The sequence below is a fragment of the Dactylosporangium sp. NPDC049525 genome (assembly GCF_040676755.1).
Lineage (GTDB): Bacteria > Actinomycetota > Actinomycetes > Mycobacteriales > Micromonosporaceae > Dactylosporangium.
Genome location: NZ_JBFAPO010000013.1, coordinates 56,586 through 110,742, shown reverse-complemented (window position 1 = coordinate 110,742; position 54,157 = coordinate 56,586). Strand labels below are relative to the sequence as shown.

At 69.4% G+C, this 54,157-nt stretch carries 64 protein-coding genes and 3 pseudogenes (1 of these 67 running past the window's edge); 42 read left to right on the top strand and 25 right to left on the bottom strand.

Going from position 1 to position 54,157, the window contains the following annotated elements; genetic code table 11:
• The 10 genes from rpsP to AB0K00_RS20780 form a co-directional block, all read left to right on the top strand.
• On the top strand, positions 1-278 hold the 3' portion of the coding sequence (rpsP, locus tag AB0K00_RS20825) for a 30S ribosomal protein S16 (protein ID WP_363522971.1). The gene continues 202 nt to the left of window position 1, outside the view; only the last 278 of its 480 coding nucleotides appear in the window; the start codon falls outside the window, past its left edge; it ends in the stop codon at positions 276-278.
• A complete protein-coding gene (locus tag AB0K00_RS20820) occupies positions 253-510 on the top strand; it encodes an RNA-binding protein (RefSeq protein WP_033357826.1) in 258 nt (85 codons plus the stop codon). Before rpsP ends, AB0K00_RS20820 begins: the two co-directional genes overlap by 26 nt.
• Positions 511-513: 3 nt before the next feature.
• A complete protein-coding gene (gene rimM / locus AB0K00_RS20815) occupies positions 514-1,065 on the top strand; it encodes a ribosome maturation factor RimM (RefSeq protein ID WP_363522970.1) in 552 nt (183 codons plus the stop codon).
• Complete coding sequence (gene trmD, locus AB0K00_RS20810) at positions 1,062-1,778, top strand: tRNA (guanosine(37)-N1)-methyltransferase TrmD (protein WP_363522968.1); 717 nt, start codon at positions 1,062-1,064, stop codon at positions 1,776-1,778. Before rimM ends, trmD begins: the two co-directional genes overlap by 4 nt.
• A 97-nt stretch (positions 1,779-1,875) precedes the next feature.
• Positions 1,876-2,232, top strand: a complete 357-nt coding sequence (gene rplS / locus AB0K00_RS20805; RefSeq protein ID WP_363522966.1) for a 50S ribosomal protein L19 — start codon at positions 1,876-1,878, stop codon at positions 2,230-2,232.
• A gap of 761 nt (positions 2,233-2,993) precedes the next feature.
• Positions 2,994-3,917, top strand: coding sequence for a signal peptidase I (lepB, locus tag AB0K00_RS20800; protein WP_363523137.1), 924 nt, complete (start codon positions 2,994-2,996; stop codon positions 3,915-3,917).
• A 21-nt stretch (positions 3,918-3,938) separates the two neighbouring features.
• Positions 3,939-4,580, top strand: a complete 642-nt coding sequence (gene lepB, locus AB0K00_RS20795; RefSeq protein WP_363522964.1) for a signal peptidase I — start codon at positions 3,939-3,941, stop codon at positions 4,578-4,580.
• A 19-nt stretch (positions 4,581-4,599) separates the two neighbouring features.
• On the top strand, positions 4,600-5,058 hold the full coding sequence (locus AB0K00_RS20790) for an NUDIX domain-containing protein (protein WP_363522962.1): 459 nt from the start codon (positions 4,600-4,602) through the stop codon (positions 5,056-5,058).
• Positions 5,059-5,805, top strand: a complete 747-nt coding sequence (locus tag AB0K00_RS20785) for a ribonuclease HII (RefSeq protein WP_363522961.1) — start codon at positions 5,059-5,061, stop codon at positions 5,803-5,805. It begins immediately after the preceding gene.
• Positions 5,802-6,122 (top strand): DUF2469 domain-containing protein, encoded by a 321-nt coding sequence (locus tag AB0K00_RS20780; protein ID WP_033357832.1) that lies wholly within the window; start codon positions 5,802-5,804, stop codon positions 6,120-6,122. Before AB0K00_RS20785 ends, AB0K00_RS20780 begins: the two co-directional genes overlap by 4 nt.
• Positions 6,123-6,150: 28 nt before the next feature.
• Here the strand turns inward: AB0K00_RS20780 and AB0K00_RS20775 are convergent, their stop codons facing one another.
• Positions 6,151-6,333 carry a hypothetical protein gene (locus AB0K00_RS20775; protein ID WP_363522960.1) on the bottom strand — a complete coding sequence of 61 codons (183 nt, stop codon included), beginning with the start codon at positions 6,331-6,333 and terminating at the stop codon, positions 6,151-6,153.
• Between the two features lie 104 nt (positions 6,334-6,437).
• Here AB0K00_RS20775 and AB0K00_RS20770 point away from each other — a divergent pair, with 104 nt between their 5' ends.
• On the top strand, positions 6,438-6,995 hold the full coding sequence (locus AB0K00_RS20770; protein WP_363523135.1) for a M23 family metallopeptidase: 558 nt from the start codon (positions 6,438-6,440) through the stop codon (positions 6,993-6,995).
• Positions 6,996-7,000: 5 nt separating this feature from the next.
• Here AB0K00_RS20770 and AB0K00_RS20765 read toward each other — a convergent pair whose 3' ends face one another.
• The 4 genes from AB0K00_RS20765 to AB0K00_RS20750 all read right to left on the bottom strand — a co-directional run bounded on the left by AB0K00_RS20765 (position 7,001) and on the right by AB0K00_RS20750 (position 9,795).
• Positions 7,001-8,161: an aminotransferase class V-fold PLP-dependent enzyme gene (locus tag AB0K00_RS20765; protein ID WP_363522959.1), complete on the bottom strand. Its 1,161-nt coding sequence runs from the start codon at positions 8,159-8,161 to the stop codon at positions 7,001-7,003.
• 48 nt (positions 8,162-8,209) lie between these two features.
• The gene (locus AB0K00_RS20760; RefSeq protein WP_363523133.1) at positions 8,210-9,097 is read right to left on the bottom strand and encodes a tyrosine recombinase XerC; all 888 of its coding nucleotides are present in this window, start codon (positions 9,095-9,097) and stop codon (positions 8,210-8,212) included.
• Positions 9,098-9,171: 74 nt separating this feature from the next.
• Positions 9,172-9,519, bottom strand: coding sequence for a hypothetical protein (locus tag AB0K00_RS20755; protein ID WP_363522957.1), 348 nt, complete (start codon positions 9,517-9,519; stop codon positions 9,172-9,174).
• Positions 9,520-9,522: 3 nt separating this feature from the next.
• Positions 9,523-9,795: an ACT domain-containing protein gene (locus tag AB0K00_RS20750; protein WP_363522955.1), complete on the bottom strand. Its 273-nt coding sequence runs from the start codon at positions 9,793-9,795 to the stop codon at positions 9,523-9,525.
• A gap of 29 nt (positions 9,796-9,824) precedes the next feature.
• Here AB0K00_RS20750 and AB0K00_RS20745 point away from each other — a divergent pair.
• The 13 genes and pseudogenes from AB0K00_RS20745 to AB0K00_RS20685 all read left to right on the top strand — a co-directional run.
• A pseudogene (locus AB0K00_RS20745) lies at positions 9,825-10,193 on the top strand (helix-turn-helix domain-containing protein); the annotation flags it as partial.
• A 93-nt stretch (positions 10,194-10,286) separates the two neighbouring features.
• Positions 10,287-10,811 (top strand): GNAT family N-acetyltransferase, encoded by a 525-nt coding sequence (locus AB0K00_RS20740; RefSeq protein ID WP_363523131.1) that lies wholly within the window; start codon positions 10,287-10,289, stop codon positions 10,809-10,811.
• A 112-nt stretch (positions 10,812-10,923) separates the two neighbouring features.
• Positions 10,924-11,283, top strand: coding sequence for a YraN family protein (locus tag AB0K00_RS20735; protein WP_363522954.1), 360 nt, complete (start codon positions 10,924-10,926; stop codon positions 11,281-11,283).
• Positions 11,283-11,534: pseudogene (locus tag AB0K00_RS20730) on the top strand (magnesium chelatase domain-containing protein); the annotation flags it as partial. The gene AB0K00_RS20735 and the pseudogene AB0K00_RS20730, both read left to right, overlap by 1 nt.
• 31 nt (positions 11,535-11,565) lie before the next feature.
• On the top strand, positions 11,566-12,981 hold the full coding sequence (locus AB0K00_RS20725; protein WP_363522952.1) for a recombinase family protein: 1,416 nt from the start codon (positions 11,566-11,568) through the stop codon (positions 12,979-12,981).
• 343 nt (positions 12,982-13,324) lie between these two features.
• Positions 13,325-13,543 carry a hypothetical protein gene (locus AB0K00_RS20720; RefSeq protein WP_363522950.1) on the top strand — a complete coding sequence of 73 codons (219 nt, stop codon included), beginning with the start codon at positions 13,325-13,327 and terminating at the stop codon, positions 13,541-13,543.
• Positions 13,540-13,743, top strand: a complete 204-nt coding sequence (locus tag AB0K00_RS20715) for a hypothetical protein (RefSeq protein WP_363522949.1) — start codon at positions 13,540-13,542, stop codon at positions 13,741-13,743. Before AB0K00_RS20720 ends, AB0K00_RS20715 begins: the two co-directional genes overlap by 4 nt.
• 43 nt (positions 13,744-13,786) lie before the next feature.
• The gene (locus tag AB0K00_RS20710) at positions 13,787-15,418 is read left to right on the top strand and encodes a hypothetical protein (protein ID WP_363522947.1); all 1,632 of its coding nucleotides are present in this window, start codon (positions 13,787-13,789) and stop codon (positions 15,416-15,418) included.
• 158 nt (positions 15,419-15,576) lie between these two features.
• The gene (locus AB0K00_RS20705) at positions 15,577-16,212 is read left to right on the top strand and encodes a hypothetical protein (protein ID WP_363522945.1); all 636 of its coding nucleotides are present in this window, start codon (positions 15,577-15,579) and stop codon (positions 16,210-16,212) included.
• Positions 16,209-16,730: a helix-turn-helix domain-containing protein gene (locus tag AB0K00_RS20700; RefSeq protein WP_363522944.1), complete on the top strand. Its 522-nt coding sequence runs from the start codon at positions 16,209-16,211 to the stop codon at positions 16,728-16,730. Before AB0K00_RS20705 ends, AB0K00_RS20700 begins: the two co-directional genes overlap by 4 nt.
• Complete coding sequence (locus tag AB0K00_RS20695) at positions 16,727-17,107, top strand: hypothetical protein (RefSeq protein ID WP_363522942.1); 381 nt, start codon at positions 16,727-16,729, stop codon at positions 17,105-17,107. Before AB0K00_RS20700 ends, AB0K00_RS20695 begins: the two co-directional genes overlap by 4 nt.
• Positions 17,104-17,808: a hypothetical protein gene (locus AB0K00_RS20690; protein ID WP_363522940.1), complete on the top strand. Its 705-nt coding sequence runs from the start codon at positions 17,104-17,106 to the stop codon at positions 17,806-17,808. Before AB0K00_RS20695 ends, AB0K00_RS20690 begins: the two co-directional genes overlap by 4 nt.
• Positions 17,809-17,898: 90 nt before the next feature.
• The gene (locus tag AB0K00_RS20685) at positions 17,899-18,153 is read left to right on the top strand and encodes a hypothetical protein (RefSeq protein WP_363522938.1); all 255 of its coding nucleotides are present in this window, start codon (positions 17,899-17,901) and stop codon (positions 18,151-18,153) included.
• On the opposite strand, the gene AB0K00_RS20680 is transcribed toward AB0K00_RS20685, so the two are convergent.
• The 4 genes from AB0K00_RS20680 to AB0K00_RS20665 form a co-directional block, all read right to left on the bottom strand.
• A complete protein-coding gene (locus tag AB0K00_RS20680) occupies positions 18,132-18,329 on the bottom strand; it encodes a hypothetical protein (RefSeq protein ID WP_363522936.1) in 198 nt (65 codons plus the stop codon). The genes AB0K00_RS20685 and AB0K00_RS20680 overlap by 22 nt on opposite strands.
• A 447-nt stretch (positions 18,330-18,776) precedes the next feature.
• Positions 18,777-19,610, bottom strand: coding sequence for a hypothetical protein (locus AB0K00_RS20675; RefSeq protein WP_363522935.1), 834 nt, complete (start codon positions 19,608-19,610; stop codon positions 18,777-18,779).
• Between the two features lie 1,127 nt (positions 19,611-20,737).
• Complete coding sequence (locus AB0K00_RS20670; protein WP_363522933.1) at positions 20,738-21,211, bottom strand: DUF4429 domain-containing protein; 474 nt, start codon at positions 21,209-21,211, stop codon at positions 20,738-20,740.
• Between the two features lie 230 nt (positions 21,212-21,441).
• A complete protein-coding gene (locus AB0K00_RS20665) occupies positions 21,442-22,491 on the bottom strand; it encodes a hypothetical protein (RefSeq protein ID WP_363522932.1) in 1,050 nt (349 codons plus the stop codon).
• 166 nt (positions 22,492-22,657) lie between these two features.
• Here AB0K00_RS20665 and AB0K00_RS20660 point away from each other — a divergent pair, with 166 nt between their 5' ends.
• The 3 genes from AB0K00_RS20660 to AB0K00_RS20650 all read left to right on the top strand — a co-directional run bounded on the left by AB0K00_RS20660 (position 22,658) and on the right by AB0K00_RS20650 (position 23,998).
• A complete protein-coding gene (locus tag AB0K00_RS20660) occupies positions 22,658-22,825 on the top strand; it encodes a hypothetical protein (RefSeq protein WP_363522930.1) in 168 nt (55 codons plus the stop codon).
• Positions 22,826-22,912: 87 nt separating this feature from the next.
• A complete protein-coding gene (locus AB0K00_RS20655; RefSeq protein ID WP_363522928.1) occupies positions 22,913-23,491 on the top strand; it encodes a recombinase family protein in 579 nt (192 codons plus the stop codon).
• A gap of 78 nt (positions 23,492-23,569) precedes the next feature.
• Positions 23,570-23,998, top strand: a complete 429-nt coding sequence (locus AB0K00_RS20650) for a hypothetical protein (RefSeq protein ID WP_363522926.1) — start codon at positions 23,570-23,572, stop codon at positions 23,996-23,998.
• Positions 23,999-24,135: 137 nt separating this feature from the next.
• On the opposite strand, the gene AB0K00_RS20645 is transcribed toward AB0K00_RS20650, so the two are convergent.
• The 5 genes from AB0K00_RS20645 to AB0K00_RS20625 all read right to left on the bottom strand — a co-directional run bounded on the left by AB0K00_RS20645 (position 24,136) and on the right by AB0K00_RS20625 (position 31,015).
• Complete coding sequence (locus AB0K00_RS20645) at positions 24,136-25,644, bottom strand: class I SAM-dependent DNA methyltransferase (RefSeq protein ID WP_363522925.1); 1,509 nt, start codon at positions 25,642-25,644, stop codon at positions 24,136-24,138.
• Entirely contained in the window at positions 25,637-26,902 is a 1,266-nt protein-coding gene (locus AB0K00_RS20640; protein ID WP_363522923.1) for a restriction endonuclease subunit S, read from the bottom strand. Before AB0K00_RS20640 ends, AB0K00_RS20645 begins: the two co-directional genes overlap by 8 nt.
• Positions 26,899-29,610: a DEAD/DEAH box helicase family protein gene (locus tag AB0K00_RS20635; RefSeq protein ID WP_363522922.1), complete on the bottom strand. Its 2,712-nt coding sequence runs from the start codon at positions 29,608-29,610 to the stop codon at positions 26,899-26,901. The genes AB0K00_RS20640 and AB0K00_RS20635 overlap by 4 nt, the downstream gene beginning before the upstream one ends.
• Before the next feature lie 212 nt (positions 29,611-29,822).
• Entirely contained in the window at positions 29,823-30,065 is a 243-nt protein-coding gene (locus tag AB0K00_RS20630; protein ID WP_363522921.1) for a hypothetical protein, read from the bottom strand.
• Positions 30,066-30,289: 224 nt separating this feature from the next.
• Positions 30,290-31,015 carry a hypothetical protein gene (locus tag AB0K00_RS20625; RefSeq protein ID WP_363522919.1) on the bottom strand — a complete coding sequence of 242 codons (726 nt, stop codon included), beginning with the start codon at positions 31,013-31,015 and terminating at the stop codon, positions 30,290-30,292.
• Positions 31,016-31,110: 95 nt separating this feature from the next.
• Between AB0K00_RS20625 and AB0K00_RS20620 the strand changes: the two genes are divergently transcribed.
• Positions 31,111-31,776 (top strand): DUF6308 family protein, encoded by a 666-nt coding sequence (locus AB0K00_RS20620; protein ID WP_363522917.1) that lies wholly within the window; start codon positions 31,111-31,113, stop codon positions 31,774-31,776.
• A gap of 519 nt (positions 31,777-32,295) precedes the next feature.
• On the opposite strand, the gene AB0K00_RS20615 is transcribed toward AB0K00_RS20620, so the two are convergent.
• A complete protein-coding gene (locus AB0K00_RS20615) occupies positions 32,296-32,478 on the bottom strand; it encodes a hypothetical protein (RefSeq protein WP_363522915.1) in 183 nt (60 codons plus the stop codon).
• 179 nt (positions 32,479-32,657) lie between these two features.
• Positions 32,658-32,906, bottom strand: coding sequence for a hypothetical protein (locus AB0K00_RS20610; RefSeq protein ID WP_363522913.1), 249 nt, complete (start codon positions 32,904-32,906; stop codon positions 32,658-32,660).
• Between the two features lie 257 nt (positions 32,907-33,163).
• On the opposite strand from AB0K00_RS20610, the gene AB0K00_RS20605 reads away from it, so the two are divergent.
• Both AB0K00_RS20605 and AB0K00_RS20600 read left to right on the top strand, forming a co-directional pair.
• Entirely contained in the window at positions 33,164-33,487 is a 324-nt protein-coding gene (locus AB0K00_RS20605; RefSeq protein ID WP_363522911.1) for a PadR family transcriptional regulator, read from the top strand.
• Positions 33,484-34,080, top strand: coding sequence for a hypothetical protein (locus AB0K00_RS20600; RefSeq protein WP_363522909.1), 597 nt, complete (start codon positions 33,484-33,486; stop codon positions 34,078-34,080). The genes AB0K00_RS20605 and AB0K00_RS20600 overlap by 4 nt, the downstream gene beginning before the upstream one ends.
• Position 34,081: 1 nt before the next feature.
• Here AB0K00_RS20600 and AB0K00_RS20595 read toward each other — a convergent pair whose 3' ends face one another.
• From AB0K00_RS20595 to AB0K00_RS20565, 7 genes are all read right to left on the bottom strand, one after another.
• Complete coding sequence (locus AB0K00_RS20595; protein ID WP_363522907.1) at positions 34,082-34,240, bottom strand: hypothetical protein; 159 nt, start codon at positions 34,238-34,240, stop codon at positions 34,082-34,084.
• 146 nt (positions 34,241-34,386) lie between these two features.
• Positions 34,387-34,659, bottom strand: a complete 273-nt coding sequence (locus AB0K00_RS20590; protein ID WP_363522905.1) for a hypothetical protein — start codon at positions 34,657-34,659, stop codon at positions 34,387-34,389.
• A 129-nt stretch (positions 34,660-34,788) separates the two neighbouring features.
• The gene (locus AB0K00_RS20585; protein WP_363522903.1) at positions 34,789-36,849 is read right to left on the bottom strand and encodes a cell division protein FtsK; all 2,061 of its coding nucleotides are present in this window, start codon (positions 36,847-36,849) and stop codon (positions 34,789-34,791) included.
• Positions 36,846-37,979, bottom strand: coding sequence for a hypothetical protein (locus tag AB0K00_RS20580; protein ID WP_363522901.1), 1,134 nt, complete (start codon positions 37,977-37,979; stop codon positions 36,846-36,848). The genes AB0K00_RS20585 and AB0K00_RS20580 overlap by 4 nt, the downstream gene beginning before the upstream one ends.
• Positions 37,976-38,548, bottom strand: coding sequence for a helix-turn-helix domain-containing protein (locus AB0K00_RS20575; RefSeq protein ID WP_363522900.1), 573 nt, complete (start codon positions 38,546-38,548; stop codon positions 37,976-37,978). The genes AB0K00_RS20580 and AB0K00_RS20575 overlap by 4 nt, the downstream gene beginning before the upstream one ends.
• 11 nt (positions 38,549-38,559) lie before the next feature.
• Positions 38,560-38,937 carry a hypothetical protein gene (locus tag AB0K00_RS20570; protein ID WP_363522898.1) on the bottom strand — a complete coding sequence of 126 codons (378 nt, stop codon included), beginning with the start codon at positions 38,935-38,937 and terminating at the stop codon, positions 38,560-38,562.
• 101 nt (positions 38,938-39,038) lie between these two features.
• Complete coding sequence (locus AB0K00_RS20565) at positions 39,039-39,239, bottom strand: hypothetical protein (protein ID WP_363522896.1); 201 nt, start codon at positions 39,237-39,239, stop codon at positions 39,039-39,041.
• 59 nt (positions 39,240-39,298) lie between these two features.
• On the opposite strand from AB0K00_RS20565, the gene AB0K00_RS20560 reads away from it, so the two are divergent.
• Both AB0K00_RS20560 and dprA read left to right on the top strand, forming a co-directional pair.
• Positions 39,299-40,561, top strand: a complete 1,263-nt coding sequence (locus tag AB0K00_RS20560) for an ATP-binding protein (RefSeq protein ID WP_363522895.1) — start codon at positions 39,299-39,301, stop codon at positions 40,559-40,561.
• Entirely contained in the window at positions 40,558-41,763 is a 1,206-nt protein-coding gene (gene dprA, locus AB0K00_RS20555; RefSeq protein ID WP_363522893.1) for a DNA-processing protein DprA, read from the top strand. The genes AB0K00_RS20560 and dprA overlap by 4 nt, the downstream gene beginning before the upstream one ends.
• Before the next feature lie 89 nt (positions 41,764-41,852).
• Here dprA and AB0K00_RS20550 read toward each other — a convergent pair whose 3' ends face one another.
• A complete protein-coding gene (locus AB0K00_RS20550; protein ID WP_363522892.1) occupies positions 41,853-43,031 on the bottom strand; it encodes a pyridoxal phosphate-dependent aminotransferase in 1,179 nt (392 codons plus the stop codon).
• A gap of 88 nt (positions 43,032-43,119) precedes the next feature.
• On the opposite strand from AB0K00_RS20550, the gene AB0K00_RS20545 reads away from it, so the two are divergent.
• From AB0K00_RS20545 to AB0K00_RS20510, 8 genes and pseudogenes are all read left to right on the top strand, one after another.
• Positions 43,120-44,004 (top strand): hypothetical protein, encoded by an 885-nt coding sequence (locus AB0K00_RS20545; RefSeq protein ID WP_363522890.1) that lies wholly within the window; start codon positions 43,120-43,122, stop codon positions 44,002-44,004.
• A 562-nt stretch (positions 44,005-44,566) separates the two neighbouring features.
• Positions 44,567-45,394, top strand: a complete 828-nt coding sequence (gene rpsB, locus AB0K00_RS20540; RefSeq protein ID WP_363522889.1) for a 30S ribosomal protein S2 — start codon at positions 44,567-44,569, stop codon at positions 45,392-45,394.
• 27 nt (positions 45,395-45,421) lie between these two features.
• The gene (gene tsf / locus AB0K00_RS20535; protein WP_363522887.1) at positions 45,422-46,249 is read left to right on the top strand and encodes a translation elongation factor Ts; all 828 of its coding nucleotides are present in this window, start codon (positions 45,422-45,424) and stop codon (positions 46,247-46,249) included.
• A 100-nt stretch (positions 46,250-46,349) separates the two neighbouring features.
• The gene (gene pyrH / locus AB0K00_RS20530; protein WP_363522886.1) at positions 46,350-47,141 is read left to right on the top strand and encodes a UMP kinase; all 792 of its coding nucleotides are present in this window, start codon (positions 46,350-46,352) and stop codon (positions 47,139-47,141) included.
• On the top strand, positions 47,138-47,695 hold the full coding sequence (gene frr, locus AB0K00_RS20525; protein ID WP_363522884.1) for a ribosome recycling factor: 558 nt from the start codon (positions 47,138-47,140) through the stop codon (positions 47,693-47,695). Before pyrH ends, frr begins: the two co-directional genes overlap by 4 nt.
• Positions 47,696-47,862: 167 nt before the next feature.
• Positions 47,863-48,684: pseudogene (locus tag AB0K00_RS20520) on the top strand (phosphatidate cytidylyltransferase); the annotation flags it as partial.
• A gap of 58 nt (positions 48,685-48,742) precedes the next feature.
• The gene (rlmN, locus tag AB0K00_RS20515) at positions 48,743-49,933 is read left to right on the top strand and encodes a 23S rRNA (adenine(2503)-C(2))-methyltransferase RlmN (RefSeq protein ID WP_363522883.1); all 1,191 of its coding nucleotides are present in this window, start codon (positions 48,743-48,745) and stop codon (positions 49,931-49,933) included.
• On the top strand, positions 49,930-50,973 hold the full coding sequence (locus AB0K00_RS20510; protein WP_363522882.1) for a DivIVA domain-containing protein: 1,044 nt from the start codon (positions 49,930-49,932) through the stop codon (positions 50,971-50,973). Before rlmN ends, AB0K00_RS20510 begins: the two co-directional genes overlap by 4 nt.
• A gap of 69 nt (positions 50,974-51,042) precedes the next feature.
• Here AB0K00_RS20510 and AB0K00_RS20505 read toward each other — a convergent pair whose 3' ends face one another.
• Complete coding sequence (locus tag AB0K00_RS20505) at positions 51,043-51,261, bottom strand: DUF2631 domain-containing protein (protein ID WP_327005795.1); 219 nt, start codon at positions 51,259-51,261, stop codon at positions 51,043-51,045.
• A gap of 159 nt (positions 51,262-51,420) precedes the next feature.
• On the opposite strand from AB0K00_RS20505, the gene AB0K00_RS20500 reads away from it, so the two are divergent.
• Both AB0K00_RS20500 and AB0K00_RS20495 read left to right on the top strand, forming a co-directional pair.
• The gene (locus AB0K00_RS20500; RefSeq protein WP_363523130.1) at positions 51,421-53,010 is read left to right on the top strand and encodes a Rieske 2Fe-2S domain-containing protein; all 1,590 of its coding nucleotides are present in this window, start codon (positions 51,421-51,423) and stop codon (positions 53,008-53,010) included.
• A gap of 20 nt (positions 53,011-53,030) precedes the next feature.
• On the top strand, positions 53,031-53,738 hold the full coding sequence (locus tag AB0K00_RS20495) for a DUF2786 domain-containing protein (RefSeq protein WP_363522881.1): 708 nt from the start codon (positions 53,031-53,033) through the stop codon (positions 53,736-53,738).
• The last annotated feature ends 419 nt before the right edge of the window (positions 53,739-54,157 follow it).

Genomic DNA, 54,157 nt, shown 5'->3' with positions numbered 1-54,157 from the left:
ACGCCGTGCGGGCGATCCTCTCCAAGACCGGTGACTGGCAGCAGTTCAAGGGCCTGCCCGCACCGGCTGAGCCACTGAAGGTCAAGGCCGTCGCGCCTGACCGCCGTGCCACCTACGAGGCCGAGGCGCAGGCCGCCGCCGGTCTCGTCGAGGCGCCGAAGGCGAAGAAGGCCGCCGAGCCGAAGAAGAAGGCAGAGGCTCCGGCTGAGGCTCCGGCCGAGGCTCCGGCCGCGCAGGCTGAGGAGCAGACCGGTGCCGGCGCCGGCGCGGAGGCCTGACGTGCTGCGCCCCGCGTTGGAGCACCTGGTCAAGGGCATCGTCGACAATCCTGACGATGTCCGCGTCCGCATGGTCGACTCCCGCCGCGGTCAGCGCCTCGAGGTCCGCGTCAACCCGGAGGATCTCGGCACGGTGATCGGTCGCGGTGGTCGCACCGCGAAGGCACTGCGCCAGGTGATCACGTCGATCGGTGGTCGCGGCGTCCGCGTCGAGATCGTCGACGCGTACTGATCCATGCTCCTCGTCGTCGGTCAGATTTTTCGTGCGCACGGCGTCCACGGCGAGGTCGTGGTCGACATCCGCACCGATGATCCGGCAGATCGTTTCGCCGTCGGGTCGGTCCTGGTGACCGACTCGACGGCGGTCCGGCATCTGCAGAAAGTGCCGGAAGGCGCCTGGCGCCCGCCGGTAACCGTCACGGTCGAGTCGGTCCGTCCCCACCAGGGCAAGCTGCTCATCGTGTTCGAGGGCATCTACGACCGCAACCTCGCCGAGGACATGCGGGGCGTCCTGCTGTGCGTCGACAGCGCCACCATCCCGGCCCCGACGGATCCTGACGAGTGGAACGATCACGATCTCGTCGGGCTCGCCATCGTCGACGTGACCGGGGAGAAGCTCGGCGAGCTGCTGCGCGTCGACCACGCGCCCGCGCACGACCTGCTGGTCGTCCGGCTCACCGACGGCCGCACCGGCCTGGTGCCGTTCGTCCGCGAGATCGTCCCCGAGGTCGACGTGCCCGGCGGGCGGATCGTCATCGCGCCGCCGGAAGGCCTCTTCGACCTATGAGGGTCGACGTCGTCACGATCTTCCCGGACTATCTCGCGCCGCTAGGCCTGTCGCTGATCGGCAAGGCCCGCGGCACCGGGATCCTGGACCTTGCGGTGCACGACCTGCGCCGCTGGACCCACGACGTGCACCGCACCGTCGACGACACGCCCTATGGCGGCGGTCCGGGCATGGTCATGCGGCCCGAGCCGTGGGGGCAGGCCCTGGACGAGCTGGCTTCGTCCGACACCCACCTGATCGTGCCGTCGCCCGCGGGCACGCCCTTCACCCAGGCCGTGGCGCGGGACCTTGCCTCGGACCCGCACCTGTTGTTCGCCTGCGGGCGGTATGAGGGGATCGACCAGCGGGTCATCGACCACGCGGCGACCCGGATGCGGGTGAGCGAGGTCTCGCTCGGCGACTACGTGCTCTTCGGCGGCGAGGTCGCCGTGCTGGTCGTGCTGGAGGCGGTCACCCGGCTGCTGCCCGGGGTGCTGGGCAACGCCGACTCGCTGGTCGAGGAGTCGCACGCGAACGGGCTGCTGGAAGCACCGATGTACACCAAACCGCCGACCTGGCGAGGGCTGGACGTGCCGGACGTGCTGCGCTCCGGCGACCACGGAAAGATCGCCCGCTGGCGCCGGGACGAGGGGCTGCGGCGCACCGTGCTGCGGCGTCCCGATCTGCTCGAAGGGGGCGGATTTCAGGTTCCGGGCGTCGATGTGGCAAAGTAGTGGGGTTGCTGCGGGCTGATGCCTGCGCACCCCATGATCATCTGACATTCGCGCGCCATGGATTCGGGCGTGCCTTGAGTGACGAGGAACTGCCGCGATGAACACGCTGGACGCGCTCGACGCACAGTCGCAGCGGACCGATATCCCGAGCTTCCGTGCCGGTGACACCGTCAAGGTGCACGCACGGGTCGTCGAGGGCAACCGGTCCCGGGTCCAGGTCTTCCAGGGCGTCGTGATCCGTCGCCAGGGTGACGGCCTGCGGGAGACCTTCTCGGTCCGGAAGGTGAGCTTCGGCGTCGGCGTCGAGCGCACCTACCCGGTCAACAGCCCCGCGGTCGACCGCATCGAGATCGTCACCCGCGGTGACGTGCGCCGGGCCAAGCTCTACTACCTGCGCGACCTCCGGGGCAAGAAGGCCAAGATCAAGGAGAAGCGCGAGACCAAGGTCGGCTGAGCCGCCTGCTGAACGACTTCGAGGAGGGCCCGTGGACGGGTCCTCCTCGAAGTCGTTCACGTGAAAACTCGCTTTCCGGTCAACCGGTGCCGGGCTCCCCAAAGTGGTCTTGTGCCTCTAGGCTGACGCCGATGGCAAGCGACTACGGCCGCGATGGTTACGACGATCGCGGCGATGACATACACCCACGGCGCCGCCCCCTCGATCAGGAGGGCGGGGAGCGTGGGCATCCTGGCTTCGGTGGCAACGCCTACCCGGACCACGACTACTGGGGACAGCCGGCAGACGGCGGCGGGCGGCGCGAGGACCAGCCCACGTTCGACGCCTGGGGCCGCGGCGACGCCCGTGCGGCCCATCGTGGCGACGAGCGTGGCGACCAGCCCGTCCCGCCCGGGCGGGACGACGACCGGGGCGACTGGAACCGGCCCAGCCGATCCTGGGACGACCCGTATGGCGACCGCGGCCGCGAGCCCGCCCGGGGCCGCTGGGACCGCGACGAGCCGCCGGTCGTGCGCGACCGCGCGTTCGACGACCGGGGCTATGACGCCCGTGGCTACGACGCCAGGGGCTATGACACGCGCGGCTACAACAGCCGCGGCTATGACGACCGGGGTTACGACGACCAGGGCTACAACGCCCAGGGATACGACGACCGCGGTTACAACGCCCAGGGTTATGACGACCGTGGCTATGACGCCAGGGGTTATGACGACCGCGGCGGCTATGACGACCGCCGCTCCGGTGAGCGCGGCCCGGCGTCCTTGCGCGGCTACGACCGTGGCCGGGGCGCGTCGACCAGGCCCCGCGGCGGCTATGACGAGGACAGCTCCGTCACCTCGTGGCGCAGCAAGGTCCGCAAGAAGCGCAAGAACATGCCGCTGTGGCAGGAGCTGCCGCTGCTGCTGATCGTCGCGTTCTGCCTGGCGGTGCTCATCCGCACGTTCCTGGTGCAGGCGTTCTTCATCCCGTCCGGCTCGATGGAGGAGACCCTCCTCGTCGGCGACAGGGTGCTGGTCAACAAGGTGCTGTATGACATCCGCGAGCCCATGCGCGGTGAGGTAGTCGTGTTCGAGGGCCCGGCCAACTGGGCGCCGGAGAACCAGGTCGACAAGGACGCCGGCTTCTTCGCCGAGCTCGGCCGGACCGTCGGCGACCTCGTGGGCTTCAGCCAGCCCGGCGAGAAGGACTTCATCAAGCGGGTCATCGGCCTGCCGGGCGACACCGTCTCCTGCTGCGACGTGCAGGGCCGGGTCTTCGTCAACGGCTATCCACTGGACGAGTCGGCGTACATCTACGAGGACTCGCCCCTGGACGCCACGCCCAACCCGAAGCAGTGCACCGCGCGCCGCTTCGGCCCGATCAAGGTCGAGCCGGGGCAGATGTTCGTGATGGGCGACCATCGTGGCGTCTCGCAGGACTCCCGATGTCAGGGACAGGTGCCGATCGAAAACGTCATCGGCCGGGCCTTCGTGATCCTGTGGCCGAGCGGGCGGTGGGGTTGGCTGCCGGTGCCGGACACATTCAAGAACGTGCCGAAGGGCGCGGCCGGGCCGCCGGGTCCACGGGTGACAAAAGCGCCCGAATTACCTTTGGTACCCGATATGGTGCTTGCCCCACTCGCGGTTTCTCTCACGGTTTCGACCCGTTCGGCGCGTCAGCAACGGTTGAGGCGTCGCCGATGGTGACGAGCACGTACCCTTCAGGGCGTGATTGACGAGCAGACCAAGCGCCCCAACACTTTTTGGCGCGAGTTGCCAGTGCTTCTGGGCGTGGCGATCATCGTCGCCGTCGTGGTGCGGGCCTTCGTACTGCAGACGTTCTACATCCCGTCCGAGTCGATGGAGAACACCCTCCTCATCCGCGACCGTGTGCTCGTCAACAAGCTCGTCTACGACTTCCGGTCCCCGCACCGCGGGGAGGTCATCGTCTTCGAGGCGCCGGGGTCGTGGCGCAACGACCCGTCCGAGGAGGACTTCATCAAGCGGGTCATCGCCACCGGCGGCGACCACGTGGTCTGCTGCGACGACAAGCAGCGCATCACGGTCAACGGCAAGGCCCTCGACGAGGTCTACATCTACGCCGACGAGAACGGGCTGCAGGACCTCCCCAGCGAGGAGCAGTTCGACGTCACGGTGCCGGCCGGGCGGCTGTGGGTGATGGGCGACCACCGGTCGAGGTCGGGCGATTCGCGCTACAACTTCATCCGTTACAAGGACCCCGTCCAGGCGACGATCCCCGAGGACGACGTGGTCGGCAGGGCTTTCGTGGTGTTCTGGCCGTTCTCGAGAGCGAAGTGGCTGAGCGTGCCGGAGACGTTCGACAAGGTGCCGGCGCCGACCGCGAAGTAAGACGTCGTAGTCTCGTCGTATGACGCGCGACGGGGGACTCATCGACCGCCGGGCCGCGCGGGTGCTCCTGCTGGACCCCGCCGGCCGGGTGCTGATGCTGCACGGCTGGGACCCGGCGCGCCCCGAGCACACCTACTGGTTCACCGTCGGCGGCGGCCTGGAGCCCGGGGAGTCGCTCCTGGAAGCGGCGGTGCGCGAGGCGTTCGAGGAGACCGGCCTGCGGTTCGCGGCCGCCGATCTGGAAGGCCCGGTCCGCACCGACACGGTGTCGTTCCCGTTCGACGGCCAGTGGTTCTCCCAGGAGCAGGCGTTCTTCGTGGCCCGGGCCGCCGACACGCTGATCGACCTGTCCCGCCTCAACGACGTCGAGCAGGGCTGCATCGACGAGGCCCGCTGGTGGTCGGCCTCGGCGCTGGAGGCCACCGACGAGCGCTTCTACCCGCCGGACCTGCCGGAGCTCCTTCGGACGGTGGTCTGAATGCTGGCACCCCCGCGCACCGTCGTGCACCGCGCCGCCGGGCTGTGGGCCCTGGAGCGGGCGCTGCAGCGGCGCGGCTTCGAGCGGGTCGGCGGCGCCGACGAGGCCGGCCGGGGCGCCTGCGCCGGGCCGCTCGTGGTCGCCGCGGTCATCCTCCCGCAGGGCCGCCGCGGCGAGATCGACGACCTCAACGACTCAAAACTGCTCACCGCGACGACCCGCGAGCGGATCTACGACGAGGTCGTCGCCCGCGCCGCCGCCTGGTCGGTGGTGATCATCCCCCCGGGTGAGATCGACCGCCGGGGGCTGCACGTGTCCAACCTCGCCGGCATGCGCCGCGCCTTCGCCGGCCTGGCCGAGCGCCCCGACTATGCCCTCACCGACGGCTTCCGGGTCGACGGCCTCGGCACCCCCGGCCTCGCCGTGTGGAAGGGCGACCAGGTCGCCGCCTGTGTGGCGGCGGCGAGCGTCGTGGCGAAGGTCACCCGGGACCGGATCATGCGCCGGTTGCATGAATCACATCCCGAATACGGCTTCGACGAGCACAAAGGGTATTGCACGCCGGTGCATCAGGCTGCGCTCGTGGCGCACGGCCCGTGCGCCGAGCACCGTTTCTCCTACGCGAACGTGGCGGCGGTGGGGCAACGGAGGCAAAGGCGCGGTAACGTCGGCGTGGCGTCCGGCGAGGCCGCGAAGGTGCCGGCGCAAGTGGGCGACAATGTGGCTATGGAAGGCGGACCGCGATGAGCGCCGAAGATCTCGAGAAGTACGAAACCGAGATGGAGCTCCAGCTCTACCGGGAGTATCGCGACATCGTCCGCCAGTTCTCCTACGTGGTGGAGACCGAGCGCCGGTTCTACCTGGCCAACCAGGTCGACCTGCACGTGCGCAACTCCGACGGCGAGGTCTACTTCGAGGTCGAGATGCACGACGCCTGGGTCTGGGACATGTATCGTCCCGCCCGCTTCGTGAAGAACGTCCGGGTGATGACCTTCAAGGACGTCAACGTCGAGGAGCTCGAGAAGCCCGACATCTCGCTGCCCGACAACGGCTTCGGCGGCTGACACTCCGCGTGGCCGGTCCGGCGCCGTCCTACCGGCGCCGGGTCGGCCCTGTCGCCTTCGTGTAGAGGTAATACCCGCCGGCGACCACGATCAGGCCCAGGATCAGGTAGAACGCCAGCCCGAAGAGCACCTTCACCAGCCACCACGCGACCATCCCGACCAGGATGAGCCCGATGGTGGCCAGCACCACCCGCACGCCGTTGCCGTTCATGCGCCGATCTTCGCACACCCGTCCACAAGGGCCTCGTTGTCCACAGGTCCGGCGACGGGCGGTTGCCGGTGCGGGCGGGATTGGCGAAGCTTCGCCGCATGCCGATGCGTTTGTTCGCTCTTGTACTGGTGGCGCTCTCGTCCCTCATCCCCGCTGTGGCACCTGACGCTCGTGCGGCGCCGGTGGTGCTCGCCGGCGGGCCAGGTGCCTTTCGCTGGTCGCTGGACCCGCCGGTGTTGTTCGACGGTGGGTCGGGTGCCTTTCGCTGGCCGCTGGACCCGCCGGTGGCCGTCACGCGCCGGTTCGAGCCGCCGCCGGATCCGTACAAGGCCGGTCACCGCGGCGCGGACCTGCTCGGCGCTCCCGGTGCGCAGGTGCGCAGCGCCGGCACCGGGGTGGTCGCGTTCGCCGGAATGGTCGCCGGGCGGCCGGTGATGAGCGTGTCGCACCCCGGTGGCCTGCGCACGACCTACGAGCCCGTGGGCCCGTCCGTCCGGGCCGGGACCGTGGTGTCGGCCGGCACTCCGATCGGCGTGCTGCGGGCGGGACACGCCGGCTGCCCGGCGGCCGCCTGCCTGCACTGGGGACTGCGGTCCGGCGACGTGTATCTCGACCCGCTGAGCCTGCTGCACCGCGGCCGGGTCCGCCTCCTGCCGGTGTGAGCGTCCTACTGGCGCAGCAGCTTCGGCAGGCCTTCCACGAGGCGGTGGAAGTCCTCCTCGCGGTTGTACACCTGCGCCGACAGCCGCAGGTAACCCCGGCCGCGCCAGGAGTTGAGCCCGACCTCGGTGGTGAGCTCGTCGGAGATCCTGCGGCGCAGGGCGGTCGCCGCCGCCGGATCGGCCGCCGCGCCGGGCGGCAGCGGCACGACGGTCATCGGCAGGCCCGTCCTGGCCGGCACGGTCACATGCAGGGCCTCGGCGAGCAGGGCCTGGCCGTGCTCGGCGAGCGCCACGTTGTGCCGGCGGACCGCGTCCACGCCGAGGGACCGCAGCACGAACAGGCCGGCGGGCGCGGCGAGCCAGGGCGTGTAGTCGTGCGCGCCGACCCACTCCACGCTGTCGGGGAAGCCGGCGGGTTGGCTCCAGGACACCACCAGCGGCCGGATCCGCTCGCGCCAGCGGGCCGCCACCGACAGCAGGGCCGTGCCGCGGGGCGCGTAGGCCCACTTGTGGAAGTTGCCGACCCAGAAGTCGGCGCCGACGCCGGCCACCGAGTCCGGCAGGATGCCGGGCGCGTGCGCCGCGTCGACCAGGATCGCGACCCGCTCGCTGGCCCGGCCGCGGACCGCCTCGACGATCCGGTGGACCGGCAGCACCCGCGCGGTCGGCGAGGTGACGTGGTCGACGATCAGCAGCCGGGTCCTGCCGGTCACGGCGTCCAGGACGGCGCCGACCACGGCGTCGTCGTCGGGCGCGAGCGGCACCCGGGCCACCCGCCGGCTCGCGCCGGTCCGGCGGCAGAGCGCGTCCACGGCGAGGTCGACCGCGCCGTACCCGTGATCGGTGGTGACGATCTCGTCGCCGGAGCCGAGGTCGAGACCGGCCAGGACCGTGGCCACGCCGGTGGTGGCGTTGTCCACCAGGGCGGTGTTGTCGGGGTCGGCGCCGACGAACGCGGCGAGGTGCCGCCGCACGTGCGCGATGCGCTCCTCCAGCCCGACGCTGAAGAACCTCGGCGGGTTGGCCTCCATCTCGTCCCGGAGCCGCTGCTGGGCCCGCTGCACCGAGATCGGCACCATGCCGAACGAGCCGTGGTTGAGCTGCGCGACCGCTGCGTCGTTGGAGAACAGCAGCCGCGCGCCGGGAATCGGCTCCGGAGCGGACATATCAACGATCTTAATGTCCTGTGTGGCCGCGCCGGGGTGGCTTTCGGGTCAGGCGCGGGGGTGGGCCTGTTCGTATGCGGCGCGGAGCCGCTCGATCGAGACATGGGTGTAGATCTGCGTGCTGGCCAGCGAGGCGTGTCCCAGCAGCTCCTGCACCGAGCGCAGGTCGGCGCCGCCTTCGAGCAGGTGGGTCGCGGCGGAGTGGCGCAGGTCGTGGGGGGAGGTGTGCGGCAGGCCGGCGGCCCGGGCGTGGCCGTCGACGAGGCGGCGGGCGGCGGTGGGCTGCAGGCGGCCGCCCCGGGCGCCGAGCAGCAGGGCGTCGCCGCTGGCGGGGACGGCGAGGGCCGGCCGGCCGTGCCGCAGCCACTCGGTGAGCGCCTGCTCGGCGGGCAGCCCGTAAGGCACCGCGCGCTCCTTGTCGCCCTTGCCGATGACGCGCACGACGCGGCGCATCCGGTCGACGTCGCTGATGTCGAGGCCGCACAGCTCGCTGACGCGGATGCCGGTCGCGTAGAGCAGCTCCAGCGCCAGCCGGTCACGCAGGCCGACGGCGTCGACCCGGCCGGCGGGCGCCGTCACGAGGGTCTCCGCCTGGTCGGCGCGCAGCACGGTCGGCAGGTCGCGGTGCGCCTTGGGGCTGCGGAGGCGCTGGCCCGGGTCGGTGGCGAGGAGGCCCTCGCGGTGCGCCCAGGCGGTGAAGGTCCTCGCCGCCGCGGCGTGCCGGGCCAGGCTGGTGCGGGCGGCGCCGGCGGCCCGGCGGCGGGCGAGCCAGCTGCGCAGCACGGCGAGCGTCAGGTCGCCGGGCGCGGTCGTGCCGGTGCGGGCGGCGTGGTCGAGCAGGGAGACGACATCGCCGACATATGCCCGGACGGTGTGCTCGGAGCTGTTGCGCTCCGCGGCGAGATGCCGGGCGAAGTCGTCGACCGCTCCCCGCATCGCATCCGGCAGTGCCTCGTGGGCGGCCTTGGCGCTGTTCGCTTCCGGCTTCGCTTTCGGCTTCGCTTCCGGCTTCACTTTCGGCGCAGCTGGTCTTCGAGGAACCGCTCGATGAGACCGCGGACCACCGCCGCCATCGTGAACCCGTGCTCGGCGCACCAGGCGCGCAGCTCGGCGTGGCGCTCCGCGGGCAGGCGGAACGTGACGAGCTGGCTCTCCTCGCCGGCCGGCAGCGCCCCGCCGAGGGCGCTGTGCGCGCTGGTGAGCGCACCGGCGCGCAGCTCCACGGCGGCGGCGAGCAGGCTGCCGCTGCTGGCCTGGGAAGGCGCGCCGCGGTCGAGGAGCCAGGCGGTGATTTCCTGACGGGTGGTGGTGGGGAGCGTCTCGAGCAGCTCCACGAGCTTGTCGGCCGGAGCGGTCATGTCCTACACGATAGCGCCCGCTATCTCGCTGGGGGTATCGATGGGGAACATTTCGAGCACCCGGACACCTTGGATCTCCTCGAGCAGGCCGGGCAGCGACCGGTCGATCACGACGCCGGGGACACTGACCGTGAACTCGTCGGTCGCCACCGTGCCGTCCCGGCTCAGCACCCGCATCTGCCGGATGTCGACGCCGAGGCGGCCGAGCAGCGTGGTGACCTGACCGAGGGAGCCGGGGCGGTCGGGCAGTTGCACGATCACATGACGTAACGACATGGGCCCAAGCCTGACGACGCAGCGTTTCCATGCAGTTACGACGCCACGTCGGTGGGCTTTCGATGAATTCGTTGACCACGTCTACCGAATCGTTGACTATGTCAAGTATGACTATCGCGGCGGTACGGGAGTTTAACCGCTACTACACGAACCTGATCGGGGTCCTGCGGGCCGGACTGCACGACTCGGCGTATTCGCTGGCCGAGGTGCGGGTGCTCTACGAGCTGGCGGTCGACCGTGCGCACGACACCGCGGAGCTGCGGCGGTTGCTGGACATCGACGCCGGGTACCTGAGCCGGATCCTGGGGCGGCTGGAGGCCGACGGGCTCGTCGCGCGGTCGCGCTCGGCGGCGGACGCGCGCCGCCGCCGGATCGAGCTGACGCCGGCCGGGCGGGAGGCGTTCGCGGCGCTGGACGCGCGCTCAGAGGAGCAGATCGCCGGGCTGCTCGCCGCCGTCGGCGAGGTCGACCGGCGACGCCTGGTCGGCGCGATGGACACGATCCGGTCCGTGTTCGAGGGTGTCCTGCCCGCCCGCACCGTCGTCCTGCGGGCGCTGCTCCCCGGCGACCTCGGCTGGGTCGTGCAGCGCCACGGCGCGCTCTACTCCGCGGAGTACGGCCTCGACGCCACCTTCGAGGCGATGGTCGCCCGGATCGCGGCCGACTACGCGACCTCCCACGACCCGCGGACCGAGGCCGGGTGGATCGCCGAGGTCGACGGCGCACCGGTCGGCTCGATCTTCTGCGTGCGCGCCGCCGACGGCGTGGCCAAGCTCAGGCTGCTGTTCGTCGAGCCGTCGGCGCGGGGGATGGGCGTCGGTGGCGCCCTGGTGGACGAGTGCGTGCGGTTCGCCCGGCGGGCCGGCTACCGGGAGATGGTCCTGTACACCCAGGACGTGCTGACCGCCGCCCGCCGCATCTACCAGCGGGCCGGGTTCGTGCTCGACAGTGCCACCCCGGCGTCGGTGTACGGCGTCGACGTCGTCGAGGAGCAGTGGCGGCTCCCGCTCGTCTGACCTGGGTCGTCGCCGGTTCTGGTGCCGGGCGGTTGTCCACAAGCGGCCCGTTGTCCACAGGTTCGCCGCTCGCGCCGGCCGCCGATCCGCGAACCGCGGCAGGCTTCCCGGCATGACGAACACCAACCAGATCGTGGGCCGATATGGCGAGCGCCTGGCCGGGCGGCACCTCCTCGCTCGCGGCCTCGTCCTGCTCGACCGCAACTGGCGCTGCCCGTCCGGCGAGCTCGACGTGGTCGCCCGGGAAGGCCCGGTGCTGGTGTTCATCGAGGTGAAGACCCGCCGCGGCGCCAAGTTCGGGGCGCCGGCGGAGGCGGTCGGCGCGCAGAAGGCCCGCCGCCTGCGCAGGCTCGCCGGCCTGTGGCTGGCCACACACGGCGGCGCAGACCGGCGGCAGGTCCGCTTCGACGTGGTGAGCGTCCTGCTCGGCGGCGACACCGTCGCCGTGGAGCACCTGCGCGGGGTGTTCTGATGGGCTACGCGAAGATCCGCTCCGTCGCCCTGCAAGGTGTCGTCGGGCAGGTGATCGTCGTCGAGGCCGACGTCGCCCCCGGGCTGCCGAGCCTCGTGGTGTCCGGGCTGCCCGACGCCGCGCTCACCGAGGCCCGCGACCGCATCCGGGCCGCGGTGCACAACTCCGGAGCCACCTGGCCGCAGCAGCGCATCACCGTCAACCTGCTGCCCGCGCACGTGCGCAAGCACGGGTCCGGGTTCGACACAGCGAAAGTCAAGTAAGACCGTGTATAACTTGCCTGTGAGCAAACGAGCAGCGGCGATCTACTGCCGGATTTCGAAGGACCGGATCGGCGCGAGTCTGGGCGTCGACCGGCAGGAGGCCGACTGCCGCGAACTCGCCGCCGCCCTCGGATGGTCCATCGTCATCATCTACCGCGACAACGACTTGAGCGCCTACTCCGGCAAGCCGCGGCCCGGCTACCTGGCGCTACTCGACCAGATCCGCAGAGGCCAAGTCGATGCGGTCATCGCATGGCACACCGACCGGCTGCACCGCTCCCCGGTTGAGCTGGAGGAGTACATCGCAGCCTGCGACCGCCGCGACGTACCGACCCACACTGTCAAGGCCGGGCCGCTCGACCTGTCTTCTCCGAGCGGGCGGATGGTTGCCCGCAGTCTCGGCGTATTTGCCAGATACGAGGTGGAACACATGATTGAACGCCAGCAGCGAGCCAAGCTCCAAGCAGCCACTGAAGGCCGATGGAAAGGCGGCCGACGCCCGTATGGATACGACGACGACGGCGTGACCGTCCGACCGGCTGAGGCGGCCGAGGTGCTACGCGCCAGCGAGGCTGTGCTCACCGGAACCAGCCTCCGCAGCATCGCCGCCGACATGAACAAACGCGGCTTGGTCACGTCTACCGGCGGAGCGTGGCGACAGGACAGCGTGAGGCGGGTGCTGATGCGGGCCAGAAACGCTGGGCTCATGGACCATCGGGGCGAGGTGATCGGCCGAGCGAATTGGCCTGCGATCGTGCCGGAGGATGTGTGGCGCGGTGTGGTTGCCGTGCTCGGAGACCCGTCGCGACGGACCCAGGTCGGCAGCGTGCTCCGCTGGATGGGTACCGGCCTGTACCGGTGCTATTGCGGTGCACTCGTGCGTTCCACCAGCACGGCCCGGACCGCATCCCGGAAGCCGCTGCGGCCGGTGTACGCGTGCATCGAAGGTAAGCACACCGTCCGTACCGCGGAGGAGGTTGACCGCCTGGTCTCCGACGTCATCATCGCCCGGCTGGAACGCCCTGACGCGGCCGACCTGCTGGCGCAAGACACCAGTGTTGACACGGCCGCGCTCCACGTTCAGGGCCAGGCGCTGCGTGCCCGCCTCGACGAGCTGGCGTCGCTCTACGCGGCTGGCACCATCACCGGGTCGCAGTTGCAGATCGGTACCGCGTCCGTCCGGCGGCAGCTCGACGGCGTCGACGCGCAGATCGCCGAGGCGTCGCGCGGCTCGGTGCTGACCGGCGTAGTAGGGGCGACGGACGTAGCCGCAACCTGGAACGCGCTGCACCTCGACCGGAAGCGGGCGATCATCAGCCGGCTGATGACGGTCACGTTGTTGCTCACCGGCAAGGGGCGGCCGGCCGGGTGGCGGCCGGGGGAGTCGTACTTCAACCCCGAGTCGGTCCAAATCACCTGGAAGGAGCCGCATTGAGCAGCGTCGAGTGAACCCCATCACACCACTGGCCCGATTGGCGGCATTTGCCCTGGTCCGACGCTCAGCGTTGTCGGAAGCGCCGATAGGTTCGGTCTCAGTAGACCCAAGATCGGGCGACAGGGTCATCTCCGTGCTTTGAGTCGAGTTGGCGCTCTTCTCAAGGCAGTACTCGGGGCTGACCCTGCCGCCACTCCCATTAACTCGATCGACCGGTAAGCGGATCGAGCCAGCGAGGCAGAGTCACAGGTGACACGCCCCCTCGCAGGCTAGCACGCGGTATCGCCCGTGATACGGCAGTGAGATCCGCCCGCCGGTCGAACAACCGGAGGGCCAGCCCGCCATGCACAAACGAACGACCGCCGAGGCGGCCGCGAAAGCCCGCGCCGCCTTCGCCGCCAGTTTCCCCAACGAAGCGGCCCGCAGCGCCTTCTACAGGGACATCGCGGCCCGCAGCGTGGCCGCACGTCGCGAGCGTGAGAACAGCCGTAACGCCGAGATCAAGCAGCTCCGCCAGGCGCTGGAGACCTTGACCGGCAAGACCTTCGGGATCGGCGCATGACCCGCAGCGCGTACATCGCCGCTGTGGTCGCCGCCGCGCCGCCGCTCGGCGCCGAACAGCGGGCCACGCTCCACGCTCTGCTCAGTGCCCCTAGAAACAGCGAAGCCGGGGTCGCCACCCCGGCCATCGCCCGCATCCCTTTTAAGGACACCACCGATGCGCACGCTACCACGCGCCAGCGCCTCGCCCCGGCCGCGTAAGGCGGCGGCCGGGGACACCGGCCAGCCCCAGGACCCCGTCCGCGTGGGCCGCTTCACGTGGGAACGGCTGATGATGGTCTCCTCGCTGCCGTTTCCCACGCGGTCGATCCTGTTGACGCTGGCAATCTTCATGGACGGCGACGACGGAGGCGACGCCCGGCCGGGCCTCGACAACCTTGTCCAGGTGTCCCGGGGGCGCTCGGTTGTGATCGAACACCTGAACGCCGCCGTCGCGGCCGGCTACTTGATCGTCGTCGAGCGTGGCGGCTGGCGCCGCACGCCGGGGGGGCCGGGGGTGGGTCGCGCTACGGAGTATGCCGCCTCGGTGCCCGCCGCGGTCTACGCCAACAGGGAGGCGATCCTCGGGTCTAAGCCGTGGCGCCGCGAGAGGGACGCTCCACTGACGTCCAAGCAGCCGGACCTTGGCCACAACGACGAACATCGGACTAGCCGGACCTTGGACACACGAATGTCCGAGCAGCCGGACGTTCGTCAGCACGACGAAGGTCCGAGTAGCCGGACGTTCGTCAGTTACGAAGGTCCGGTTTTGGGAGACGAAGGTCCGGTTTTGGGTCACGAACGTCCGGCCACCCGGACCCCATCAAACACTTCCACCAAACACCCTCATCATCCTCAGGCAGCGCCGTCGAAGAGGTCAGCGTTCGCTGGGCTCGGCGCGACCGAGGAGGAGGAGAAGATCATCATCGAGAAGGTAAAAACCGAGCACAACCCGAAGGCCCTCGCCCCCTACCTGGCGAAGCTCTACGAAACCGGCGACCTCGCCGACATGATCGACCAGCACCGCGTCGAACAGGCCAAGGCAGCCGCCAATGCCTACACCGGCCCCACCCACCCCTTCGAACCAGACCACAACGGGATCACCTGCGCCCGCCCTGGCTGCCTCCGGCCAGAGAAGAACCGAGTCCACCGCGTCCCCAACGGCACCGCAGCACCCACGCCGCCAGTACCCGCCGTGAAGGCCAGCCCTCGGCAGCGCTCCGACGACGACACCCCGGAGCTGTCCGAGGCCGAACGCAAGGCCGCATGGGAGGAAGGCCAGCGGCAGTGGAGGGAGGAGAAGGCAGTGACGGAAGCGCAGGAAGCCGAGGCGTGGACGGCACAGGCGGCGCAGAAGGCACGTACGCCCGGCCCGCGTCCGGTTCCGCCCCCGGCCGTGCCGGTCACCCCCACAAGCGGCACCGAGGGGGAGGTGGCAGTCAACACGACTGCCGCCGCCAACACCCGCATCGCCCCGGTCACGCCGAGGGCACCCGCCGAGGCCAGCCCTCGACAGCACGCCAACGACGAAACCCGTGATACGCCGAAGACCGACGAGCGCCCCACCTCTCGAGACCTCGACGCGGTGATCGGCGACCTGGAGGCCGCCAAGGCGGTCAACCACGCGCCGGACCGCAAACCGGCCGGGCAGGCGTCCTCTCGGACATACACGGAGGCGGATTGGCAGCGCGCACGAGGCCGCGCGGCCGAATTCGTCATCGCGGAGACCAGCGCAAGCAAGAGCGAAGCCAAAGCCGCCGTTCGACGCATCGAGGACGAAGGGAACTTCGACCGCCCCTACAGGTTGGGCATGCGGGTGCACGAGCTCGCCGAGAACGGTGAGCTGCACGCCTGGCTCAACCCGCGTTCGGCGCGAGCAGCAAAAGCGAGCGCATGACCACCACCCCCTACCGATGACGACCATTCGGACGACCGGAGGAACGTGCACGCGCGTCTCCGGTCGTCCGGGCCGCAGGCTGGCAGGTCGGCCAGGGGTCTCAGTGGGTGACCCCCAAAGACTTGTGAATCCCCCCACCACCCAGCAAAGGAGCGCACATGACCCACGACCGCCCCGCCGTCACCGTCGGCGCCGTGACCGGCGGGTTCGCCGTCCCCGACCCGCACGACCCCGACACCATGACGTACTGGTGGTGCGACGTCGGAGTCATGACCCCGTATCCGTTCGGCACCCGCTGGGCACCGCTGCCACCCCGGTTCGGCGCGGCGAGCAGAGATGAACGTCGGGAGTTGCGCAACGACTGGTACTCCGAGGTGTACTGGCCGTGGAAGGTCCAGGTCGCCGACACGATCCTCGCCGACCTGGCCAGCGCAAGAGCCCGCTTCGCCGCCGCCTACCCGACTGTCACGCTGGTCAAGCCGCCCACGGTTGCGCGACGCAGCGCGGCGGAGCGGGCAGCCGCCGACCGGCGCGCGGAGGCGCTGTGGGCCGCGGTGCACGCCGGGAGCGGCCAGTCGGTGCGCGCGGTGGCGCGGGAGTTGGACTGCTCCTGGGCGACTGCGAGGAGCCGTGTCACGGCGGGCTCGGTGGCGTGGGCTGCCGACCCGGCGGCGGCGCGGCAACTGCTGATCGACCGGTACACGCCGGTTGCTGGCCGAGTGGACGTGCCGCAGCTGATCGACCGGCTGCTCGCCGGTGCCGGGCTGATGCCGGTTGGCGGTGACATGGCATGACGAGTCGCGCAATCGGGCTGGGCAACGGTCCATCGCTGGACCGGCTGGCTCTGGCAGGCGGCGAACGAGACCAGCGCTGGGCGGGTATGGTCCCGGCGCTGGGTCGGCCGCAGCTGGTTGCCCCGGTCGGTGGGTTCGCGGCGTTCGTGTTTGCGCTCGTGCTCGACGAGCACATGCCGACCCGGCTGACGAGGCTGGCCGATCGGGTCGAGCGTGGCCAGCTGCACCAGAGCCGCATCGGTGAGGTTCGTGAGATGTGGGCGAACGTGCGGGCCGCCGCCGAGGACTGGAAGCAGAATCAGGCCGCTTCCGCCGGCGGAAGCAGGGAAGCCCGGCCTGCGGAAATGCGTCCAGACTTGACTCAGGAGATCGACACGGCCACGGCCGCCCGCCTGCTGCACGTCACGGAGTCTCGTGTTCGTCAGCTAGTCCGGTCCGGTGAGGTCGCCGCCAGGAAGGTTGGCGGCGTGTGGCTGGTCAGTCGGTCTGAGATCGAGATGCGGAGGACCGCAGCATGAGCACTTTTGACGCGATGGTCGAGACGTTCAGGACCGTCCACGGGCTGAGCCCCGAGGCGGCCTGCCGGGCTGCCGTCGGCCGAGACCGGAACGAGGCCGAGGCACGCGCCAACTGGGACCGGTACGACCGGCTGCAGGAGGCCGAGAGCGCCGCAACGGCTGCGATCCTCGCTTCGGCAGGGCATGCATCTGACCTGGCGCCCGAGACTGTTGCTGTCATGGAGGCGGCGCGCAGGAGCCTCGGAATGAACATCACCGAGGCCCGCACCTACGCCGCCAACCTGCGCGACCGCGAGACCCGCCGCGCCGGCAGCGAGCACGCGAAGCGTTTCCAGCAGGAGTTCGCTGGGGCGCTCACCCCGAAGGTTGCGGCATGACGACGGCGACCGGCACCCGGTGGGCGCTCAAGCAGGTTCCGCCTCCGCCGACGCCCGAGGAGGCCGCCGAGGCGCTCGCTTCGGCAGAGGCCGCGCTGGACCGGTGGATCGCCGACAGCGACGAGCGCAACCGGGCGGCTGAGGCTGCAGCCGCCGAGCTGGCGGAAGCCGAAGCCGTTGCCGGCGACGCCGCCTACGAGACCCCCGACGACCTGGACCAGCTCGGCGAGGATCTGATCCGCCGTCGGGCGCAGGTCGAGATCAGCCACCGTGCTGTCACGGCCGCCCGGGCGCGTGTCGACGCGGCCCGCCGCGAGGTACTGACCGCCCGGGCCGTTGACGTCCGCACCCGCGCAAACCGGCTCCGTGCGGTCGCTGCTGCCCGGCAGGCCCGTACCGACCAGCTGATCGCCGAGGTCGACGCGTTCGAGCAGACGCGTTTCACGGTGGCGTCGTACGGCCTTCTGGTGGGCTCGCCGCCACCGCCGCCGATGCCGTTGACGTCGCGGATGCTCCGCCGCGCTGAGTGGCTCGACGGCCAGGCCGACGAGCTCGTGCGTTCTGCCGAGGCCGCTGACCCGGAGCGGCTCGCCGCGGCTGTGGCCCGGCCACCGTTGCAGGCCGACAGTTTGGAGGACCAGGCGTTCGGCTTCGACTTCGACGCCGCACGGCCAGTGGAGCCTGCGGCATCGGTCGCCTGATACCGCGCCCGGCGCGCCTCTGGGGTTCCTCCTTGCCCCCGGGTGGGGCGCGCCGGGCGCACAGCCGTCATGCGTAACGCGGAGGACATCATGAGCAGCACCGAGCAACCGGCCGCAGCGAAGGAGGCCGCGGCGTGGGCCGTCGAGGCGGATGCCACGTACAGTGACGTTGTGATCACTATCGACCCGGTAGGCGCCGCCGAAGCGACCCGGATGCTGCGGGCCGTCCTCGACGAGCTGCCGCCGCAGACACCGACCGACCGGGCGACGGCGCGCCGGATTGAGGGTGCTGCGTGCGCGCTCGACGCCGCGGGTGTAGCCGGTCACGAATCGATGGGCTCGTAGTAGATCGCGAGCTCGTATTCGTCGAACGCCTTCTTGTCCCACCGGATGGCGTTGATGGTGAGCGCCCCGTCTTTGCCGGCGACCCACTTAGCAGCCGCTCGAAACGCTTCCGCTGGTGTGGTGCCCCCGATGTACGCGGCCAAGATGCCGTCGTACTCCTCAACGTCGCTGGCCATCGCGTCACTGTAGGCGACCGCTGCCGGCGTGCTGCGGTGAGCACCGCTCAGCTGGCCGGACCGCCGTGCTCGACCGGACCTGGCGTCTCCTCGACTCGATGGAGCGCAACGCCCGCCGCTTCGACCTGACCGCCGGCGGTGGGGTCGCCGACGACCCGGCCCTGACCCGGCAGATGCGCTGGTACCCAGCACAGGAGCATCCCGGAGTGTGCCCCGCCGAGAAGCCAGTCTCCGCCGACCGGGTTCTCCGCTGCGTCCACCCGACCGGCCACCCAGCATCAAACACGCCACCTTGTACGGCGTCCCCTTCGATTCCGACCCGAGAGGTTCCCGATGGCCCCGACCGCCTCCGCAGGCGCCACCTAAGGTGCAAGCAGCGGTCGATCGGCAATAGTCGGGCCAGCTCCACGACCAGCTCATTCCAGTCGTGGAGCTGGCTCTACTGCTCTATCCCACAGGCACGGCCGAAGGCGCCTCTGGATCCTCATCCCGCAGCCGAGCACGGAGCTGTCGAAGAGCGTCGGTTAGGTGGTCGTCGTCGTACGACCCGTGCCAGACAACCGCTTCCATGCTCACCCCGTCGAACTGCCTGGGCACAAACACCTGCGAACGGCCAATGAGCGTACTGAAGACCACGAGCACTCCACGAGATCCAGCCCGCCTAGCCCTGTCCACCATCGGTGCGAATCCCACCATTTCGCCCGCTACGACTTCTATTGCCTCGACTGCAATGTCGCCCTCAGGGAATTCGATTACTGCATCCGGCATGCCCGGAGTGCCCTGAATGTGCACGGCACGTGCGTCCGTGGTGCCGACAAGACTGCGGAGTTTGTCCACGACGCGTTTCTCGTAGACGTACCCTCTTGCCTCGGCCACTACCCGAGACCTCCGGGCACCTGGGTCAGCTACCTCGTACCCTTCGAGCATTGCTTGCGCCTCGGCAGGATTCTCCTCGGCCACGCTCGTGGCACGTTCGGCAATCTCCCGCCGTTCTTCCTCGCGGACCATCAACTCGAAGCCGACCTGTTCGCCGCCGAGCCTGCCAAGCTGCGTGCCCTGAATGCCGAGGATCAGCAGCGCGCCGGCGAGGATGATCGCGACCGCGACGCCGCCTTCGTTTTCGGTGAGGAACATGGCGACGAACCCGGCGATGCCGATGATCGTGCCGGCGGTGATGGCTCCGGCTCGCTCCCCGCGTGACAACTGCCGGTAGCGGGGTCGTTCCTGCGGGGGTAGCGGTTCCTCTGGTGGGGTGTCCGGCTCCTGGCCGTTCGTGGGCATGCCGACAGGGTGGCATGGCGACGCTCGCGTGAGTGCTGCTCGCGTTGCCGTCCGGTCAGTGTTGGTTGAACACACCGCCCGTCCGCTCATCGGACCTAACGTGACGTCGATCTCGGATGTGCCACCATGAATGGCATGCCCAGTGGCGAGGCTAGATGTCCAATCTGCGAACTGATCGTCGGGCAGTGCGGGCACAGTCGCAGCTCTCGGCCGACAGACGGGCGGCTTAAGGGCTCAACCGACTCCTCCTCTGGTCGTGTTGCCGGCCGTGACGCGAGGACGGGCCTGTCGTTCGCACCAAAGCAAGTGAACGCACTTCGCCGCGCATTGTTGTCTCCGGGCAAAGCGTCAGACGAAACCATCCGCCTGATTACGGGTATCTCGAACCGCAAGCAGGCGCGTGCCGTGGCCACACGGGTGGTCGGCAAGGGCGTACTCAGGCGTGCACGTCTCGAAGCTGCGACGCGTCGACTTGACCGTGGTTTACCGAGAGACGGCGATAGCGTCCGAGCTGTCAGTGGCGGCTTGCCAACGCTCGGGAAGCGTCGCTAGAAAACCCCTGCCGTAGGCGTCCCGCGCCGTTCCTGCCGCAGCTCCTCGACGCCCGCTTCAGGATGGGGACAGCGATCGACTCCTGGTATGCGGCAAGCGCGGATTCGGTTACCCGCAGCTTGGTGCGCCTGGGCCGCGGCTCACGTCGTGGACGGTGAGTGACTCGTCCGCGATCAGTCGGTAGACCGTCCGGTCGGAGACGCGGAGAAAGGCGGCGACCTCTGGATTGTGAGCATCTGGTCGACCGGCCGCCGCCGGTCATCCCGGCTCACGCCGCCCCGCGCAACGGTTTAGTGCGTGAGCGGTGCACCGCGGGAACGGTGCACCGCTCGATGTACGCGGTCAGTGCGGACTCCTTGACCCTCGTGCGTGGCTTCCTGTCGGTGCCGATGTCCACCCGCTCAAGGCGGCCGGTGGCGATCAGGTTGTAGACCGAAGAGGACGGCTCATTCCGCCCCTCTCAACATCGGGCCCTAGCCAGCGACGCACGACTGACTCGCCACGCACATGCCCACGCGCATGAAACGGCCTCGCTCTCCAACCAGGAGAACGGGGCCGTTCGCTGTCTCGGGCCGCTACCGGCCGGCGAGGAGCCGGGCCTTCTGCGCCTCGAACTCGGGCTGGGTGAGGATTCCCTGCTGCAACAGCCCGGCCAGCTTCTGGAGCTCGTCGGCGACGGACGCCGCAGGCGCGGCGGCCTGAGGCGGCGGGTTGTGCCGAACGGCCAGCGCCTGCTCAACGGCCGTCCGCAGCTTCTCAAACACCGGCATCTGCGCCTTGGTGAAGAGGATCGAGTTCTCATCGCGGGCGGCATCCTGTGTCTGCGACCCGGCCCGGGAGCGGGTGCCACCGACACCGGCGGTCTCGAACTGGATGAAGCCGTTGACGAACATGCCCGCCGGCTTCCACTGGACCGACACCACCGCGATGAGCGGGATTCGCTTCTCGCCCTTCCCGACCGATGCGCGGGCGAGGAGGCCCTTGCGCAGGATGGTGATGTAGTTGCCGTCGAACTCGACTTGTCCGTTGTGTCCCCGCGCTTCAGTCACGGCGGTGATTCTGCGCGTCGGCCACGGTTTCGGCAAGCACCCGGGCGGCTGGTCTGCTGGTCGTGGGCCCCGGATGCTGCGCGCCATCCTGGCTGAGATGCCGCCGACCACGGCCAGAGAGCGCGCGACGGCGCGCCGGATCGAGGGTGCCGCGCTCGCGCTCGACGCCGCCGGGCGCAGCCGGTCACGAATCGATGGGGCTTTCAGCAGCTCGGACAGTCTTGTTGACCCTACGGACGAACGGGATCCTGCACTGACGACGCAGCAGCAGTTGCGAGCGCTGTCAGCACGTTGGCTGGGTTCTGCTGGATCTCCGGATACTGCTCCAGGAGTCGAATCTCGGGCTGCGACAGGTTGCGAACCAGAATGACGGGTGCGCCTGCGTCCACGTACTTGACGATGAGGATCGAGCCGACTCGCATGCAAGCGCGTGGCACGTCCTTGAGCGCCTCCATGAGTTGAGCAACGGCCTGTGCCTCCTTCGTGTCGACATCCGCCTGTCGGCCATCGAGGTGCTGAAGTTCAAGCATCCGCTCTACTTTGATCAGCCTTGAGGCGAGCTCGTCCCGTGCCCGCCTCGTGGCCGCTCTCGTCCGCCACCGGAACGAGCCCTCCTTGAGGGAACCGTGGTTCAGCTCGTCGTAACCCAGTGCGGTGGAAAGGCGATCCAGCGCTTCCACCACCCTGACTGCGACCTGCATGTCGTGGGTGTCAAGGTATGCATCTATGTTGACCGTTGCCGTCGGCGGATTCTCCGGTGTGGACTGAGGCTCTGAGGTGGTCCAGCCTGCATGCATGCCCTCTTGGTGCGTCGTCCACCTACGTTGTCCCGGTAACTTGTGGGACCTTTGAAATGGAATTGTGAAGCCTGGTGGCATTTCGGCATCCAGGTGGCGGAGCAGTGCCCTGAGTTCGAAGCTCCACCGAGCCATGTTGGTGTCAGGGCCGGGACGAACCCGGCGGAGCGCCGCTTTGGCAAGTTCATAGACTCTTTGATCGCCGCTTAGCAGCGATTCAACCAACGCTGGCACCCATGTCTTCACCCCGCCGAACCAGTCGGGTTCTGCGTAGAGCAGCAGCGCGCCGATATCGCGGCCCGCTGAGGTCAAATGTCGAAATAAGTGTGCCCCGTGCCTGTCGAGCAGGATGCCCCTCAGGGCCGCACGAAGCTGTTCCAAGGCATGGTCTGTGGGCACATGACCACGTACTAACTCGTCCATCACGGTTTGGTAGTCGTTGACCACATTGCTGCCACTTACTGAACCCGAGTCGGTTGACATGGCTGCACGTTATCGACTGACCGCAGAGCGTGCCAGGGTTCGATCGGCTTCGTCAGGCCGACGAACACCGGACCATGTCATCAAGGCCTCGGACCCACCGCTCACTTCCCCGCCGCGGCTGATGCGCTCTCGCCGGGTCAGCGTCCCGCAGCGCGCGGAGCTTCACATGCAGCGTGTCGCGGTGCATGACAACACCCTGTTCGGCGACCTGCTGCAGCAGGTCCTTCGGGCCAATGCCCGCTGGGCGAGGCTCCTCAAACAGGTACGTGTGGACGCTCACGGTGACGATCGTTCCACAAACGATCCCCCGTATCATCTTGAGACGTTGATTTAGTACACGGCTTGCGAAACGTGCCCGACCGGATCCCAGCGGGTCGGTTCGGTTCGTCTCACAGACGATCGTTTGTGAGACAATAGACGCATGGCGAAGATTGGCTACGCGCGAGTCAGCACCCGGGATCAGCACCCCGAGTCACAGGAAGACGCCCTGAAGGCCGCCGGATGCGAACGGACCTTCATCGACCGGGCCAGCGGCAAGCTCGCCCGGCGCCCCCAGCTCGACGCCGCCCTCGACTACCTGCGCCCCGGCGACCAGCTCGTCATCACACGCCTCGACCGGCTCGGCCGGTCGGTGAAGAACCTCTGCGAGCTCGCCGACGACCTGAAGAGCCGGGGCGTCGACTTCCAGGTGCTGTCGCAGGGCATCGACACCAGCACCTCCGCCGGGAAGTTTTTCTTTCACATCCTGGCGGGCATTGCCGAGTTCGAGCGTGACCTCCTGTCGGAGCGCACCCTCGACGGCCTGGAGGCGGCCCGCGCCCGCGGGCGCAAGGGCGGCCGGCGGCCGGTGATGACGCCCGACAAGCTTGCCGTGGCCCGGCAGATGTACGAGTCGAAGCAGCACACCGTCGAGGCCATCGCCAAGGTGGTCGGAGTCAGCCGGGCGACCCTTTACCGGCACTTGGAGCCGGGCGCCGCGACAGCCGAGGTTGACACGTGATGAGCCAGCCCATCGGCCCGGCGGTTGCAGGTAATCAGTTGATACCGATCGGAAGGCTCATCTGACACCGTGATCGGCGTGGCCGACGATGACCTGACTGTTACCACCCGGATGGACAAAGCCGCCCGCCTGATCGGACGCAGCATCGTCAGATTCCGCCGCCTGCCGTACGGGTGGAAGGCGGCCGTGGCTGCCGTGCTTGTCTTCGCCGTGATCGGGGTGGTAATGGCCTTTAACGGGATGCGTGACAACAGCCAGCTGTCGTTCCGCTTCGGCTTCTCCTACGGCCATGGTGTCGGCTCCCACTACGGCAGCCCCGCGCCGACAATAGACGAAATCAAATCCGGATGCACCAGCGCCACGGTGCCGCTGACGGGCGGCACCTTCCGCTGGGTCGAGGGCGGCGTGGCCTACGACACCAACGGCGCGGACGTGGACAAGGAGGCTTTCATAGACGGGTGTGTCAAGGGCGTTATGAGCGGTCTTAGGGGTGATCCTGCCCCGTAATATGGCAGCACTGCTTGCGTCCCGCGCTGTACGGCATCTTCGGCAACGCTCCGCGGACCAACAAGCAGAAGCTGCTCGATGGTGGCCACGCACGGCCCTCGCCCTTGGCCGGACGGTTGAGACGTTCGAGTTAGCACTCATTCATCCGTGATGGACACAGCGCCGGACGTGGGTCCCGCGGAGGCTTCCAACGCGGCGGCGACGGCCTCGAACTCGGCCAACGCCGCTGTATAGACCTCGACGATCTCGCGGGCGATAATCTCAGGCGCCGGAAGATTGTCCATGTCCTCCAGCGACTCATCGCGTAGCCAGGTGATATCGAGGTTGACCTTGTCACGGGCTAGCAGGTAGTCGTAATCGAAAGACTTAAACCGCTTGCTCTCCACCCGCTCCGAGCGCGGCTTACCCGGCAGGTAACACTCCACGAACTCGTCGAGGTGATGGCGGCGCAGCGGGTTCTGCTTGAGCGTGAAGTGCTGGTTGATGCGCAGGTCGTAGATCCACAGCCGCTCCGTCCACTCCCGCTCGGACGCCGGCTTCTTGTCGAAGAACAGCACATTGGCCTTGACGCCTTGGGCGTAGAAGATGCCGGTGGGCAGACGCAGCATCGTGTGTACGTCGAAGTCGTGCAGGATTCGCCGTCGCAGCGTCTCGCCGGCGCCTCCCTCAAAGAGCACGTTGTCGGGCAGCACGACCGCCGCCCGGCCGTTGATGTCGAGGATCGTGGCGATGTGTTGCACGAAGTTGAGCTGTTTGTTGGCGGTGGTGACGACGAAGTCCTGGCGCTCGATCTCCCGTTCATCGCGCGACTCGCGGCCGTCCGTGCCGATCATCGTCAGCGACGACTTGCGGCCGAACGGCGGATTGGACAGCACGACCGAGTAGCGCTCACCAGGGTCGGCGATCAGCGCGTCCTTGACCTCGATCAGGCTCTCACCGTTCGGCGTGCCGATGCCGTGCAGCAGCAGGTTCATCGCCGCCAGCCGCGCTGTGCCATCGACCAGTTCGACGCCCTGGAGGAAGGTGTCGCGCAGATGCGCCCGCTCGGTCGGGGTCAGCGTCTCGGCATGCTGGGATGCGTGGTCATGCGCGGCGAGCAGGAAGCCGCCAGTGCCCGCGGCCGGGTCGACCACGTTATCCCGGACCGTCGGTTGAATGCAGTCGACCATTGCCTGGATCAGCGCGCGAGGGGTGAAGTACTGCCCCGCCCCGGATTTGATGTCCTCGGCGCCCTTGGATAGGAGCTCTTCGTAGGCGTCACCCTTGATGTCGGTGCCGGTGGCTGACCAGTTTTCCTTGTCGATGAGGTCGACAATTAGCCGCTTGAGTTTGGCGGGGTCCTGAATCCGGTTCTGCGCCTTGCGGTAGATCGTGCCCAACGTTCCGGGCTGCTTGGCGAGTTCCTGAAGGATGTGGCGGTAGGTGACCTCCAGGTCGTCACCGTCGGCGTCGAGCAGCCGCTGCCAGGAGCAGTGCTCGGGCACGATCCGCTCGCCCCTAAGCGGCCGGATCTCGCGTTCGTGGGCCATCTTCAAGAACAGGAGGTACGTGAGCTGCTCGGTGTATTCGATGGTGCCGACGCCGTCATCGCGCAAGACGTTGCAGTACGACCACAGCTTGTCGACCAATCGCCGCGCGTCAGACACCAGCCATCCCCTCCACCACATCCAAGTCGCTGACTCGTCCGGTCAGGCGTCCTGAGAACGCCGCGTCCAGCAATGACCGCCGCAACGACCGCGACAGTATTGTTGAAGCGGTTACGCCTTCGGTAAGTCGCGCCACGGCCTCCCTTGCATGCTCCAACCGCGCGCAGATCTGTACTTGATCGTCCCGGTTAGGCACAGGCAAGACAACGCTTTCGAGATGCTTTTGATTGACCTTGTATATCCCTGCAGTGGTCCGCGCCATCGATTCAATCTGTCGCCTAACCATTGGGGAGTTCCACATTGTCTCCAGGAAGTTGAGCGCAATGCGCCCTTGATCGACACGTATGCGGATCATCGTATCGGGGTACGCTATCGGATCTGGCCGCTCGCGCACCAAAGCGCCCCGGGCTACCAGCCGTAGGCTACCGTTTCCACGGGCCACCATGAAGTCGCCTTGTTGAACGAAGAAAGGCCGCGCCTCATCAGCCGTCCAATCGCCTTCCTTGCACTCCTTTAAGTCGACTCCCTCGGCTTTCAGTGCAGTCAGCCGAAGAACAGGAAAACCGCCCTCCTTGGTAGGAACGGAACGACCGTTCGACAACGTGGTGGACAGCAGGTTTTTCAACGTAGTCCTTGGGGACGAAGCTATGACCTCGTCCGAGGTTAGTGCGGACACCAGAAGGGTTTCACTTAATTTGCGGGCGGAGGCAATGTAGCGCTCCGCGGCGTCGAGGCGGGAGAGGTGGTCTTCGAGGATGTCGACGATCTGCCGCTGCTCCTCAAGCGGTGGGATGACAAGAGGAATGTGGCCTAAGATAGCCTGATTGACCTTGTATATACCCGCAGTTGTACGGGCAAGGTTCTCAATTTTGGACCTGACGTATCTTGAGTTCCACTGTAAAGCCAAGAACCGGGGAAAGATCACGTCTTCGTTTGCGCGAATGCGAATCACGGTATCAGGAAATGCGACCGGGTCAGGCCTCTCATCGAGGAGTGCACCTCGGCCGACCAGGTTGAGCGAGCCATTGCCACGACTGATAAGAAAATCGCCCTCGGCCACGAGAAAGGGAGTGGCCTCTTCGCTTGTCCAGGCTCCATCCTTTCGTTCGCGGAGGTCGACTCGATCATTTCGTAGAGCGGTCAACCGCAGTACCGGAAACCCGCCTTGCTGTGACGGAACAGAACGACCATTGATCATTGGGCTGCGCAGCACCGACCGGAGCGGTGCCAAAACCCATCCTCGTGGCAGTTCCGTCATGCCGTCAGGCCTTGATTGAGCCCTTTGAGTAGTTCGCCGGCACGGTCGCCGAACGCGGCGGCGAAGCCGTCAACGCCGCCGCGCTCGATGAACGGAGCGTTGTCCAGATCGTCTAGGCCGATGCCCGCCGACGCTGCGATCACTTCGACCATCCGGTCCAGCCACCATCTCTCTGTATCGCTGAAGGTCGCCCCGGCCTGCTCCTGCTGGAGCAGCCAGCCCGCGTATCGCTCCCGCACCTTCTCCGCGTATGGCACGAGCTCACCATCTTTGCCGATGGTGTACCGGATGAGCGACACGAGGTCGGTCAGGGTGTGTCGGTCGCTGTGCCGGACGTGGCCGTCGTACACGACCTCGTAGGCGGACCAGATCAGGTCGGGAGTCCAGTTGCGGGGCGGGCGCTTGATCCGCTCGGCGAGTTCGGCGATGTCGGCGAAGGAGATGCGACGTTCGCGGGCCTCGGTGAGGAGTTGGATCGCGGTGATCTCGTCGCGGTGTTCGTCCAGGTACGCCTGCCACGACTCGACGATGGACCGTGCCCGCGAGGTGTCGATGACTCCGTATGCATCTTCGAGGGTGTCGACGCTTACCTCGTCGATGATCCGGTCGTGGGCTTGGCGGAGTTCCAGGATCCGTTGCCTCAGCGCGGGGTTGGCGGCGATTGGCCGTACCGCCGCATCGAGCAGTTGTTGCACGGCGGCTGCTGGGTCGGCGGCGCCCGCGATGGTCTTGGCCTGGGTGTCGGGATCGACAGCGTTGACGAGGCCACGGACGATGTCGCGGACCGACGCGCCGGCGACCTGGTCGAGTTCGGCCCGTTCGGCGGGGGTGAGCTGCAGCTCCAGGGCGGCGAGCCGGGACGCGAGGGTGGCGGTTTCGTTCTCGGTGAGTGTCAGTGTGGCGGCCTTGTCCAGCAGTTGCTTGAGCGAGGCGCCTTTCTCGCGGTTGAGCGGGGGGTCGACGAACTCGTGCTCGGTCACACCGACCGCGTCGACGATGACGAACCGGGTCTTCTCGGCGGCGTCGGGGGTGACCGCCTGGAAGTCGGTGGACGGGATGGTACGGGCGCCGCGGCCCTTCATCTGCTCGAAGTACGCCGCCGACCGCACGTCGCGGAGGAAGAACACGCACTCCAGGGGCTTGACGTCGGTACCGGTGGCGATCATGTCGACCGTCACGGCGACGCGCAGGCTGGCCGAGGTGCGGAACGCCTGGAGCTGGCCCTTGGGGTCCTTGGCGCTGTAGGTGATCTTCGCGGCGAAGTCGTTGCCCTTGCCGAAGACCTCCCGGATCCTGGTGACGACCTCCTCGGCGTGGGCATCGTCCTTACAGAAGATCAGAGTCTTGGGTACGGTGCTGCGGCCGGGAAAGATCTCGGTGAACAGCCGGTCGCGGAACGTCTCCAGCACGAGGCGGATCTGCGAATCAGCGGTGACCGCCCGGTCGAGTTGCTTGCTGGTGTACTCGACGTCCTCGTCGAGCTGTTCCAAACGCTGCACGCGGGTCCGGCGGTCGACCTTCGGCACCACGGTTCCGGCGTCGATGCGCGAGCCCTGTTCGCTGATTCGGGTTTTGATCCGGTATAGGTCGAAGTCGACGTTGACGCCATCGGCGACGGACTGGGGGTAGGTGTATTCCGAGACCAGGTTCTGCCGGAAGAACCCGAACGTCTGCTTCCCCGGCGTCGCGGTCAGCCCGACGATGTGCGCGTCGAAGTACTCCAGCACACCGCGCCACACCCCGTAGATCGACCGGTGCGCCTCGTCCACGATCACCAGATCGAACGTCTCGGGCGGCAGGTGCGGGTTGTAGACCACCGTGACCGGGGCGGCGGGAACGTAGTCGTCCAGCCCGGGGTCGTCGCCATCCGGTGCGGTGTCGCCGGCAAGAACCCGGTACACCCGTTGGATCGTCGAGATCACCACGTTGGTGCTGCCGAGCATTCCCGCACTGCTGAGCTTGTCAGCGTTGTACAGCTCGGCGAAGCGGCGCCCGTCGCCCGGGGTCCGGAAGTTCTGGAACTCCGCCAGGGTCTGGTCGGCGAGGTTGTTGCGGTCGACCAGGAACAGCACCCGCGTGAACCCGCCGTGCTTGAGCAGCCGGTAGCACTCGGTCACTGCCGTGTAGGTCTTGCCGGCACCGGTGGCCATCTGCACCAGCGACCGGTCGAAACGCTGCTCCGCGAGCGCCCGCTCGATGCCTTCAATCGCTGTGATCTGCGCAGGGCGCAGCGGCGCGGTGTCAAGCGCAGGCAGGTGGCGAACTTTCGCCCGCCAGGTCGGGTGCTGCGGATCGGTATCGGCGTCGCGGACGGTCCGTGCGAGGCTGCTCGGCTGCGGGAATGCGAAGATCCGCCGGGCCCGCGGCTGAGGGTCGTACCCGTTGGTGAAGTGGGTCTCCGAGCCGCTGGCCTCGAACACAAATGGCAGCCGACCGTCGCGGGTCAACGCCTTGAGCCGTACGGCAGGAGGCAGACCCTCGGCGTACATCGCCGACTGCCACTCCACGCCCGACAGCGGCGTTCCCTGCGGCTTGGCTTCGATCACTCCGACCACGCGCTGATCGACGTAGAGCAGGTAGTCGACCCGGCCGTGGCCCTTCGCCATCACCATCTCGCGGACCGCGACCCCCGGTCCGGCGTACAGGCTCAGCTCCGTCCGATCCTGTACCACCCAGCCGGCCTCGCGTAGCTGTTGGTCGATCAGCACTCGGGCACGCTGCTCGGCCTGGAGCCGAAGATCTTCTGCCGATGCACCCACGGACGGTTACGGTAGTCGAATAGGACCACTCACGCGATCACCGAGTGGTCGGACTGCCACAGCCTGTTGACGTCGATGCCCTAGCCCGGCGCTCAGCGCGAACTGACCGCGCGCCACATACGAAAGCTCGTCGGATTGCCGGCGGGCTTCTTTGTGTGTGGTCAGTGCTTCGCGTATGCCTGGTCGTACGCCTTGCCCAGCACCGCGTACTGGGCAGCGGTTAGCCGCGAATCCGTCTCGACCAGCTGCCACGAGTCGTCCTCGGGAAGGTCGGCGTCGTGCACGCCCCACATCTGCGCTTCGGTGGCTTGTCGCCTCGGCGGCCAGGTGCGGGTGCGGAAGTCCGCAGCAACCTGGGCCAGGGTCAGCCTTCCCGCCGCGAGGTCGTCCAGCAGTTCTCTCACGCTCGCCATGGTCAGCCCGCCTTCCCTAGTACGGCTTGATGTTGGTGAACCCGCTATTCCCGCAGATGCTGGCCTGGGGCGTATTACGCGTGTCTCGGCAAAGCCCGGGCCAATCCCGCTCGGCTCCCCGCGGTGATGCTGACGGAGCACGGCTTCGCCGAGCTGCATAACGCCATCCTCATGCCGACTCGACCACGGCGCCAAGTGGGCGTCCGCCGGATCCTTCAGGTCGACCGGCTGGCCACGGCCATTGGCACCGCGACGGCAAGCACGCCCGACCGGCCGCCGGGCGCGAGACCGGATTCGGGCCTGAAACGGTAGTTGAGGTCACCGCCAAGCAGTTCCATCGCCAACGGTCGCCGGTTTTCGGCGTCTGCTTGCCATCTCTGCCGGGCTGTAGCCGCATCGGCATAGGGAACGCCGCCCGCGTGACAGAGCTCCACTCCCTCCAGGAACTCATCCAGCGTTACCGCGCCTCGGATCTTCTCGAGCTCGCGGGCGGGGATGCTATAGCTGTCGCCGCGCGGGCGCCGGTAACTGGCGATGAATGTGACGAGGGAGAAAAGGTCGATCACGTAAGCCCAGTCCGCGAAGGGCCCATGGACGCTAGCCCCGTGGGCGCATTGTCGTCCGGTCCGACACCGGCTCGCTTCCGGCACGGGCGCCGCCGGGTCGAGCGTCGCCGTCGTAGTCATGGCGGCCCAGGGAGGTGCCGGAAGGATGTAGTAGACGGGTGCGCCAGCAGCATCGACGTACCGGATGAGTTGTGGCAGATCTATGGTGATCTTGTGCTCAGTCGGCTTTGGTGCATACGGCTCGGTTGCCTTGTTTTCGAGGATGAAGCATTTGGTCGGGCCGAGCTGGAACGCAGTGTCCCAATTGTCGGATCCACGCTGCGTGGGCGCCCAGAGCTGTGCGTCGGGAAAGCGCCCGAGCACATCCGCCGCCACCCAGCAGTCGACGGTATGTTCGGGCAGACTCCGACGCGTATTCGACGGGGCGGGCATGCGGCGATACTAGACTCCCCAACAACGAAGGAGAATGTATGGATGAGCTGCCTGCTGATGAGTTCGTCCATGTCGGCGCACTTCATGTTCCGCGCAGAGAGGCGCTGGCAGCGGCGCGTACCTACCTGAACCCGGCCGTTGGAGTGCACTTCGCCTACCCGGCGTACGAGGCGTACCAGCCGCACCACGATCCCGATCAACTGGACGACGCCGATCTCCTTGCGCCGGTGTTACTAAACGTCAACCGCTTGTCGCTGGAGGCCTACTACGGCCTTCGAGGCAGACGCGGGGAGCTCAGCGGGCTGCTCAGGAAGATACCGAACGCCCGCCTGGAGGACCCTGACGAGGATGTGAACACGCTCGGCTCAATGTTTTCCGTGCTGGACGGTAATGGCCTGCCTGGGGTCGGTGGGTCCATCCTCGCGAAAATCCTGCACCGTAAGCGTCCGGGCTTCATCCCCCTGTATGACGACAACATCCGGTATTGCTATCGGGACGCACCAGGGGCACCGATCCCGCGCGACAGCAAGCGCTCGTGGGCGGAGTTCGCAGTGCTGCTGGGTAAAGCGATACGGCATGACCTGAACAGCCAGCTGAAGACCTGGCAGGAGATCTGCGGGTACGCGCCGGGGCCGGCCATTACGCCGCTGCGGGCGCTTGACATCGTCGCTTGGCACGCGGGAAGACGCGCGAATCGGCCCTGATGCACCATTGCCGTGGTCATCAGTTAGGTCTACGCGCTCGGGCGCGCACGAGCAGTGGGCCGCCGGCCGCGCGATCCAAGATGCCGACACCGGCGTTGGGCCGCGCACCGTGGACGTCGTTGTCTCCGAGGTGCCCGCGCCGGACTACGTGGCCGAGCGCGCGGCGTCGACCTGGGCGCCGCGGTCCTGTCCCGCTCCCGCCGGTTCCTGGTCGACCAGCGGCTGGTGCAGATCTCGCAGTCGTTCCTGCCGCTGGACGTGGCCAGCGACTCGCGGATCGCATGCACGGAGGTCGGACCGGGCGGCACGTATGGCCGGCTCGCTGAACTCGGGTTCGCGCCGGTCCGCTTCACCGAGCGCCTGACCGCCCGCGCACCGCGCCCGACGAGGTCGAGCGGCTCGACCTTGGGTCCAGCGTCGGCGCGACGGTCATCGAGATCACGCGGAACGCCTTCACCGAGGCGGGCCGTTGCGTCGAGGTCAGCCGCATGGTGCTCGACGCGACCGCGTCGAACTCGTCTACGCGTTCGACGCCTGACCGCTCGCCGACCACCTAACGGGGAACACGCCGACCCTGCCCTCGTGAACCACGTCACCGCGCTCGACGTGCCCCGCTGACTTCGCGCACGGCACCTCGATGTCGCAGTTCGCCGTGGGGGTCGTCTTCGAGGCGGCGCAGGTCGCGGCCGAGGTGGTTTCCATGCCAGGGGACGCTACTAGAACACGCGTTCGGTCGCACCAAAACTTCGGCAGGTTGACCAGCGGAAATGCCAGGACTGTCGGATCAACCGCACCGTCATTCGAGTTGTCCGAGTCGATGACGTGGCCCTGCGCAGTACGCAGGGCCACGTATCTCTGGTGCACCGGACCAGGCGTATGCCTTAGCGTCGGTACCTGGCCGCCGCAGCGAGCAGGCCGCCGAGCGCGAGCAGCACGCTCGCCAGGCCACCGAGCACCGCGGCGAGCCCGGTGATCGTGCCGGTGAGCACGAGTGCCAGCACGATCACGATGATGACGCCGAGGACGCAGACCAGCGGGAACCACGGCCCGCGTGTGAACTCGGTCAGGTTGGATCCCTGCTCGCGGGCAGGCTTGCGCTGGGGGCCACGGCCCCCTTGTACTGTGGGCATTACGGAGAACTCCTTCGCGGTTTAGCGGCTTGCAGGGGACAACTTCGTTCGCGAGCCACCGGTCTGACCACCGGTGGCTCGCTTGCTGTTGGTGAGCGTAGATGAGCCACGTTTGCGAGCGAGACGCTATAACGGGAGCAGGGCGGTCACCGTCGTAGAGCGGTCAGGGTGATTCGACCTGTCGGTGGCTCAGAGAGCGTCCTAGCCCCTCGCCGTCTTATTTCACCTAGGTTTAAATCATGTAGTACAGTTAAGTCATGACAGAGCGCGTGACCCAACCGACGCTCGACGTCCTGGAGGCGCTGCTCGCCGCCGAGGACTTCGAACTGCACGGCTGGGCGATCATCAAGGGCACCGGGCGTGCCGGACCAACCGTGTACAAGATCCTGGAGCGCCTCGCCGGTGCGGAGCTGCTCACCGAGCGGTGGGAGGAACTCGGCCCGGAGGACAACCGGCCGCGTCGCCGCTTCTACAAGCTCACTCCGAACGGCCGCGCACATGCACGGCAACTGCTCGCCGAGCGCCGCCCGCAGACTGCCTCCCGCTGGGGTCGCCTGCTCGGCGGGGAGGCGCACGCGTGAACTGGAACGAGATCGTCATCGGCGGGCTGGTCGGCTGGGCGCTGGGCGACCTGCTCAGCATCTTCGAGTGGGCCGCGCTCCGCATCGTCCCCGTGGCGGCCAGACTTTGGACAACCGACGCCGACCGGCGCGAGATCTACTCGGAGGAATGGGCGGCCGTGGTGGCCGAGCGACCGGGCGGGATACTGAAACTCGGCACGGCGTTTGGATTCCTGTGTGGCGGCGTCCTGAGGCGCTTGGGTGCCCGCCTCAGTGCCCGTCTCGATGCCGAGCGGCTGCGCATGTACGACGATGCTGCCGCGCTAGATCCGATTTTGATGCGGGCCCTGCTTTCCCCCCGCGGGGGGCCGCACACAGCCGTGCTCGGCGCACTAAAAGGCAGCCTCTATGCATGTTTGCAGCTCAAGTGGCGCGTGCCACTTTATGCGGCTTTTGGCCTTTATGTTCTGATTTGGCAGATTTCGACACGGCAAGGGCGAGAATCATACGATCCGAGTGCTGATCCCCTTACGTACGTATTCGATCGGAATGCGCGAATCGCCGAGTTCGAGCGAAGGTTTGGCACTCCATCCCTTGAGTCGAACAGCGACTAGATTACGATTCACGACCCTTGTCGGCTAGCGCGGCACCAAGATCGAAGAGTAGGCGCAGGAGCCGGCGGCGCGCCCGCCCCTCCTGCTCGGGCAGGCGCACCGACCCGCGCACCTCGGCGTGCTCGGTGCCATCCCCAGCCAGGACCCGCACGACGATCATGCGCCCGATGCCGGGTACGTCGACCGCGTGCGGGTCGCTGCGGTGTTCGCCGAGGCCGCAGCGGTGACCGCCAGCGCACCAGTCAGGGTGTCCTGCTTGATCTCCAGTCAGATGCGCCCGTGTGCGTGCGCGGTGTCGAAGGCGGCTCACCGGGTGCCGTCGCGGTGGACGTGGGTGATCGCGTTGTAGAAGGCCCTGCCGAGGCGCAGCCGACGGCCGGTGCCCTTGCAGCGGGGGCAGAGCCGGAAGGCTCGTCCGAACGGGCTGCGGAGCTTTGCCGTGCCGGAGCACCGACGGCAGGCCGCGAACGGCCACCAGGCGCAGGAGGCGGCATATCCGGCCGCGAGAATGAGCAGGAACAGGACGAGGACCAGGGCGCCGCGCACAGGGTGGTCGGCGGTCGCGGTGAGCAGTGCCATCAGGAGCCCTTCAGAGAGGGAGAACAGGGGTGGTGGGGGTCTTCCGCGACCCGCTACCGGGCAGCGTCTGTGCTGGTCAGACCGGTAGCGGCAGCGGTCGCGCCGCCGCTACCGGTCGCGGGGCGGGCGCTACCCGGTGGTGAGCTGCCGACGGTGGATCGCGGCCTCGACGTCGGCGAGGCGGGCGCCCTTGAGCACCGTCCCGGCCGCCTTGATGTCGACGCTGGCGACGCCCTCGGCGCGCAGCAGTGCGCTCACCGATTCGGCGGTGGCGCCCGCGTAGCCCTCGGGCAGGTGCGCGGCGAGCAGCTCGGCCAGCGCTGGCCACTGGATGCCCGCCCGATCAACGTGCGACCAGACCTTCACGACGTCGGCGAGGACGTCGCGGGCCTGCCGGGCGGCGGGCTCCCCGGCAGCCTGGCCGCTGAGCGTCCCCGCCCGCTCCCGCAGGGTCCTGGCGGCGGTGAGGATGCGTTCGGCGTCCTCCTGGTCGGCCAGGTACGTCCGCACCGTCGGTGTGGCGTCGGTGGCGCCGCGCAGGATGCCGACGCCCTTGTAGGCCGGGAGCAGCGTGGAGGAGTCGTAGCCCTCGGAGTAGGCGCCGGACCCGAGGACGAGGTCGGAGACCTGCCAGGAGCCGGTGCGCAGGCTGAACCGCACCGCGAAGTTGTCGCGGAACGCGGTGAACTGCTGGGCGACCGCGCCGGTGCCGATGCCGGACGGCTTCTGCGTGGCGCCGAGCACGATCACGCCGGCGGCCGGCGCGACCTTCACCAGGAACACCAGCAGCGAGGCGATCTCCTTGGAGGCGTCGCCGAGGTCGAAGTACTCCTGGAACTCGTCGATGACGACCAGGCGGACGGGCATGCCGTAGCGCGGGTCCCGGGAGATCTCCCGGGTCAGCTTCCCCTCCGGGCAGACCGACGCGGGCAACTCAGAGAGCCGCTGGTAGCGGGCCTGCACGTCTGCTTTGATCTCGCGGAGCGCCTCCAGGAACAGCTCGACGGGATCGCCGTCGCGGGTCATCGCCAGCCCGAACCCGCACCGGTCAGCGACCAGGGCGAACTTGCGCCAGTCCGGGGAGCCCTTCCCGTCGAACACGGTCAGCTTCACGTACGGGTCCAGCGCGGCGTACAGGGCCAGGGCGCGGGCGCTGAACGTCTTACCCTGCCTCGGGATGGCGCCGATCATCACGCTGTTCCACAGCAGCGACAGCACGACCCGGCCGCCGCGCTCGTCGAGACCGAACGGCGCCGGCTCCCAGATGTCGGTAGGCCGCAGACGCAGCAGCGGCGTCCGCCCGGCGGGCAGCGCGAGCGGGTCGACGTCGGCGACCCACAGGACGTGCCGCCGGTGCGAGGTCGGCTCCCGGGTGATGAACACCTGCGATACGGCGACGTCGAGGCCGGAGGCGATGGCACCACGCGCCTTGACCGCGTCGTCGAGGCCCTTGCCGTAGGGGAGGTCGATGGTCACGCGGGAGCCGTTGCCGTCGCGGGCCATCGGACCACCGAACGTCACTTCCTGGCCAGGCTTCACGGGGTCGCCGAGCCGGGCGGCGTAGTAGGCCCGCAGCACGACGTCGGCCGTCAGCTTCCGGAACCTCGGCGCGACCACCGCAGCGGAGACGATCGGCTTGCCGACCGGCCGTCCAACGCGGGCGAGCACCGGCACGACGACCGCCACCGTGACCGCCTGCACCCAGCCGGGCGCGGTGTACCCGAGGACCAGGCCGACGACCACGACGGCGAGCAGCTCGGCGCCGAGGACGCTCCCACGCCACAGCCGGGTGGAGCGCGCCTCCCGGTGCAGGGCCAGCCACGTCGCGGAGTCGTCGCGGGTCGCGGCCCCCTGACGGAGGGTGCTCTGCTCGCTCACCCACCACCAGCGGACCTGCCCACCAGTGAGCCGACCGACACCCACGACCGCCCAGAACGCCGCGAGGATGACGTACAGCGGCGCGCGAACCGCGTGGAAGGCCAGCACGTGCCCGGCCCGGCCAGCCGCTCGCCGGGCGCCCGCCTTGAGGTTGCCGATGCCCCGGAGGGCGGCCGGAATGACCGGCCGCCGCTCGTGGTCCTTCGCGATGATGTCGACGTACACCGACGCCCTGGTCGGCTCCGGCTCGTCGTCGAGGTCGTGCTCGAAGTGGGTGTCGAACCGGTGCGGGCCGTGCTCGATGGCCGTCACGCCGTCACTCCAGTCATCTCGATCTTGGCGCCGTTGACGTGCTCGATGTTGTCGGCCGGGTCGTCGCCGCCGGCCGTGCCGGGCGCCAGAACCTGACGGGTGTAGCGCTCCGAGATCGACAGCAGCGCCGCGATCTCCGGCACCTTCATTCCGCCCGCCACGAGGCTTGTGACGGCCTGCTTGGTGGCCGCGCTGGACCGCTTCGGGGTGGCAGTCGCTGCGGCCTTGCGGGGCTTCCTGGCGGGCCGCTCGACGGCCTGCGCATTCACCTCCGGTGCGGCGGCGATCTCCGGAACTCCGGACGGCGCCACCGGCCCGCTGACCTCGGCGATCCCCGCTGCAAGCGCCGGAACTTCGCCCGCCGTAATCTCCGCCGGAACGCGCTCCGGCTCATGCTCGACGACCGTCGACCCGGCGACGCCCACCGGTGCCAGTCGGGCCGGAACAAGCTCGGCGGCCAGCAGCGCGGCCAGGCCGTCGTAGTCGGCGCCGCGGGTGAGCCGGATCGCCACCTCGTCGAGGTCGAACGTGTTCACCGCGACGTCAGCCATGACCGGGCCGACCCGCTCGGCGATCCGGGTGCGCAGGGTCGCCGCGATCGCCGTCTGCCGCCGCTCGGTGCGCACCTGCAGCCGCGCCGCGTCGACGGAGGCGAGCTTGTCGGCGCCGGTGGTCAGCGCCAGGTGCCGCGCCCGGCGTGTGAGCCCGGGGTGTCGCAGCCACAACCACACGCCGTAGACCGGCGGGATCGCCTCCAGCCGTCCGGCGGCCCGCTGCGCGTCCCGGTAGCGGGCGCCCGAGTCGAGCAGCCACACGCCGTAGCCGAGGGCCGACAGGCCACCGAAAAACGCGGCCTGGAACGGGTTTCCGGCGTGCCCCCACACGTTGACGGTGACCGCACCGAGGGCGATCAGCGCGGAGACGACCCGGGCGGCGACGGCCCGCTCACCGAGGCGGCGGCGCCGGTCGGCGTGCGCGGAGACGACCACGCCGCCGAACTCGACCGCGCCGACGACAGCGACTGCAGCGAGCATCGGCCACGCGAGACGATCGGCGGCAACGTCGGACGCGCCCGCCAAGGCGCCGGTGACCACGACGGTGTAGAACGCCTGGTTGAGGGTGATCTTCACTTGGTGCCTCCGAGGGTCTCGGCGCGGCACGGGCCGCAGTGGGTGGCCGACTGGCCGGGGTGCTTCGGGCAGCGGGCGGCATCGACCGGGGGCGGCAGCGCGGCGCCGCCCGCCCGGGAGGGCGCGGGCGCGCCAGGACGGTTCTTGGATGTAAAGGACGTTCGGGGGGCAGAGCTGTGTCCGGGGGTCCCGGGCGTAGCTGTGTCCGGGGTCCCCGGGCGCTGGACCCCTCGGGCGAAACGCCCCCCGGGCAAACTGCCCGGGGCCGTCGGCGCGTTGTCCACAGGTCCGTGCACAGGGTTGTCCACAGGCTGGGCGTGCTCGGTCATTACGACCGTGTAGCGGTTGGCGCCGCCGGGGCCGGCGGCCACCTCAACCAGCAGGTGACCGCCGTCCTCCAACCGCCGGATGATCCGGCGCACCGTGCGCACATCGACACGTGTCTTCCGGGCGAGGGTCGCCAGCGACGGCCACGCGTTCGAGCCGTCGTCGGCGGCGTTGTCGGCGACCGCGAGCAGCACTAGGCGTTCGGTGCCGCCGACCGGGCTGAAGTCCCACACCCACGTCATGACGCGGACGCTCACCGGGCGTTCCGGCCGTCCACGCGCCAGCCCTCAACGCCCGGCGGCACCGACTCGTCGGCGACGAACTCCTCCGGCTCGCGGGTGTAGGCAAAGCCATCGGGGTGGCCGAACCGCTCGGCCCGCACGCGGGCGAGCAGCTCGTCGACCCGGGCGGCGCGCTCGACGTTGTCGGCGTGGATCTCGGTGACCAGGGCGGCGCGGGCGTCGTACAGGGCGCGCAACGCGGTGTCGATGGCGGTGATGGCGTCGTGACCGGCGCGCACGCGGGCGCCAGAGGGGTCGGGGCCGTGCCAGGCGGCCAGTTCTTCGACCGCGCGGACCACGGCGGCGTGTGCCGGGCCCAACGTTGCGGGGGTGGGCGGTACGGTTTTCACGGGTCGCCTCCTGGGGCGATCAAGGGCCCGGCCGGCGCTTCCATCGCCGCGTCCGGGCCCGCTTGGTCTTCGGCCGGTTGGCCACCGGCCCGCCCCCGGCGTCAGAGTCCGGGGGCGGGCGGGAGGTCCGCCGGAGCGGGTGCGGTGCCGTACTGGCTGACGCGGCGATAGTCGTCACGCAGCCGGTCGTCGGCCGCCTTGATTGCTGCCTGCCGGACCGCGTTCCCACCGCGGAGCTTGCTCACGTCGGCGACCGCCGTCTGGTACCTGCGCTCCGCCTCGACGTTGGCCTGCTGGTTCATGTCCGCAGCTCCCCGCTTGGTGGATTTAAGTACGGCTAATTTTCGCGTCCGACACCGCCATGGCCCTCGCCGTCCTCGCCGCGGGCGCCAACCTGCCGACCGGGCTGCTCGTCGACGCGGTCATCCTCGGCGAGCTCGGCCTGGACGGCACGCTCCGGCCGGTCCGCGGGGTGCTGCCCGCCGTGCTCGCGGCGAGCCGGGCCGGCGCCGGGCTCGTCGTCGTCCCGCCCGGCAACGTCGAGGAGGCGCGGCTGGTGCCCGACGTCCGCGTCCGCGCCGCTGACTGCCTCGGCCGGATCATCGGCTTCGTGCACGGCACCGAGGCGCTGCTCGACCCGCCGCCGGCATCGCCGGCGGCGCAGCGGCCGCCGGCCGACCTTGCCGACGTCCTCGGCCAGGAGCGGGGCCGCCGGGCCGTCGAGCTGGCCGCGGCCGGGCGGCACCACCTGGCGATGTTCGGCCCACCCGGCGCCGGCAAGACGATGCTCGCCTCCCGGCTGCCCGGCATCCTGCCCGAGCTCACCGAGGAGGAGGCGATCGAGGTGACGGCGCTGCACTCGGTCGCCGGCGAGCTGCCGCCGGGCGGTGGCCTGATCCGCCGGGCACCGCTGCAGGCGCCGCACCACACCGCCTCGATCGCCGCCCTCGTCGGCGGCGGCTCCGGCATCGCCAAGCCCGGCGCGATCAGCCTCGCCCACCACGGCGTGCTGTTCCTCGACGAGTGCGCCGAGTTCGCCGCCAGCGCGCTCAACGCGCTCCGCGAGCCCCTGGAGCACGGCGAGGTCCGGCTGCGCCGGGTGCACGGCGAGACGGTCTATCCCGCCAGCGCCCAGCTGGTCCTCGCCGCCAACCCGTGCCCGTGCGCGAGGCCCGGCGGCGACGCGATGTGTCAGTGCCCGCCGGGGGTGCGCATCCGGTACCGGTCCCGGCTCTCCGGGCCGCTGCTGGACCGCGTCGACCTGCAGGTCGACGTCGTCGCGGTGCGATCGGCGGCGCTCTTCGGCGCCGAGCCGGCGGAGTCCTCGGCGACCGTCGCCGCGCGGGTCGTGCGGGCCAGGCAGGCCGCGGCCGGCCGGTGGGGACCGCACGCCCGGTCCAACGGGGAGGTCCCGGCCGCCGTCCTGCGTGCCCGGCGGTTCCGGCTGCCACGGGCCGTGCTGCACCCGCTCGCCACCGCGATGGACCGCGGCCAGCTGTCCGCGCGCGGGCTGGACCGCACGACCAGGGTCGCGTGGACCGTCGCGGACCTCGACGGCCGCGACCGCCCCGGCGTCGACGACGTCTATGAGGCACTCGAGATGCGATCAAGGAGAGGGCGATGAGCACCACCGACCGGGCGGCGCGACTGGCGCTGGCCCATCTGGTCGAGCCGGGCAGCCGGGAGCTGGGCCTATTGACGCGCCGGGTCGGCGCACCCGAGGCGCTGCTCATGGCGGTGCACGGGAGCGGGGTGAGCGCGCCGCTCGCCGGCGCGGTCCGGGCCCGTCTGGACGCCGCCGGCCTCGGCGCGCGGACCGGCTCCGCCGGCGCGTGGGCCGAGCGGGTTGGGCAGATCCTGGCGGACGCGATGACGGAGCGGGCCGGCGAGCTCGGCGCGCGGATCGTCACCGCCGCCGACGACGAGTGGCCCCTCGCGCTCGACGACCTGACCCGGGTCAGCCAGGAGGGCGCCGACGTGCTGCGCCGCGACACCGACCCGCCGCTGTGCCTGTGGCTGCGCGGCCCGGTCCGGCTGGAGGAGACCCTGGAGCGGTCGGTTTCGGTGGTCGGCGCGCGCGCCGTGACTGGTTACGGGCAGTTCGTCGCGTCGGAGTTCGCGTTCGGGCTGGCGGAGCGCGGCTGGACGGTGGTGTCCGGCGGCGCGCTCGGCGTCGACGTCACCGCGCACCGGGGTGCCCTCGCCGCCGGCGGGGTGACCTGCGCGGTGCTTGCCTGCGGCATCGACCAGGTGTATCCGGTGTCCAACTCGGCGGTGTTCGAGCGGATCGCCGAGGAGGGGCTGCTGATGACCGAGTGGCCGCCGGGCACGCGGCCGCACAAGACCAGGTTCCTGACCCGTAACAGGGTCATCGCGGCGGCGACCCGCGGCACCGTGATGGTCGAGGCGGGTTCCCGCAGCGGCGCCCGCAACACGCTGGGTTATGCCCGGAGGCTGGAGCGCTCGGCGATGGTGGTGCCCGGCCCGGTCACCTCCGCGATGTCGGTCGGCTGTCACGTGGAGCTGCGCACGCCCGGCACGGTGCTGGTCAGCCGGGTCGAGGAGATCGTCGAGGAGATCGGGCACGTCGGCGAGCTCGCCGAGCCGATCCACGGCGAGGAGCGTCCGGAGGACGCGCTCGACGCGACCCAGGCCCGGGTCCTCGACGCGGTGGCGCCGCGGGCGGTCCGCTCGGCGGAGGAGATCGCCGCGGTCGCGGGCGTGGCGGGTCGCGACGCCCGGCGGAGCCTGCCGGTGCTGGAGCAGCACGGGTTCGTCGTGCGCGCCGAAGGCGGTTATCGCCTCGCACCGCGGAGCCGGTCGTGACCGTCCTGGTGACGGCGCTGCTGCTGGCCCTGTGGCCGCCTCCGGTGCCGGCTCTTGGGCCGGCCCCGAGACCGGCCCTGGTGCCGGCGTCAGAGGCGGCGCAGGCGGGTGATGGCCTCGTCGATGACCTCGTCGCGCTTGCAGAAGGCGAAGCGCACGATGTGCCGGCCGGCGTCCGCGTCGTCGTAGAAGACCTGGGTGGGCACCGCGACCACGCCGCAGCGCTCCGGCAGGGCCAGGCAGAAGTCGACGCCGTCGGTGCCGCCCAAGGGCCTGATGTCTGCCGTGACGAAGTAGGTGCCCTCCGAGCGCAGGACCGCGAAGCCGGCCGCGGTCAGACCCTCGCACAGGCGGTCGCGCTTGCCCTGCAGGCCGTCGCGGAACTGCTCGTAGTAGGACGGTGGGGAGTCCAGCGCCACCGCCACCGCCGGCTGGAGCGGGCCCGCGTTGACGAAGGTGAGGAACTGTTTGACCCGCAGCGCGGCGGAGACCAGGTCGCGGGGGCCGCAGATCCAGCCGATCTTCCAGCCGGTGCAGGAGAAGGTCTTCCCGGCCGAGGAGATCTGCAGCGTCCGGCCGCGCATGCCCGGCAGCGACGCGATCGGCACGTGCGGCGCGTCGGCGTCGGTGAAGACCAGGTGCTCGTAGACCTCGTCGGTGACCGCGACCGCGTCGAACTCCTCGCAGAGCGCCGCGATCTGCGCCAGCTCGTCGGGGGTGAAGACCTTGCCGGTCGGGTTGTGCGGGGAGTTGAGCAGCACGAGCCTGGTCCGCGGGCCGAAGGCGGCGCGCAGCTCGGCGGGGTCGAAGGCGTAGCCGCCGTCGTGCGCGCGCAGGGTCACCGGCCGGCGGACCGCGCCGGCGAGCGCGATCGAGGCCGCGTAGGAGTCGTAGTAGGGCTCGAAGCAGACGACCTCGTCGCCGGTCTCGCACAGCGCGAGGATGCTGGCCGCGATCGCCTCGGTCGCGCCGGCCGTGACGATGATTTCGCCGTCCGGGTCGTAGTCCAGTCCCCAGAATGCCTTCTGGTGCGCCGACACGGCGGCGCGCAGCTCGGGGACGCCCGGGCCCGGCGGATACTGGTTGCGGCCCGAATGGATCGCCGCGGCGGCCGCGTCAAGCATGGCGGCCGGGCCGTCGGTGTCCGGAAATCCCTGACCGAGGTTGACCGCGCCGGTCCGCACCGCGAGTGCCGACATCTCCGCGAAGATGGTCGTGCCGAAGGGGCGCATCCGGGCGACGAGTTGATCACGCGTGGCGTCAGTCACCCACCGAGTATGCGACGCCGGTCACTGTCGTGTTCTCCCAGGATCGTGGAGTGGCGGGGATCATCCGGAGCGCCTACCGTGACGGACCGTGGATGGACGCCGGAACTTCTCCCCGGACCCGGATGCGGAACCCCGCTGGTATCCGGACGACCGTGGATATGACGAGCGCGGCCGTGACGACCGCCGGGACGAGCGCCCCGAGGACCGTCGTGACGACCGCCGTGACGACCGCGGTTACGGGGACGACCGTGGTTACACGCCGACGCGGTATGCCGACGACCGCGAGTATGACGACGGCTACCGGATCCCGGAGCCGCGCGGCGCCGCCCGCGGTTACGGCGACCCACTCGCGTATGGGGACAGCCCGAGCGGGCAGTTCAGCGCCCCGCTCCCACCCCCGCCCGGCGCCGGACCCGAGATCGTCGACGGCGCCGCCGAGTCGGTCTCCAGGTCGCGGCGCTCCGAGGCGATCGACCGCAGCGCCCTGCAGCGGCCGGTGTCCGGCGGCGCCCCGACCGCGTCCCCGGCCCAGCTTCCGCCGCCGCCCCCACCGCCTCCGGTGACGGTGCCGACGGCGTCGCAGGCGGGTTTCGGCCAGCAGAACGCGTTTGCCGCGCCGACCACGCTGACCGCCGCGGTGCCGCCGCCGTCGGCGGCCGCCGAGCCGGGCGGCGCCGTGTACCGATCGAAGCGCCCCGGCCTGGCCGTCGCGCTGGTGGTGCTCACGATTGTGTTCGAGCTGCCGGTGCTGCGCCTGTTCCTGACCGCGGTGACCGCCGACAAGATCGAGGCGGCGGGCACCCTCGCGAGCATCTTCATGATCCTGGGGCTGCCGATGTTCGCCCTCGGGCTGTATGGCCTGATCGGCGGCGCCGCGGCCGCCGCCCCTGGCGTGCGGGCGTGGGCGCGGACCCCGCTGGCGTACCTGCCGATCGCGGTCGTGCTGTTCGTCGCGGCCGCGCTGTCGACCTGACCCGCTGAGGGCCGGCGACCACCGGCCGGGGGAGCGCCGCCGGCACATCAGCGCGGCGCCCGCCCGGCCAGGTGGTCGCGCCCAGCGAGGTGGTCGCGCCCCGCCAGGGTCACGCCCGGTGCGGTGCCGCTCCCTGAGCGGTCACCTGGCCCGGTGCCAACCACGATCGCCGCAGGCTCCCGGACGTCTTCGATCGAAGTTGCCATGATCGAGCGTCCGGATGCATGCTGTTTTGAGGGATTTGTCGTAGCCGTCGTTGGCTTTGCCGTTGTTGCAGCGGGCGCCGGACGTGCCCCGAAAAGCGGCATCCGGGGGCGGATTCGTGGGTCGGCGGCGACTGCGCGTACACTTCCGGACGGCGACCGTGCACGCACGGTCGACCTCGCGCGCCCTCCCGCAGCCCGCCGCTTTCTTGCACCGGGCGAGAGAAACAGGGCGGCGGCCGCCCTGGTCCCGATCCCCAGCCTTGTGCTGACTCGGGTGAGACGGCCGACGACCGGGCGCCAGGACGGCGGACCGACCGGGCCGCCGTGTAAACCAGGATCGAAAGGATCCCGCGAACATGGCTGTAACCATGCGCCAGCTGCTGGAAAGCGGCGTGCACTTCGGGCACCAGACCCGCCGTTGGAACCCGAAGATGAAGCGCTTCATCTTCACGGAGCGCAACGGCATCTACATCATCGACCTGCGCCAGACGCTCGACTACATCGAGAAGGCTGCCGACTACATCCGCAACACCGTCGCCGAGGGTGGCGCGGTGCTGTTCGTCGGCACGAAGAAGCAGGCGCAGGAGGCGATCGCCGAGCAGGCGACGCGTGTCGGTCAGCCGTATGTCAACCACCGCTGGCTGGGTGGCATGCTGACCAACTTCCAGACGGTGTACAAGCGGCTGCAGCGGATGAAGGAGCTCGAGTCCCTCGACCTCACGGGCACCGCGCAGGGCTACACCAAGAAGGAGACCCTGCAGCTGTCGCGCGAGCAGATCAAGCTGAGCCGCACGCTCGGTGGTCTGCGCGACATGCAGAAGCTTCCGTCGGCGATCTGGGTGATCGACACCAAGAAGGAGCACATCGCGGTTGACGAGGCCCGCAAGCTGGGCATTCCGGTCATCGCGGTGCTCGACACCAACTGTGACCCCGACGAGGTCGACTTCCCGATCCCGGGCAACGACGACGCCATCCGCTCCGCCGCGCTGCTGACCCGCGTGGTCGCGGACGCGGTCGCGGACGGGCTCATCGCCCGGTCCGGTCGCTCCACCCGTGCCGACCAGAAGCCCGAGCCGGGCGTCGTGGCCGGCGACGAGCCGCTCGCTGAGTGGGAGCGTGAGCTGCTCGAGGGTGCCAAGCCCGAAGACGCACCTCCCGCCGCTGCCGAACCCACCCAGGCCTGACAGAGCGAACTCAAGCGAGAGAGAGTCATGTCCAACTTCACCGCCGCGGACGTCAAGCGACTCCGCGATCTGACCGGCTCCGGCATGATGGACTGCAAGAAGGCGCTCGAGGAGGCCGAAGGCGACTTCGACAAGGCCGTCGAGCTGCTGCGCATCAAGGGTGCCAAGGACGTCAACAAGCGTGCCGGCCGCACCACCGCCAACGGCCTGGTCGCACACGTCGGCTCGGGCCTTGTCGAGATCAACTGTGAGACCGACTTCGTTGCCAAGAACGAGGCGTTCGTCGAGCTGGGCCAGAAGGTGGCCAAGCACATCGACGAGACGAAGCCGGCCGACGTCGAGACCCTGCTGGGCTCGAAGCTCGGTGACAGCACGGTGGCCGAGCTGATCCAGACCGAGTCGGCACGCATCGGCGAGAAGCTCGTCATCAACCGTCTCGCGGTGCTGGGCTCGCCGGTGGCGATCTACATGCACCGCAAGAGCCCTGACCTGCCGCCGCAGGTCGGCGTCGCGGTCGAGTTCACCGGCAAGGACGACGAGGCCGCTGTCGCCGACGCGCGTGGCGTCGCGATGCAGATCGCGGCCATGCGGCCGAAGTACCTCAGCCGCGACGCCGTCCCGGCGGACGTGGTCGAGTCGGAGCGCCGCATCGCCGAGCAGACCGCTCGCGAGGAGGGTAAGCCGGAAGGCGCCCTGCCGAAGATCATCGAGGGCCGGGTCAACGGCTTCTTCAAGGACTTCGTCCTCGTCGAGCAGGCGTCGGTCAGCGACAACAAGAAGACCGTCAAGCAGGTGCTGGCAGAGGCCGGCATCGAGGTGACACGGTTCGTCCACTTCGAGGTCGGCCAGGCCTGATAACAGGGCGCGGAGGGGGTCACGGAATCCAAACTGGATGCCGGGACCCCCTCGTCATATCCCCCTTCAGCGGCAGAACGGACACGGAGAGGTTGCCCAGATGACGCACACCGCTGTGGAAGCGGCAAGGCAGGCATTGACGCCGGCCCCGATCGGGGTGCGGCGCGTCGTGCTGAAGCTCTCCGGCGAGGTGTTCGGCGGCGGCGCGGTCGGTGTCGACCCGACCGTGGTGCGGCACATGGCCACCCAGATCGCGACCGTGGTCCGCCGCGGCGTCCAGGTCGCCGTGGTCGTCGGCGGTGGCAACTTCTTCCGTGGTGCGGAGCTGTCCCGGGCCGGCATGGACCGGTCCCGCGCCGACTACATGGGGATGCTCGGCACCGTCATGAACTGCCTCGCGCTCCAGGATTTCCTGGAGAAGGAGGGCATCGACACGCGGGTGCAGAGCGCGATCAGCATGGCGCAGGTCGCGGAGCCGTATATCCCGCGCCGCGCGATCCGGCACCTGGAGAAGGGCCGGGTCGTGATCTTCGGCGCCGGCGCCGGCATGCCGTACTTCTCGACCGACACGGTCGCCGTGCAGCGCGCGCTGGAGATCCACGCCCACACGGTCCTGATGAGCAAGAACGGGGTCGACGGCGTGTATACGGCCGACCCGCGCACCGATCCGACGGCGCGCAAGCTCGACAGCCTGACGTTCGCCGAGGCCCTGCTGCAGGGCCTGCGGGTGGTCGACCAGACGGCGTTCAGCCTCTGCCAGGAAAACGCGCTGCCGATGCTCGTGTTCGGCGCCGAGGGGGAGGACAGCGTGGCTCGCGCGTTGAGTGGTGAGAGGATCGGCACGCTCATCACCGCCGAGCCCATCCCGGATCGAGGAGGAAAGACCACGTGATCGAAGAAGCACTCTTCGAGGCCGAAGAGAAGATGGAGCGCGCGATCGAGCACGCCAAGGAGGAGTTCGCGGTCATCCGGACCGGCCGAGCGACTCCGGCGATGTTCGGCAAGGTGATGGTCGACTACTACGGCACGCCCACCCCGCTGCCGCAGATGTCGTCGATCGCCATCCCGGAGCCGCGTATGGCGATCATCAAGCCGTACGACGCGAGTGTGATCGGCGCGATGGAGCGGGCGATCCGCGACTCGGACCTGGGGGTCAACCCCAACAACGAGGGCACCCAGATCCGGATCAACCTTCCGCAGATGACCGAGGAACGTCGCCGCGAGATGATCAAGGTGGCCCGGCACAAGGCCGAGGACGCCCGGGTCGCGGTGCGCAACGTGCGCCGCAAGGCGAAAGAGGAGCTCGACCGCATCGTCAAGGACGGCGAGGCGGGTGAGGACGACGGGCGCCGCGGTGAGAAGGAGCTCGACGACCTGACGCACAGGTTCGTCGCCCAGATCGACGAGCTGCTCAAGCACAAGGAATCAGAGCTCCTCGAGGTCTGATGACGCCCCCCGGTAACCCTTCGACCAGGGCGCGGCACGCTGATGCCGCGCCCGAGGCGTCTATGCCAAGAGAACAGCAGCCGGCGGAACACCAGCCGGCAGAGTCGCAGCCCGCGGAAGTAGACCCGGCGGAAGCGGAGCCGGCCACGAAGCCCGAGGGCAAGCGTCGCGCCGGCCGTAACCTGCCGGCCGCCATCGGTGTCGGTGCCGCGCTCGGTGGCGCGATCATCGCCTCGCTCTTCGTGTGGATCCCGGCGTTCCTCGCCCTGGTCGTGGTTGCCGTCATGGTCGGCATCTGGGAGATGGTCCGGGCCGTCAGCATGCACAAGGCCCGGCCGCCGCTGGTGCCGCTGCTCGTCGGCGGCCCGTGCATGGTGGTGCTCGCCTGGTTCGGCGGCGCCGACATGCTGCCCCTGGGCCTGCTCGCGACGCTGCTCGCGATCTTCGTGTGGCGGTTCGCCAACGGTGTGCGCGATTATCAGCGCGACGTGACCGCCGGCGCGCTGATCGCGGTCTACGTGCCGTTCCTCGGCGCGTTCGCGGCGCTCCTCGCGCATCCTGGCCGGGACGTGTCGGAGGGCGCGGTGCGCGTCCTTGTGACGATCCTCGCCGTGGTGCTGTCCGACACGGGCGGATATGCGACAGGTGTCTTCCTCGGAAAGCACCCGATGGCGCCCTCCGTGAGCCCGGCGAAGTCCTGGGAGGGCTTCGCGGGGTCGGTGGTGTGGACGGGCGCCGGGAGCGCGGTGGCGCTGCCGCTGCTGCTGTCCGACGCCGTCTGGTGGCACGGCGCCGTCTTCGGGATCGCGGTCTCGGTCGCCTCGGTGCTCGGTGACCTGGGCGAGTCACTGATCAAGCGCGACCTCGGCGTCAAGGACATGAGCAACCTGCTGCCCGGTCACGGCGGGCTCATGGACCGGCTCGACTCGATCCTGCTGGCCCTGCCGACCGCCTACGCGGTCCTGGCGTTCCTGGTACCCCCGTCCTAGGCCCTTGGCCAGCGGTACTGAAGATCACGCGACTCGGCATGGGACACTTGAAGACGTCATGACACAGCTCCCCGTTTTGAACCTCGCATCCACCGCGACCGGCACGACCAGTGACGGTCGCCGCGCGACCATGCCACCACGTCACCTGGCCGATCTCGATCTTGCCGGGCGTCGTGCCGCCGTCGCCGAGCTGGGCGAGCAGGCGTTCCGGGCCGGGCAGGTGTCGGCGCACTATTTCGGCCGGCTGATCCGCGACCCCGCCGACATGACGGACCTACCGGCCCGCAGCCGGGAGGCGATCACCGAGGCGCTGCTGCCGACGCTGCTGCGACCGGTGAAGGAGATGGCCACCGACGACGGTGCCACCCGCAAGACGTTGTGGCGCCTTCACGACGGCGCTCTCGTCGAGAGCGTCCTCATGGGATATCCAGACCGGGTGACGGTGTGCGTGTCGAGCCAGGCGGGCTGCGGGATGGCGTGCCCGTTCTGCGCCACCGGCCAGGCCGGCCTGACCCGCAACCTGTCCACCGCGGAGATCGTCGACCAGGTCGTCTGGTTCGCCGGGCTCGCCGCCAGCGGGGCCCTGCCCGGCAGCCCCGACCGGCTGTCGCGGGTCGTGTTCATGGGCATGGGTGAGCCCCTGGCCAACTACAACCGGGTCGTCGCGGCCGTCCGCCGGCTCACCGACCCCGCCCCGGAAGGGCTCGGACTCTCCCAGCGGCACATCACGGTGTCCACCGTCGGGCTGGTCCCGGCGATGCGGCGGTTGACGCAGGAGGGGCTGTCGGTGACGCTTGCGCTGTCGCTGCACGCACCCGATGATGATCTGCGCGACACGCTCGTGCCGGTCAACCAACGTTGGAAGGTCGCCGAAGTGCTTGATGCCGCGTGGGAGTATGCGGCTCGCACTGGTCGGCGCGTGTCCATTGAGTACGCAATGATCCGGGATGTGAACGACCACCCATGGCGGGCGGATCTGCTCGGTCGGCTCTTGTCCGGGCGTCTCGCGCATGTCAATCTCATCCCGCTCAATCCGACACCCGGCAGTAAGTGGGACGCTAGTCCTAAGCCGGTGGAGCGAGAGTTCGTCCGACGCCTCCGGGCCGCCGGCGTCGCGACCACGGTGCGTGACACCCGTGGCCGGGAGATCGATGGGGCCTGCGGGCAACTTGCCGCCTCAAACGGTGGCAAGGTGGGAGAGCGTGAAACAGGCTTGCTAGCACGGCGAGCGAACGAGGAGACACAGTGAGTCAGGGTCAGCGGTTCCGGCGCCGTGCGCTGCGGCGGGGATACAAGGTCGACGAGGTCGACTCGTTCCTCGACCGGGTTGAGGCCACCCTCTCCGGTGACCCTATGGGCGCTCCGGTGAGCGCACAGGAGGTCCACGACGTGGTCTTCCGAGTGCGCTTCGGCGGCTATGACGAGTGGCAGGTCGACCTGCACCTCGACCGGGTGGAGCGCCAGCTGGCCGAGCTGGAGGAGCGCGGCGGCGGTGGCTTCGGCCGGGCGCTGGACTCCCGCAGCGGCGAGCTGCGCATGGCGCCCGAGCGGATGCCTGAGCGCATGCAGCCCGAGCGCATGGCCCCCCCGCCGATGGAGCGGATGCAGCCTGAGCGCATGGGCCCCCCGCCGATGGAGCGGATGCAGCCCGAGCGCATGGGCCCGCCCCCGATGGAGCGGATGCAGCCCGAGCGGATGGGTCCCCCGCCGATGGCTCCGCCGCCGATGGCACCGCCCCCGCTGCCGCCGCGGCCCACGCCCGCTCCCGCCGGCCCGCCACCCCGCGACCAGAACTATGGCCGTTACGACGAGCCCACGTATGGTGGCGCGTTCGACGACGACCGGGGCTACGAGGCGCCGCGCCAGCCGCGCGCCGACATGACCGCCGAGATCCGCATGGACCGCGAGCGTCCCGAGCCGACCACCTACGGTGGCGCGCCCGACCGTGACCGCGACCCGTATGGCGGCGGCCAGGACCGCGACCCCTATGGCGACACGTATGGCGGCCCACCGCAGGCGGCCCCCGTGCAGCACCAGTCGACCGAGGTCGCCCGCATCGACCAGCTGCGCCGCACGTTCCAGCTGCGCCGCTTCGGCAGTGGCTATGACCGTGCGCAGGTCGACCGGCTGTTCGAGGGCGTGATGGCGTCGCTGTCTGGCCGTGGCGGCCCGCTCACCGACGGCGACCTGGACCCGTCGCACTTCAACCTCGTGCCCGGCGGCTACTTCGAGGCAGAGGTCGACGCGGCGCTCAAAGAGGTCCGCGACATCGTGACCCGTCGCCGCTGATCCGAGAACGACGAAAAGGCGCACCGGAACTCCGGTGCGCCTTTTTCGCTTGTGGTTCGACCGGCGAAACTACCGGAGGCCGTTGCGGCGCAGCACCCAGTCGCCGACCAGGGCCAGCACCAGTACACCGGCGCTCGCGATCAACCAGATGTCCTCGACCCGTCCCTGGTGGTTGCCGACCAGCATCCCCAGGATCAGCAGCACGGTGACAGCCGCACCGAAGCGGGCCGCCCGCGGGTGGCCCGGCTTGAGCTGATCGGGGGAGGTCACGGGCTCGTGCTCGGCCACGACGCGTCCTTTCGCTGCAGGTGTACTTCGCGTCAAAGTCTGGCATGCGGCACCCGGACCGACGGTTGCGGGTCGGTCGGGTAGCGTCGGGGCCGGCACCTGAGGCGCGGCGACAAAGCCGGCTTTTGCGGTACGGCAACGAGGAGGAACGCGGTGCAGATCACCGGGACCGGACACGCCAGTCTGCGCATCGACACCGCGGCCGGCAGCATCCTGTGCGACCCGTGGGTCAATCCGGCGTACTTCGCGTCGTGGTTCCCGTTCCCCGACAACTCCCTGCTCGACTGGGAGACCCTCGGCGACTGCGACTACCTCTACGTGTCCCACCTGCACCGGGACCACTTCGACGCCGAGCACCTCAAGCGGTTCGTGTCGAAGAAGGCCACCGTCCTGCTGCCGGAGTTCCCCACCTCGGAGATGCGCGACGAGCTCGAGGCGCTGGGCTTCACCAGGTTCCTGGAGACCAAGAGCAACCACGTGCACGAGCTCGACGGCGGCCTGAAGATCATGATCCAGGCGCTGACCTCACCGACCGACGGCCCGATCGGTGACTCGTCGCTGTGGGTCGAATACGACGGCGTCCGCATCCTCAACCAGAACGACGCCCGACCGACCGACCTCACCACCTATGCCGCGCTCGGCCATGTGCACGCGCACCTGCTGCAGTTCTCCGGCGCCATCTGGTACCCGATGGTCTACGACCTGCCGCAGGCCGCGAAGACGGCGTTCGGCAAGCAGAAGCGCGACCGGCAGTTCGACCGGACCTTCCGGTACATCGACGACCTGCGCGCCTCGCACGTGGTGCCGATCGCCGGCCCGCCGTGCTTCCTCGACGACGACCTGTGGCAGTTCAACGACATCTTCGGTGACGAGGGCAACATCTTCCCCGACCAGTGGGTGTTCCAGCAGGAGTACGCCAACTACGGCGGGACCAACTCCACGGTCCTGCTGCCAGGGTCGGTGATGACGCTCACCACCGAGTCGGCCTCGACCGTGCATCCGGTGGACGTCGAGGAGTTCTTCGCGCACAAGCGGGAGCACCTGGAGGAGATGCGGGAGCGCAAGCGCCCCATCATCGAGGCCGCCAAGGCGACCTGGCGGCACCCCGAGGTCGACGTCCTCAAGCAGATGCAGCAGCGCATCGAGCCGCTGCTGGACGAGTCCGTGTATCTGGCGAAGGGCGTCGGCGGCCCGGTCCGCTTCGACCTCGTCGGCTACGACGGCACCTCCGTCGAGTCGATCGTCGTCGACTTCCCCGGCAAGCAGGTCCGCGCGTATGCCGACGAGAAGGTCCGCTACCGCTTCCGCACCGAGCGCGCGCTGATCGAGCACCTCCTCTTCATCGACGAGGTCGACTGGGTCAACTCGCTGTTCCTGTCGTGCCGCTTCACCGCCACCCGCATCGGCCAGTACAACGAGTTCGTCTACTCGTTCTTCAAGTGCCTGTCGGAGGAGCGCCTCCAGTACGCGGAGGGCTGGTTCGCCGAGCAGAAGCCCGACGCCGAGGACATCAAGCTGGGCGACTGGATCACCCAGCGCCGCTGCCCGCACCTCAAGGCCGACCTGACCCGCTTCGGCATCGTCGACGGCAACACGCTCACCTGCCAGCTGCACGGGTGGAAGTTCGACCTGCCCAGCGGCCGCTGCCTGACCAGCGTCGGGCACGAGCTGCGCTCCCGCCGCGCCGGCGCCGGGGACACTGTGACGGGCGCCACGGCCGCGGCCGCGCCGGGCCCGGAAGTGTCGTAGGTCGGCGGTAGCCTCTGCTCGTGTTGGAGAAGGTTCGCAAGCTGCTCGCCAAGGCCGAGGACCCCGCGTGCACCCGCGAGGAGGCCGAGGCGCTCACCGCCAAGGCCGCCGAGCTGATCGGCAAATACGGCATCGACCAGGCCCTGCTGGCCGCCGCCGACGGCCAGCGCCCGCAGGCCGTCGGCAACCGCCTGGTCGAGCTCCACCCGCCCTATCTGCGCGAGAAGGCCCATCTCCTGCACGTCGTCGCCACGTCGCTGCGCTGCCGCTCGGTGCGCCTGCAGCACCGCACCCGCGACGGCCTGCGCATCTCCATGCACCTGTTCGGCTTCGAGTCCGACGTCGCCGGCGTCGAGCTGCTGTTCGCGTCCCTGCTCGTCCAGGCGGCCCGCGGCGTCCTCGTCGAGCCCGTCCCGCCGCACGAACAGGTCGCCGCCTGGCGCCGGTCGTGGCTGATCGGCTTCGGCTCGGCGGTCGCGCAGCGTTTCGCCGAGGCCGACCGCCGCAACCGGGCCGCCACCCCCGACCAGCCGGGCATGGCCCTGGTCCTGGCCGACCGTGGTCGCGCCGTCGATGTGGCGGTGGACGAGCAGTATCCGGACCTGCGCACGGCTCGGCCGCGGCGGTTGACGGGTGGCGGCTTCGACGCGGGCAACGCTGCCGGCCAGCGGGCTGACCTGGGCAATCCTCGCGTCCCGACCGCCACCCATCAGTCATTGCCCAGCTGAGTCCGGCCGTCCCTGCAGCTGGCTCTTCGGGGTTCGGGGGTTCGCGGTTCGGGGTGCCAGGTTCGGGTTCGGGCCCGCATTCGGTTTGCGCGTGGGTGGGCGTTCGGTCTGAGCGGGGGTCGACGTCCGGGTTCGGCGGTTCGCGCCCGGGTTCGCGTTCGGGTTCGCGTTCGGTTCGTGACCCGGGTTCGCGTCCGGGTTCACGTCCCGAGCCCGCCCGACGGGTGCGCCGGGCAACCCCAGCGCGCGGTTGAACGGACTGCGCGGTCGCGTCAGTCGGGCGGAAACGGCGCGGCCGTCAGCGCGAGCTGCCGTGGCCTTCAGTGCGGCCTCAGCGCTACCCGCGACCGTTCTGCCTGCTTCGAGCCTTCCACAGCGGGGGTCACCGTCCGCGCATGCGAGGACGATCAGATCGAATG

Bases quoted from the DNA above. Each gene is read 5' to 3' on its own strand.
- rplS (WP_363522966.1), top strand. From the start codon at position 1,876: ATGAACACGCTGGACGCGCTCGACGCACAGTCGCAGCGGACCGATATC.
- AB0K00_RS20560 (WP_363522895.1), top strand. From the start codon at position 39,299: ATGGCCCTCGCCGTCCTCGCCGCGGGCGCCAACCTGCCGACCGGGCTG.
- AB0K00_RS20575 (WP_363522900.1), bottom strand. From the start codon at position 38,548: ATGACGTGGGTGTGGGACTTCAGCCCGGTCGGCGGCACCGAACGCCTA.
- AB0K00_RS20785 (WP_363522961.1), top strand. From the start codon at position 5,059: ATGCTGGCACCCCCGCGCACCGTCGTGCACCGCGCCGCCGGGCTGTGG.
- AB0K00_RS20760 (WP_363523133.1), bottom strand. From the start codon at position 9,097: ATGCGGGGAGCGGTCGACGACTTCGCCCGGCATCTCGCCGCGGAGCGC.
- pyrH (WP_363522886.1), top strand. From the start codon at position 46,350: ATGACGCACACCGCTGTGGAAGCGGCAAGGCAGGCATTGACGCCGGCC.
- AB0K00_RS20610 (WP_363522913.1), bottom strand. From the start codon at position 32,906: ATGCCCACAGTACAAGGGGGCCGTGGCCCCCAGCGCAAGCCTGCCCGC.
- AB0K00_RS20640 (WP_363522923.1), bottom strand. From the start codon at position 26,902: ATGACGGAACTGCCACGAGGATGGGTTTTGGCACCGCTCCGGTCGGTG.
- tsf (WP_363522887.1), top strand. From the start codon at position 45,422: ATGTCCAACTTCACCGCCGCGGACGTCAAGCGACTCCGCGATCTGACC.
- AB0K00_RS20655 (WP_363522928.1), top strand. From the start codon at position 22,913: ATGGCGAAGATTGGCTACGCGCGAGTCAGCACCCGGGATCAGCACCCC.
- AB0K00_RS20685 (WP_363522938.1), top strand. From the start codon at position 17,899: ATGAGCAGCACCGAGCAACCGGCCGCAGCGAAGGAGGCCGCGGCGTGG.
- AB0K00_RS20675 (WP_363522935.1), bottom strand. From the start codon at position 19,610: ATGCCCACGAACGGCCAGGAGCCGGACACCCCACCAGAGGAACCGCTA.
- AB0K00_RS20715 (WP_363522949.1), top strand. From the start codon at position 13,540: ATGACCCGCAGCGCGTACATCGCCGCTGTGGTCGCCGCCGCGCCGCCG.
- AB0K00_RS20765 (WP_363522959.1), bottom strand. From the start codon at position 8,161: ATGTCCGCTCCGGAGCCGATTCCCGGCGCGCGGCTGCTGTTCTCCAAC.
- AB0K00_RS20705 (WP_363522945.1), top strand. From the start codon at position 15,577: ATGACCCACGACCGCCCCGCCGTCACCGTCGGCGCCGTGACCGGCGGG.
- rimM (WP_363522970.1), top strand. From the start codon at position 514: ATGCTCCTCGTCGTCGGTCAGATTTTTCGTGCGCACGGCGTCCACGGC.
- AB0K00_RS20690 (WP_363522940.1), top strand. From the start codon at position 17,104: ATGACGACGGCGACCGGCACCCGGTGGGCGCTCAAGCAGGTTCCGCCT.
- AB0K00_RS20595 (WP_363522907.1), bottom strand. From the start codon at position 34,240: ATGATCGTCGTGCGGGTCCTGGCTGGGGATGGCACCGAGCACGCCGAG.
- AB0K00_RS20660 (WP_363522930.1), top strand. From the start codon at position 22,658: ATGCAGCGTGTCGCGGTGCATGACAACACCCTGTTCGGCGACCTGCTG.
- AB0K00_RS20720 (WP_363522950.1), top strand. From the start codon at position 13,325: ATGCACAAACGAACGACCGCCGAGGCGGCCGCGAAAGCCCGCGCCGCC.
- AB0K00_RS20740 (WP_363523131.1), top strand. From the start codon at position 10,287: ATGGACACGATCCGGTCCGTGTTCGAGGGTGTCCTGCCCGCCCGCACC.
- AB0K00_RS20590 (WP_363522905.1), bottom strand. From the start codon at position 34,659: ATGGCACTGCTCACCGCGACCGCCGACCACCCTGTGCGCGGCGCCCTG.
- AB0K00_RS20755 (WP_363522957.1), bottom strand. From the start codon at position 9,519: ATGACCGCTCCGGCCGACAAGCTCGTGGAGCTGCTCGAGACGCTCCCC.
- AB0K00_RS20780 (WP_033357832.1), top strand. From the start codon at position 5,802: ATGAGCGCCGAAGATCTCGAGAAGTACGAAACCGAGATGGAGCTCCAG.
- AB0K00_RS20615 (WP_363522915.1), bottom strand. From the start codon at position 32,478: ATGGAAACCACCTCGGCCGCGACCTGCGCCGCCTCGAAGACGACCCCC.
- rpsB (WP_363522889.1), top strand. From the start codon at position 44,567: ATGGCTGTAACCATGCGCCAGCTGCTGGAAAGCGGCGTGCACTTCGGG.
- AB0K00_RS20790 (WP_363522962.1), top strand. From the start codon at position 4,600: ATGACGCGCGACGGGGGACTCATCGACCGCCGGGCCGCGCGGGTGCTC.
- AB0K00_RS20775 (WP_363522960.1), bottom strand. From the start codon at position 6,333: ATGAACGGCAACGGCGTGCGGGTGGTGCTGGCCACCATCGGGCTCATC.
- AB0K00_RS20770 (WP_363523135.1), top strand. From the start codon at position 6,438: ATGCGTTTGTTCGCTCTTGTACTGGTGGCGCTCTCGTCCCTCATCCCC.
- AB0K00_RS20565 (WP_363522896.1), bottom strand. From the start codon at position 39,239: ATGAACCAGCAGGCCAACGTCGAGGCGGAGCGCAGGTACCAGACGGCG.
- AB0K00_RS20665 (WP_363522932.1), bottom strand. From the start codon at position 22,491: ATGTCAACCGACTCGGGTTCAGTAAGTGGCAGCAATGTGGTCAACGAC.
- trmD (WP_363522968.1), top strand. From the start codon at position 1,062: ATGAGGGTCGACGTCGTCACGATCTTCCCGGACTATCTCGCGCCGCTA.
- AB0K00_RS20620 (WP_363522917.1), top strand. From the start codon at position 31,111: ATGGATGAGCTGCCTGCTGATGAGTTCGTCCATGTCGGCGCACTTCAT.
- AB0K00_RS20680 (WP_363522936.1), bottom strand. From the start codon at position 18,329: ATGGCCAGCGACGTTGAGGAGTACGACGGCATCTTGGCCGCGTACATC.
- dprA (WP_363522893.1), top strand. From the start codon at position 40,558: ATGAGCACCACCGACCGGGCGGCGCGACTGGCGCTGGCCCATCTGGTC.
- AB0K00_RS20695 (WP_363522942.1), top strand. From the start codon at position 16,727: ATGAGCACTTTTGACGCGATGGTCGAGACGTTCAGGACCGTCCACGGG.
- AB0K00_RS20735 (WP_363522954.1), top strand. From the start codon at position 10,924: ATGACGAACACCAACCAGATCGTGGGCCGATATGGCGAGCGCCTGGCC.
- AB0K00_RS20700 (WP_363522944.1), top strand. From the start codon at position 16,209: ATGACGAGTCGCGCAATCGGGCTGGGCAACGGTCCATCGCTGGACCGG.
- AB0K00_RS20750 (WP_363522955.1), bottom strand. From the start codon at position 9,795: ATGTCGTTACGTCATGTGATCGTGCAACTGCCCGACCGCCCCGGCTCC.
- rlmN (WP_363522883.1), top strand. From the start codon at position 48,743: ATGACACAGCTCCCCGTTTTGAACCTCGCATCCACCGCGACCGGCACG.
- AB0K00_RS20605 (WP_363522911.1), top strand. From the start codon at position 33,164: ATGACAGAGCGCGTGACCCAACCGACGCTCGACGTCCTGGAGGCGCTG.